The sequence below is a fragment of the Pacificibacter marinus genome (assembly GCF_018860505.1).
Lineage (GTDB): Bacteria > Pseudomonadota > Alphaproteobacteria > Rhodobacterales > Rhodobacteraceae > Celeribacter > Celeribacter marinus_B.
Genome location: NZ_JAHKPU010000029.1, coordinates 1 through 57,671 on the forward strand (window position 1 = coordinate 1; position 57,671 = coordinate 57,671).

Below are 57,671 nucleotides of genomic sequence, written 5' to 3' on the forward strand. Positions count from 1 at the left end.
CTGTGGGCCATTAAATGGCCCGTCACCAAGATTGGCCTCGGTCACAGGACAAAGACCCGCGACGGCTCCTGATTTGGCCATATTTACGGTCTCGGCCTCGGTCATATGCGTTGCGTGAATTAGACACCAATCTGCGTTGACGTCCGCGTTGGTCAACAGCCAGTCCACAGGGCGGGCGTTCAGCCAAGCTTGCACATCGGCGACCTCTTTGGGTTGTTCGGCGATGTGGATGTGCACTGGACCATCGGGTTTGGCGGACAAAACGGTTTTCAAATCCTCTGGCGATGTGGCGCGCAGCGAATGCGGGGCAATGCCCACGCGGCAATCCGCAGGCAGGTTTGACACGGCCACTTGCACCTGCCCCACCAAAGCGTTGAACCGATCCACGGAATTGCCAAAGCGGGCTTGCCCTGCTGCAAGCGGCACTTTGCCCGCGCCGCCGTAGGTATATAAAACGGGTAAATGCGTCAGGCCAATGCCTGTTTCACTGGCCGCAGCCGCGATGCGTGACGACAATTCGCCCAAGTTATCATAGGGCGTGCCGTTTGGTTGGTGGTGCAAATAATGAAACTCGCCAACGCTGGCATAGCCTGCTTCTTGCATTTCCAAAAACACAAATCCGGCGATGGCCTCAACGTGTTCTGGCGTCAGATGTGCCGTGAACCGATACATCAAATCGCGCCATGTCCAAAAGCTGTCTTTGCCTGCCATACGGAACTCGGTCATGCCTGACATCGCGCGTTGAAAACTGTGACTGTGTAGGTTTCCAAGCGCGGGCAGCAGTGTATCGACGATGGTGTCATCTTGCGCGGGCGACTGGTTTTCCGCCACTGAAGTGATCTTACCATCGACAAGGATCAAGCGCACATTTGTGGCCCATCCGGATGAAAGCTTAGCTTGTTTTGCAAAAATCATTTGGCTGTCCTCAATTTTTATGTATAGACATAAAGCACACTTACACATACTAGAAAAGTACAAATTCAACAGTGGTGGAGCCAAAATGACCCAAGATACTCAGGTTTTTGTGAATTTAAACCTTACAACGATGGGCGAGTCGGATGCGGCTTATGGCTGGATCGAAGATGGCGCCATCGTGGTGACAGGCGGTATGATCGACTGGCTTGGCCCTGTGGATGATCTGCCCAACACTTATAAAAACCTACCGAGCACCGATCTTGGGGGGCGCGTTGTGACCCCCGGCCTGATCGATTGTCACACTCATGTTGTTCACGGCGGTGACCGCGCGGTTGAGTTTGAGATGCGTCTGAATGGTGCGAGTTACGAAGAGGTTGCACGCGCAGGCGGCGGTATTATTTCGACCGTGAAAGCCACACGTGGTGCTTCAGAACAAGAGCTGCTCGCATCCGCGTTGCGCCGTGTAGATGTGTTCATTGCAGAAGGCGTGACCACCATCGAGGTGAAATCGGGCTATGGTTTGGATGTTGAGACAGAGCTGCGGATGCTGCGTGTCGCACGCGCCATCGCAGATCACCGCCCCATTCGCGTGAAAACCACATTCCTTGGTGCCCATGCAACCCCTGCCGAATTTGCAGGCCGCGATGATGCCTATATCGATGAGATTTGCATCCCCACTTTGCGCGCCGCCCATGCTGAAGGTTTGGTTGATGCGGTGGACGGGTTTTGCGAAGGCATCGCGTTTCAACCCGCCCAAATCGCCCGCGTTTTCAATGTTGCACAGCAACTCGGCCTACCGGTCAAGCTGCACGCAGAGCAGTTGTCCAATATCGGTGGCGCGAAACTCGCGGCAAAATTTGGCGCACTGTCCGCAGATCATATCGAATACTTGGATGAGGACGGCGTCAAAGCGATGGCGCAAGCAGGCACCGTCGCGGTGATCTTGCCCGGCGCGTTCTACACCCTGCGCGAAACCCAAGCGCCGCCCATTGATTTGTTGCGCAAACACGGTGTGCCGATGGCTTTGGCGACGGATCTTAACCCAGGGACAGCGCCGATCAATTCGCTGCTTTTGACCCTAAATATGGGCTGCACTCTTTTCCGTATGACACCTGAAGAAGCCCTGCGCGGCGCGACCCAAAATGCGGCGCGCGCTCTTGGCCTAACGGATGTCGGGACATTGGCCGTTGGCAAGCGCGCTGACATGGCCGTTTGGGACATCAAGCACCCAGCCGAACTGGCGTATCGCATCGGCTTTAACCCACTTTATTCTCGCATTTTTGGAGGCACATCGTGACCACATTAACCCTCACTCCTGGCGCTGTTACGTTAGACGATCTTGCGACCATCTATTGGGATGAGGCCTCAGTGCGTCTTGACCCTATTTGTCATCCTGACATCGAGCGTGCCCATGCGCGGATTTCAAAAGCGGTTGCTGGAACGGATGCCGTTTACGGTGTGAACACGGGCTTTGGTAAATTGGCCTCGGTCAAGATTGAATCCAAAGACACCACGACGCTGCAACGCAATTTGATTTTGTCGCATTGCTGCGGTGTTGGCCCTGCGATTTCGCGCCGTCATGCGCGTTTGTTGATGGCGCTTAAATTGCTCAGCTTGGGTCGTGGTGCATCTGGTGTGCGGCTTGAGGTTGTGACTTTGATCGAAGGCATGCTTGCCAAAGGCGTGACGCCTGTGATCCCCGCGCAGGGGTCTGTGGGGGCCTCAGGCGATTTGGCGCCCTTGGCCCATATGGCCGCCGCAATGATGGGGCATGGCGAGGCCGAATTTGACGGACAAGTGATGTCTGGTGACAAAGCCCTGAAAGCTGCAGGCCTGACGCCTGTTGTGCTTGGCCCCAAAGAAGGCCTCGCGTTGATCAACGGCACTCAGTTTTCGACCGCTTTTGCGCTTGCTGGATTGTTTGGTGCTTGGCGTGCGGCGCATTCCGCACTGGTCACATCGGCTTTGTCCACGGATGCCATCATGGGGTCCACAGCGCCGCTGCAACCTGAAATTCATACCCTACGTGGCCATCTTGGACAGATTCAAGCGGGCGAAACCATGCGTGCGCTTTTGGATGGATCAGATATTCGTGAAAGTCATGTGGTTGATGATGCGCGGGTCCAAGACCCTTACTGCATCCGCTGTCAACCGCAGGTCACAGGCGCGGCTATGGATGTGTTGCGCATGGCCGCGCGCACGCTTGAGACCGAGGCCAATGCCGCAACAGACAATCCACTGGTGTTGATTGAGGCCGATGTCATCGTATCGGGCGGCAACTTCCATGCCGAACCTGTTGGCTTTGCTGCTGATATGATCGCCTTGGCGATTGCCGAGATTGGCGCGATTGCGCAACGTCGTGTGGCTTTGATCGTTGATCCTGTGCTCAGCTTTAATTTGCCGCCCTTTTTGACCCATAATCCGGGCCTGAACAGTGGCTATATGATTGCCGAAGTCACCACTGCGGCGTTGATGAGTGAAAACAAACATCTGGCAAATCCTTGTGTGACAGACAGCACGCCGACATCAGCCAACCAAGAAGACCACGTATCTATGGCCGCTCACGGGGCGCGTCGCTTGGGGGCGATGAACGAAAACCTCGCGCGTATTTTGGGTGTTGAGTTGCTTTGCGCGGCTCAAGGCATCGATTTCCGCGCGCCTTTGGCGACCAGCGCCGCCTTGCAACAGGTCGTGATGCGCGTGCGCCAAGAGGTCGAAACCATGGGCGAAGATCGTTACCTCGCCCCTGATCTAGAACGCGCAGCTGTGATGATCACGTCTGGTGACATCGTGACTGCTGCAGGTATCGCCATGCCGGAGTTGAGCCTATGACCCCTGTAGAAATCACCCAAGGTGACAGCCCTATCGTTCTTGGATTGCCGCACACTGGGACCTTTGTTCCCGATGATGTTTTAGCTGACCTAAACGATCGCGGGCGTGGGCTGGATGATACCGACTGGCACATTCATCAGCTTTATGACGGTGTTTTAGATGGTGCGACAACCGTGCGCGCCACCTTCCACCGTTATGTCGTGGATGCCAATCGCGATCCTTCTGGCGTCTCGCTTTACCCTGGTCAAAACACCACGGGACTTGTGCCTTTGACCGATTTCGACGGTCATGACATTTGGACTATAGCCCCAACAGAGGTCGCGATTGAAGCGCGTCGTCAGACCTATCACGCGGCTTATCATGCCGCGTTGCAGGCTGAATTGAATCGGGTGCGCGATATTCATGGCATCGCGATTTTGTATGATTGCCACTCGATCCGTTCAAACATTCCGTTTTTGTTTGAGGGCACATTGCCAGATTTTAACATCGGTACAAACCTCGGCGCGACATGTGCGCCTGAAATCGAAGCCCTCACGCAAGATATTTGCAGGGCCGCCGCTGGCTATACCTCGATCACAAATGGTCGTTTCAAGGGCGGCTGGACCACACGCCATTATGGCCGTCCAGCAGAGGGGGTCCACGCCATCCAAATGGAGTTGGCACAAAGCACGTATTTGCGGGATGAAGCTGCCCCTTGGACCTATGACGCTGATAAATCGGAACGCCTGCGCGTTCATCTTTCGTCTATTTTGACACAATTGGCCGTATTGGCCCCGACTTTGAAAGGCACATCATGAGCGATCCGCGCAAGAACACCCGTGATATTTATCCCGCAACAGGCACAGAACTTTCTGCCAAGAGCTGGCTAACTGAAGCGCCTTTGCGGATGTTGATGAACAACTTGCACCCCGATGTGGCGGAAAACCCGCATGAATTGGTGGTTTATGGCGGTATCGGCCGCGCCGCGCGCACGTGGAAAGATTATGATTTGATCGTCGCAGCTTTGCGTGATCTGGAAGAAGATCAAACCTTGATGGTGCAATCAGGCAAGCCAGTTGGCGTGTTCCAGACCCACAAAGACGCACCACGCGTTTTGATAGCGAACTCCAACCTTGTGCCGCATTGGGCGACATGGGATCACTTCAACGAGCTCGATAAAAAAGGTCTGGCGATGTATGGCCAGATGACCGCTGGGTCTTGGATCTACATCGGCAGTCAAGGTATTGTGCAAGGCACTTATGAAACGTTTGTCGAGGCTGGCCGCCAGCATTACAACGGTGATTTGACGGGCAAATGGGTCTTGACTGGTGGTCTTGGCGGTATGGGCGGCGCGCAGCCTTTGGCGGCCGTGATGGCGGGGGCTTGCTGTTTGGCGGTTGAATGCAACACCGACAGCATCGATTTCCGTCTGCGCACAAAATACGTGGACGAAAAAGCGTCATCGCTTGACGAAGCCTTGTCGATGATTGATCGCTGGACGAAAGCGGGAGAGGCGAAATCTGTTGGTCTTTTGGGCAACGCTGCCGACGTTTTTGCTGAAATCGCGGCGCGCGGCATTCGTCCTGATATGGTGACAGACCAAACCTCTGCCCACGATCCGATCAACGGTTATCTGCCCCAAGGCTGGACCATGGCAGAGTGGAAAGAAAAGCGCGAAAGTGACCCTAAAGCAGTGGAAGCAGCGGCACGCGCTTCGATGAAAGTACATGTGCAAGCGATGCTCGATTTGCAGAAAATGGGCGTTCCGACCTTTGATTACGGCAATAACATCCGTCAGGTGGCCTTGGACGAAGGGTTGAAAGATGCCTTTGATTTCCCTGGTTTTGTGCCAGCTTACATCCGCCCACTATTTTGTCGCGGCATCGGTCCGTTCCGTTGGGCGGCTTTGTCTGGCGACCCTGAGGACATCTATAAAACAGATGCTAAGGTGAAAGAAATTTTGGCCGAAGATAAACATCTGCACAATTGGCTGGATATGGCGCGTGAGCGGATTGCTTTTCAAGGTCTGCCAGCGCGTATTTGTTGGGTCGGTCTGGGTGTGCGTCACAAGCTGGGTCTCGCGTTTAATGAGATGGTGCGTAACGGCGAATTGTCCGCGCCCATCGTAATCGGCCGTGACCATTTGGATTCAGGCTCTGTTGCCTCGCCAAACCGCGAAACGGAAAGCATGAAGGACGGCTCTGACGCAGTTTCTGATTGGCCGCTGTTGAACGCTTTACTGAACACGGCCTCAGGTGCCACATGGGTGTCATTGCATCACGGCGGCGGCGTTGGCATGGGGTTTTCCCAGCACTCTGGCATGGTGATCTGTTGTGATGGATCCGAAGACGCAGATCGCCGCATCGCACGTGTGTTATGGAACGATCCGGCCACAGGCGTGATGCGTCACGCAGACGCTGGCTATGACATTGCACTGGATTGCGCCCGTGAGAACGGTCTGAATCTGCCTGGTATTTTGTAAAAACAGACCGCCGCAACCTTTCGGCTGCGGCGGTTCAACGATCTACGGTGCGAGAGGTCAAAAGCGCGTGGTTAATCGATGACCTGGGCGGTATGAAAACCGCACATAGGTGACAGCATCGTTTTCCCACCATGTCGAACGTTCTATTGTGAACAAAGGATCACCCACAGAGCAGGACAAGTATTCCGACAGTTTTTCATCTGCCAATCCCGCGGACAAATTGATTTCGGCCTCTGAAAAGGGAATGGTCGCGATAAGCCATTCGCTTGGGCCGTTTTCGGAAAAATCTGCGGTTTCTGCCGCAGGTAGTGCGGTTAGGTTGATCCAGCGGTCTTCATGCTCGTATGGAGTGCCATCGGCATAGTGCATACAGACCAGATGCAAAACCATGCCGTCATCAGGCAATCTAAGCCGCGCGCGCAACCAATCGGGCGCGACCCGCACGCTGCGACGGGCCAAAGAGTATCGGTAGGACGCGCCTTTGTCTTCGATCTCGTTACGTATAACCGGAATATCAAAACGGGCTTGCCGGATCGGCGATATGCGCACACGGGTTCCAGCTTTGCGGCGGCGTTCGATGATGCCATCGTCTGACAGCTCTCGCATCGCGCGATTGACTGTTGCTCGGGCACATTTATACGTCTCGGCAAGGTCCACTTCGTTTGGCACCAAATCACCGGGCGCCCAGTCGCCTTTGATGATCTTTGCCAAAATGTCAGACTTGACCTCTTTGTACGTGATTTTCATAAATGACCAATTCTTATGCTTTGCGTCTAGTAAAACAGCACAGACCTATAAGTGCTAAAACAGTCTGAGCCAAGCATCCCCCTACCCACGTTGACCAAAAAGAAAATCTAAACGGTCATATAGCTAGACTGACTTGACGATACAGCCTGTTCGTCTCACCATCCTATTAATCTAGACATAATGCAATATATCCAGACAAAAGTAATGAATATGAACTCAATCCAGTCGATCATCCTCAAACGTTTATTCAGTGGCCTGCTAACGTTGTGGATTGTAACCGTCATCATTTTTGCTGCGATTGAGTTGCTGCCCGGTGATATTGCGACAGAAAAACTAGGACAAGCGGCAACCCCAGAAAGCTTAGCTGCCTTTCGTGAAAAATTTGATCTGAACCGTCCGGTGGTGGAACGATATATCTCTTGGCTTGGCGGGGCTGTGACGGGGGATTTTGGCATCTCTTTATCCAACCAGCGTCCGATTTCAGAACTGATAGGCCAACGCACCGCCAACACATTTTTCCTTGCGGGATATGCGGCGTCCATCGCTGTGCCGATTGCGGTCATATCTGGCATGATGGCGGCTCTTTACAACGGGTCTGTGTTTGATCGCGTGCTGTCCGGCACAACTCTGGCGGCGATTTCGTTTCCTGAATTTTTTATCGCCTATATTCTGATCCTTGTGTTTTCTGTAGGTCTTGGCTGGTTCCCGAGTCTTGCCAATGTGGATGTGGACACCAGTTTGGGCGAACGGCTTTACAAAACCTTTTTACCCGCAATGACACTGACCTTGATCGTGCTGGCCTATATGATGCGCATGACGCGGGCTGCGATTTTGAACCTCTTGGCGCTGCCCTATATCGAAATGGCGCATCTGAAAGGGATCAAACGCTGGCGTGTGATCGCAGTCCATGCCTTGCCAAATGCGCTTGCGCCGATCATCAATGTTATCGCGCTGAACCTTGCCTATCTGATCGTTGGAGTGGTTCTGGTCGAGGTGGTTTTTGTCTACCCTGGCCTTGGGCAAGTGCTTGTTGATGCCGTCTCGAACCGAGACGTCACCGTTGTGCAAGCGGCCTGTTTGATCTTTGCCGCGACATATATTTTGCTCAATCTGTTGGCAGACATCCTGTCGATCATCGCAAATCCACGCCTCCTACATCCGAGATAAGACATGAACAATTTGATTTTTCATCTGCGCGATGCGCCTGTTTCCGCGTGGGTTGGCATTGTCATCGTCGCTTTTTACGCCTTCCTTGCCATTTGCGCGCCTGTGCTGGCCCCTTACGCTGAAAGTGTTTCTGTTGGTGCGCAATATCAAACGTGGACTTCGGCACATTATCTGGGCACTGACGCTTTGGGCCGTGATGTGATGTCTCGGCTCATCTATGGCGCACGCAATACGGTTGGTATCGCCCTTGCCACCACGTTCCTCGCCTTCACCCTTGGCGCGTCTTGGGGACTTTTGGCTGCGACTCTTGGCGGTTGGTTTGACACAATCAGTTCGCGCCTTATTGACGTCTTGATGGCGATTCCGCCCTTGATTTTTGCTCTGCTCATTTTGACAATCACGGGCACCTCAGTGGTGGCTTTGATCCTTGTTATCGCCATTTTAGACAGCACCCGTGTGTTCCGTTTGTCACGCGCCGTTGCCCAAGGCATCTTAACGATGGATTATATCGAGGTCGCGCGGATGCGCGGCGAAGGTATGTTCTGGTTGATCCGCAAAGAGGTTCTGCCCAATGCGGCAGCGCCTTTGATCGCTGAATTCGGATTGCGGTTTTGTTTTGTCTTTTTGTTCATCTCGGCTTTGTCGTTCCTCGGCTTGGGCATTCAACCCCCGACCGCAGATTGGGGCGGAATGGTGCGTGAAAGCGCCAAACTGATCGCATTTGCCAATTTCAGCTCATGGGAAAGCGCCACCTTTGGTCTGGCACCTTTGTTGCCAGCTGGTGCTATCGCGATTCTCACCATTGGGGTGAATCTTGTGGTGGATTGGGTTCTACATTTATCCTCCGGCCTGAAGGAATAAGCCATGTCAGATACATTGCTTGATATGAAAAATGTCATGATCGAAGGCCGATCAGACAGACAGTGGAAACCAATCATCAAAGGCGTTGATCTGTCTCTAAAGCGTGGCGAAATCCTTGGGTTGATCGGGGAAAGCGGTGCGGGCAAATCAACTCTTGGGCTGGCTGCTATGGGCTATACCAAAGGCGGTTGTCGCATCAGCGGCGGCAGTATCAATTTTGATGGGATTGAACTGGCGGGGGCCTCAAACGAGGCGCTGCGCCAATTGCGTGGCAAACGGATCGCCTATGTTGCGCAATCGGCGGCTTCGGCCTTTAATCCTGCGTTTAAATTGATCAACCAATTTGGTGAAGCACCGGTGCAACATGGCGTTTTATCCAAAGCCCAAGCGCAATCCGACGCGATTGAATTGTATCGCAAAATTCGCTTGCCCAATCCTGAAACCATCGGCTTTCGTTATCCGCACCAAGTGTCAGGCGGGCAGTTGCAGCGGGCAATGACGGCGATGGCGATGGCGTGTCGCCCCGATCTGATCATCTTTGACGAACCAACCACGGCTTTGGATGTGACCACTCAGATCGAAGTTTTAGCTGCGATCCGTGACATCGTGCGCGAATACAACACGGCCGCGATCTATATTACCCATGATCTGGCTGTCGTGGCGCAGATGGCCGACCACATCAAAGTCTTGCTGCGCGGCGAAGAGGTCGAACAGGCCCCTGCCCGTGAGATGTTGTCCAATCCGCAAGAAGATTACACCAAATCTCTTTGGGCTGTGCGCGAGTTTCGCCGTGCGCCACGACCCCCTCGTGACGTGAATGAGACGCCTTTGCTGGTCGTTGAAAATGTCTCAGCCGCTTACGGCCCCGTGAAAGTGTTGAATGATGTATCCGTGACCATCAAGCGTGGCAGCACTGTTGCTATCGTTGGTGAAAGCGGATCTGGAAAATCCACGCTTGCGCGGGTGATAATGGGTCTGTTGCCCCCGTCCAAGGGTGGTATTGTCTATGATGGCACAGCGTTGGAAGGCGTCGGTTCAAAACGCAAACGCGGGTTGAAACGCCACATCCAAATGATCCACCAGATGGCCGACACGGCACTGAATCCTAAGCAACGGATTAAAGATATCATTGGTCGCCCTTTGGATTTCTTTATCGGGCTGAAAGGTGCCGCCAAGGACGCGCGTATCAGAGAGCTTTTGACCCTGATCGAGCTTGACCCAGACGAGTTCATGCACCGTTATCCATCCGAGCTGTCCGGCGGGCAAAAACAACGTATCTGTATTGCGCGCGCTCTCGCGGCCGAGCCCACTTTTATTATCTGCGACGAAGTGACATCAGCGCTGGATCAACTGGTGGCCGAAGGGATTTTGCGCCTGTTGGACCGGCTGCAACGCGAGTTGGATTTGACTTATATGTTCATCACTCATGACATCGCCACGGTGCGTTCAATCGCAGATGAAGTCGTCGTCATGCAACACGGTGTGATCGTTGAACAAGGCACAAATGATGACATTTTCACGCCCCCACACGCGCCCTATACTGAGTTGCTGCTGTCATCTGTTCCTGAGATGGACCCAGATTGGTTGAGCAATTTACTGGCAGAGCGCGCGGAGGAATCTGCACAGGCAAGTTTGACCTGATCCAACCTCGGCTTCGCAGCGTTTACGCCGAAGGGGATGGATATGTCACCATTTTTGGCGCGCCGGCACAGGCTTATATCGTTCATAAGAGACAAATTGCGCGAGGCCTGTTCGCTCTGACAAGAAGGCACGTCGTAGGATAACTGGCGAAAGCTGCATCCTTGTCAGGCGTTTAAGTTGTTAGATATCTAAAACCACTGTCCCTTTGGGGCGGGAACAACAGATCAAGACCTTGCCCTTTTCAGGCGCGATGAGAGGCTGTTCAAAATATTCGACCTCGCCTGAAACCAAGGTGCATTTGCAAGCGTTGCAAATACCGGAACGACAGCTGAATTCAGGCTCTAAACCACAGTTTTCGGCCAGTTCCAGAAGCGAATTGGCTGAGCCATCCCAATCGACAGAGGCATCTGATTTGCGAAAATTCACTTGGCCCTGTGATGCGGCTTGCACGGGCGCAGGCGTTTCATCTGCCACAGCCCAAGCATCAGGATCAGTCAAAAACGTCAACGCTTGAACCGTTGGGGCCGCTTTAGATGCAGCTTTGGTTGCTACCTTGACGGGAGCCGCTTTTGACACCAATTGATCAAGCGATGCGGCCTTGCCAAAAAACTCATAAGCAATGCGTGCTTTGGGCACACCCAGCTCTTGCAGCAGGCCATACATGGCCATCATGAATGGCACCGGACCACACAGATAAACGTCGTAATCGTCAATCGGCAGAGTGCTTTGCAGAAAAGCCTTGTCGATCATGCCCGATGCATCAAATTGATCGACATCCTCTGGCATACGGTAGACAAACCGCGCTTGAATACGGTCACTGGTTTGCGCCATGACCTCATCGCGCAGGGCGTGAACGCGGCCATTTTCGCATGCATGTAAGAAATATACATCACGGGCACTGTGCTTGAGACAATGTAGCATCGACACCATCGGTGTTAGACCAACCCCGCCAGATAACAATACGACGGGGCGCGTGCTGTCTTCGTCAAGGCAAAAGACCCCGCGCGGGGCTGCGATGTCAATGGTATCGCCGATCGCGACCTGATCGTGCAACCAGCAAGACCCGACCCCATCAGGTACGCCATTAAAGCCCGCTTCACGCTTCACGGTGATGCGGTAATGGCTGGGGTCAGACGGATCACTTGAGACCGAATAGGTCTTGAGAACAGGATCGTTTGCGACAGGCACACGCAACGTGATGTACTGCCCTGGCTTTACAGTCCACAGAGGGCCAGCGTCCGTTGGTTCAAGATAAAACGACGTGATGATATCGCTTTCAACACGTTTTTTGGTAACGCGAAAGGCACGAAATCCATTCTCTGACTGGTGTTGTGCCATGTTACAGGCTCATCTTTTCGTCAACCATCGCCTCTTCTGCGATCATGGCTTCCAGTTGACGACGGAACCGCAGCTGGCCTGCATCAATGCCAAGATCGATATGCGGCGACGTTTTCTCGTTCATGCCGATTTGAACGGCATCCAGAACAGCGCGATCTTCTTCAAAGGCGTGGCGCACATCTTCGCTCATCATTTTCGACAGATCTTCGTCGTCAGGGCGAATATTGCGCAGTTGGAACCAATAGTACCGCGTTTCTTTGTCGGTTGTTGGTGTCATGAAGTTATAGCTGTCCATGACAAAGGTATTTTCGTGCAGCGGGCCATCAACGCCGCCGGTGCCAGCGGGTGTAAACACAGCACGGATCAAGGCATGACTTGGGTAGCGCACTTCGTAGTGCTGCAAACGGTCGCAATTGCCTTCAAATTCCACAACTTTTTTGTAGAACGGCGCAGGTTCGTGATCCATCATCCAACGGTGCACGATCACACCGGTATCGGTTTTGGTGACACGTAGCGGTGTGTCTTTGGTTGCGGCAGCAGCAAATGAGGATTCGTGCACCCATGCCACATGCGTCGGGTCCAAAAGGTTGTCGCACATCAACAGGTAGTTGCAGTTCAATTCCATCGCCGCACCTCGATTTATGCCCCACTCAGGGCTATCGAAATTGGGAATATCGATGATATCGTCTACATCGGCGATGGCCGCGTTGCCCATCCAAATCCAAATCAACCCGTATTTTTCATGCACAGGGAAGGGCCGAACGCGTGCCGCCGATGGAATCCGCCCGCCGCCAGGGGACCAGACGCATTGGCCCGCACAATCGAAGGTCAGGCCGTGATAGCCGCATTCCACGTTGTCGTCTTTGATTTTGCCCTTCGACAAAGGCAGTTTGCGATGTGGACAGGCGTCCTCCATCGCGATGACCTCGCCTTCAGAATTACGGAACATGCAAATCTTTTCGCCGAGAACTTTGACCTGTTGCAATTCATTGACAATTTCATCGCTCCATGCAGCGACGTACCATGCGTTTTTGAGAAACATATAACTTCCTAGCTGAGGTTTTGTCTGGGATTAATCAGACGATACATCCGCATGGAGGGCAAAAAAACTCAGACTGCACAGCCCATTGTTTAGATTTTCTGAAAACTAAATTCTAGCTTCAGCTAAGATCCAGTTTAAAAAGTCACGTGGCTTTTCTTGATCCAACATCATCGAGCCCCAACAGATATAGTAAGGCTCAGGCATTTTAACGGACTCTTGTGAAATGCGGATCAGACGCCCCAATCCCAAATCCACGGAGGCAAAGGACAGCTGCGCCAAGCCAATACCCTGCCCGCTAGCGACAGCTTCAAGCGCGGAACTGGACAACGAATGAACGGATGCGGGCTTGCGCGAGGGTGGTGGCAATCCTTGAGCTTCTAACCACGTCCCCAATTTGGGCACAGTTGTATAATGTGGTCCCCAATCGATATCCACCCATGGTAAATCAGACAGGTTTTCAGGCTCTAATGCTTCGGGATGTTTTTTTAAAAACTCAGGCGCGCACACCGGAAAGCACACATCTTGAAATAAAGGACGTGCATGTGGGAAAACATCCGAAGCATCGCCGTAAGTCAGCCGAAACATATGATCCAAAAACGCTGGCTCTGGTTCGCCATGCGTGGCTTCTAACCGGATAGACACGCCTTCATTGTTCGCTTCAAAGCTATGCAAACGCGGTTGCAACCATTTTGACAACAACGTGGGCAGGCCTGACACGTTTATGTCCAACTCGGAATTTTGCTGCGCCAGCAAAGTTTGCGCCTGTCGCAGCTTGTCGAAGCCATCCGCGATGACGGCGTGATAAGATCGTGCCTTAGGCACTAGCGTGGCGCGGCGCCCGTCTTTCATGATGAGTGGCATTTGCAAATGATCTTCGAGCAACTTGAGCTGTTGACTGATGGCCCCCGGCGTAACGCCTAATTCTTGAGCAGCGGCGTTCACTGACGACAGCCTGCCGAAACTCTCAAAAGCTTGCAAAGCGCGTAAAGGCGGTAAATTTGATCGCATATTTGGTCCGAATTACCCTGTTTCTGCCGTCACTTTAACAATGCTCAACAGTACCCTTCTAAAACTGATTTGTCACTCATAATGTAGCCCCATACCGTATTAAGTGCAGACATATTAATAATCAATACCACAAGGCGTTTGCCCATTGGTCAACACACAGCAGGAGATCACACATGACTTTTACAACGGACCGTCGCAGCTTATTGCTGGGCGCGAGTGCCCTTGGCGCCACGACCCTTCTTGGGCTTTCCGGTCAACCACTGCGAGCGGCTACACCCTCGCAAGGCGGCACACTTCGTCTTGGGATTGGCAGCTTCGATTCCGGTGAGACTTTGGACCCGCAAGCGTCTGAAACTAAATTCATGCAGAACCTGCAATGGCAACTACGCAACAACTTGATCGAAGTTGGTGCCGGTGGTGTTTTGATGCCTGAGCTTGCAACAAGCTGGGACTCCAACGACGATTTAACCGTCTGGACATTCCAGCTGCGTGAAGGCGTGCAGTTCCACAACGGCAAAACCATGGACGCGGATGATGTTGTCTTTTCGATCAACCTGCACCGCGGCGAAGCGTCTTACTCACAGGTCAAATCCCTCGTGTCTGTCATCAGCGATGTCCAAGCCACTGGACCAAATGAGGTCACAATCACTTTGGCCTCTGGCAATGCCGGCTTTCCTGCAGTGTTGTCGTTAACATGTATGTACATCGTTCCTGCGGATGACACCAATTTTGACGCAGGTATTGGCACAGGTCCTTACATGCTCGAGACCTACGAGCCAGGTGTGAAATCTGTGGTGCGTAAAAACCCTAATTACTGGAAAACAGACAAAGGCCATTTCGATTCTGTCGAAATGTTCGCGATCCGCGATGTGAACGCGCGCACCACAGCGCTGCAAACTGGCGAAATTGATGCTATGAACGCGGTTGACCCAAGCACGGCCAACCTCTTGGGCCTCATGCCCGGCATTGATCTGATCCAAACGCAAGGCAAAGTACATTATGCCTTTAGCATGATGGTCACAGATCCGCTGTTTTCCGACAATCGTGTGCGTACAGCTATGAAACTGTCGGTCAACCGTCAGGATATGGTCGACAAAGTTCTTAATGGCTATGGGTCCATCGCGAATGATCAACCAATCTCGAATGCCTACGCCTATTATGACCCAGATCTTGTCCAGCACGAATACGACCCTGATCAGGCAAAATCCTTGCTCAAAGCAGCAGGTGCCGAAGGGTTGACCGCCACGCTTCACGCCTCAAACACGCCGTTCACAGGCGCTGTCGACGCGGCCCAATTGTTCAGTGAACACGCAACAGCATCTGGTATCAATATCAACGTCTCGCGCGAACCCGAAGACGGCTATTGGTCTAACATTTGGGGCAAAAAAGCGTTCTTCGCCTCCCGTTGGTCCGGCCGTGCGAATGAAGATCTGATGCTGTCTCTTGCCTATTCGAAAGAATCCATTGGCGACTACAACGAAACCAGCTGGGACAATCCCGCATTCAACGCCGTTTTGGTCGCTGCACGGTCTGAAAAAGATGATGCAAAACGCAGGGCGCTCTACAACGAATGTCAGATGATCATCGCACAAGAAGGTGGGATGATTGCGCCCGTTTGGGCCGATTTTCTTGACGCGAAATCCAGCAAGCTGTCCACGCCTGAAGCCATTTCTGGTGATTGGGATCTTGACGGCAATCGCTGTGCGGAACGCTGGTGGTTTAACGCGTAATCACCCAAATTCTATCGAAGCGGGCCGCGGATTTGCGGCCCGTTTTTTCTGAGGATCCAATAGAATTGACCGAATATGACTGACGCTCTGCCCCCCCTTTTTGATGTTCTAAAAGCTGAATTCGCGGATCGCTTTTTGACCTCTAATGCCGCGCGTGAACATCACGGCAGCGGCGAAAGCCATTTGTCTGCCGCTTGGCCTGACGCGGTTGTCATGGTCCAATCCACACAAGAGGTCGCAACGGTTTTGCGCGCCTGCACCGAACACCGCGTGCCTGTGATCCCCTTTGGTGCTGGCTCATCTTTGGAAGGGCAAATTCACGCCCCATTGGGCGGCATCAGCATCGACATGTCCGCAATGAATGAAATCTTATCTGTGCGCGAAGACGACATGGATTGCACCGTGCAATGCGGCGTCACCCGCCAAGATTTGAACGCATATTTGCGGGCAACCGGATTGTTTTTTCCCGTCGATCTGGGGGCTCATGCAACGCTTGGCGGTATGGCCTCAACACGCGCTTCTGGCACCACAACTGTGCGCTTTGGCTCGATGCGCGATCTGGTGCTAGGGCTGACAGTGGTGATGCCGGATGGCGAAATTATTCACACAGGCGGACGGGCCCGCAAATCATCTGCAGGCTATGATCTGACCCGTTTGATGGTCGGTTCTGAGGGCACACTGGGCATCATCACCGAATTATCGCTGCGTTTGGCGGGCATTCCTGAAGCTTCGCAAACCGCGATGTGCAGCTTTGAGACCATCGAAGATGCCACAGAAACCGTCGTGATGGCCTTGCAATGCGGCTTGTCGCTGAACCGGATTGAGCTGGCTGACAGGGTGCAAATGAACGCGATCAATCGTTATTCAAAAACCGACCTGCCCGAATATCCGACCTTGTGGATCGAACTGACAGGGAACGCGGTCACGGTTGAAAACGATATGGATATTCTTCAAGGTCTGGCTGAAAGCGCGCGGAAATTCGAACGTGCGGCAACCACTGATGACGCGGCACGGATTTGGCGGATCAGGCATGACGCGCTTTATGCGTCACGGGCTTTACGGCCTGGGATCAAGGGCATTTCTACGGATGTTTGCGTGCCGATCTCGCAGTTGCCTGCCTGTATCAGCCGAATCCAAGCCATCATTGCAACCACATCGATCACTGCGCCTTTGATTGGGCATGTTGGGGACGGCAATTTTCACCTTGTCTTACTTTATGATCCTGAAAACGCCACGGAGGTGCGCGAGGCCCAGCACATCAATAAAACGCTTGTGACTATGGCGATTGAGATGGGGGGCACCTGCACCGGCGAACATGGCGTTGGGCTGGGCAAGAAGGCCTATATGCAAGCCGAACACGGATCGGCCCTTGGTGTTATGCGGCGCATCAAACGTGCCCTTGATCCTGATAACATCATGAACCCCAGCAAAATTTTTGATCTATAACCCGAGGTATGCCCATGTCTTCTACCCTACCCAAAGACCTTATTCGTCCAGAGGTTGAAAGTCTTCCGACTTATAACGCCGGTCTTGCTTTGGACCGTTTCAAAGATATCTACGGCATCGACTGTTTGGCCAAACTGGACAGCAATGAGAGTCCATTGGGCCCGTCTCCCCGTGCGATTTTGGCCATGCAAAATGCTGCAAAAGGGGTCGGGCGCTATCCGGACGCTGCCAATATGGCCCTGCGCCAACAGGTGGCCAAAGCAACAAGCAGCACCGCAGACCACATTATTTTCGGCAATGGGTCTGAAGACCTGATCGGTGCTTTGTTTCGCACTGTGATCCGCCCGAATGACAAGGTCGTCACCATCTGTCCCAGCTTTGGTCTGCACGAATTTGGCGCGATGATGTTTGGTGCAACAGTGACCAAAGTGCCGTTCAACGACGATTGGTCGTTCCCCATCAAAGGCCTGTGCGCAGCGCTAAAAGACAAGCCCCGCGTTTTAATCTTTTCATCGCCCAGCAACCCAGCAGGTCCCGTTATCTCGCAAGACGAATTTCGTCAGGTCATTGCAGCGACAGACCCCTCGACTTTGATTTGCTTTGACGAAGCTTACGTGGAATTTATCGAACCCGATAAACAGTTCGACGCCATGGCGTTGTTGCAAAACAGTGGGCGCCCTTGGATTGTGTTGCGCACGTTTTCAAAGGCTTACGGTCTTGCAGGGGTGCGTATCGGATATGGCATTGCAAGCGATGCCAAAATGATCACCGCCTTGATGAAAACCCGCAATCCTTTCGGCGTCAATGCCCTTGCCGCCAGTGCCGCGTCCGAGGCTATGGCCGATCACGCGCATTTGGCCAAAGTTGTAAAGCAAGCCACCGTCGAGCGCGAGCGCATCGCCGCCGCTTTGACCGCCAAGGGGTTCACTTGCGCACCCAGCCAAGCCAATTTCGTGTTCTTTGATACAGGTGCTCCTGCGGATGTACTGGCCGAAAAGCTGCGCACAAAAGGCGTGCTGATCAAAGCATGGCTTGAGGCCCCCTATAAAACTTGGGCGCGGGTCACTATGGGATCACCTGCAGAGAATGATATCTTTTTGAATGCGCTCTAAGCCGTGCCAAAACCAGCATCCCGTTTCAATCAGGCCGCTCTGAAAGGCGCAGATTTATTATGTCTCCAGAACAAAAACTAGTCGCTCTTGGCCTTGTGCTGCCCGCGCCGACGAACACACCTGCAGGCCTGCATTTGCCCTTTGTGCCTGTCAATGTCAGGGGGGCGCAGGTGTTTATTTCGGGTCACCCCAAAACATCCCCACAGGGTGAAATCATCGGTCCCTATGGGCAGGTCGGGCGCGACCTGACAACCGAAGACGCGCAGCTGGCGGCCCGCGACATTGCTTTGACGGTGCTTGCCAATCTGAAAGCCGAAATCGGAGAGTTATCACGCGTCACGGGATGGGGGCGCGTTTATGGCATGGTGAATTCAGCACCAGCCTATTCCGAACAGCATTTGGTTTTGAACGGGTTCAGCGATCTGATTATCGAGGTCTTTGGTCACGAGATCGGTCGCCATGCGCGCTCTGCCGTTGGGATGCACGGGCTTCCTTTGAACTTTGCGCTGGAAATCGAAGCTGAATTACAGATCATGCTGTAGCCCGCCACGCCAACACACATCCGCGTTACGCTAACCTTTCAAGCGTGGTGCGGATATGCGGCAGGCGGTCCAAAGTTGCATCAAGGCGTGTACACCATTTGGGGCCTATGTCGCGGGCCTCTTGGTAGGCTTCCCACAGCTCGTCTGGGCGATCTTCGGCCAAGACATTGATCAAGAAACTGGCCTGCAAACGATCCTTTTCGGCCTTTAATCTATCATCCCCTTTGCGCCGCCGATCCGCCACGATCAGCTTGTGTATTGCAAAACGTTCAGGTCGCGGAATTTGCACCAAAACACCGCTGCGATAAACGACAACGGCTTTGATGGGATCGGCAATAAGATAATTCAAATGGTGCAAGGATTGCGCATCTACCCCCAGCGCAGCCAAGGGCCGAATGCCCTCATTCTCTTGAAAAGACGGGGTTAAAAATTCGACCATCAAATCATTCCGCGTCTGCCGCCAGCGCCAGATTTTGTTGCCTTGCAGGCTGGGGACCGGTGTAAATGAAAACTCTCCCAAAACCTGTTGCAATGGGGGCGCCACAACGTCGTCCAGCGCCAAAGACAGTTGTTCAAAGCTAGCGATATCGATGTCGCCGGTTTGGGCCATCTCGTCAAAGCGGTACTGAACTCCCAAGACCCCTTCATACAATCGAAACGCATGGGTTCCGACAACTGTCCCGCCCAAACGAAACACGCCCGCGTTCGCCAATGCGGACAATAAACTGCCCGTGGCCGCGTCGACACCTTGAAACCCTTCTGCACGTAAAATGCGGATCAGTCGTGTGCGCTGTTTTCGCTGGTCATCGTTGTCTTGACGCAAGGATTTCAGCCGATCCAGACGATCTAACAACTCTGGTGTTTCTTCCCCGATATAGGTTTTACGCACATCGGTGCCGATCCGATAACTGTCGTACCAATAGGTTTTATGATTTCGAACAACCCGTGTTGGTGTGCCGCGCATGCTGGAAATAGAAGCGTCCAACAGCGATCTTTGAAGATCGTGGTAAGCTGCGTGTGCTGTTGTCGAATGTCGATTTATCATCGCGATACCTATGTTCAACAAAAATATAGTTTGTTGAACATATATTCATGTTCAACAAAAAGCAAATGTGTTGAACACAGCGCTTTATCAGGCGTAAAGCATACGTGGGTTTTAAATGTCTTTTACAAAAATGGTACGCGGAAACGCGTCAACAAGTTCAGCGATGGACGAAATTCCGATAAACGGCGCACTGCGCAGGGATGGCACCAGCCCAATTGGGCCACGCAATCGCTCAAGCTGTGCGGGGTCTATTCCCATCGCTTTGAGAGTCTCCAAACGGATCGCATGAGTTTTGCGACTGCCCAAACTGCCGATAAACCTCGCATCGGTTTTGACAGCTGCGGCCAGCAACATGGGCTCCCAATCGTGATCATGAAACAGGGTCAAGAACCCGCAATAAGAATCCATCTTTAAGTCTGGTGCAGCACTTGGACTGGTCAGCAAAATCGCCTCAACGCTTGGCACATCGGCCAAGGCCTCTAGGTCCTCTGCCTCTGGTGAATACAGTGCCACCTCAAAGCCAGCTGTTGATGCAACCTGCGCTGTGGCCCGAAACACGGCCCCCCGCCCCGCCAAACACAGACGCGGTTTTGGGGTGTATTCAAAACAAATAGGCTCTGATCTATCTGGCACAGCAAAGCACAGGGTGCTGGCCATTCTGTTTTGCAAATCACGATAGGCCCGCTCAATCGCATCTATGTCGGGCGATGGATCTAACAACAGCTCCAACGCACCACCACAGGGCAATTTTAGATCAAACGACGATGAACCTTCACCGTATCGCATAACCCGTGCGTGATCACTGCCAACCATCTGCATCGCGCGCAATTGGATGTCGCGATCAATGCAGCCGTTGGACATATAACCAAACATTTCGCCGTTTGGATCAACCACAGCGATCGACCCAAGTTCGCGCGCGGCCCCCCCTTTAATATCAATGGAGGTGACCAGCACGAGACCTTTGCCAGCCGCATGCAGCCGAACCGCATGCGCCATGACATCAGCGGCGTGTTCCACATAGGTGATCCGCTCAGGCAGCATGTTCTTGCGATACAATCTCAGCGAAGGATTTAAAGAACTTGGCCGCGAGTTTTTTAGCAGTGCTTTGGATCAAACGGCTGCCAAGCTGCGCAAGTTTGCCGCCAATTTCGGCCTTGGCATTATAGACCAAAATCGTCTCATCGCCGTCCGCAGTCAGCGTCACATCCGCGCCGCCTTTGGCATGACCAGCCGTCCCGCCATTGCCTTGCCCTGTTAATGAAAACGCCTCAGGCGCACCGGCCGTATCCAACGTCACGTTGCCGCCGAATTTTGCTTTGACCGGACCGACCTTCAGCACCACTTTGGCTTCCAGTTCCGTGTCTGAATGCTTGATCAACTCTTCACATCCGGGGATGCACTGTTTTAACACGTCCGGGTCGTTCAATGCGGCGTAGACCACATGTATTGGGGCGGCGATTCTAATTTCGTCGGCAAGTTCCATTGTTTTTCCTTTTATTAACAACAGGGGAATTTCATGCGAGCCAAAGCGTCGGCTTGCGCAGGTGTGAGGGTCAATCGTGCCTTGATCCACTTAGTGAGAGATTTCATGGCGGTCTCCTTGATGATGGGCATAGATTTCGGGCGTATCGATATCGGTGTAGAATCCCGCAGCGCTCAGGCTTTGCCGTTGCACAAAATCGGAATGCATCTGGATAAACCGCTTGCAGCCCGGCTGCGCACGATCTTCCAAAAGTCTCGGGCGCAAGGCGTTGGGCAACACAACGGGATTGCCGCGCTTGTCGCCATCAACGGGAATGGAAATTTTATGCGGATCACTGCCAAAATGCAGGCTAAGCAGAGCGTGCAGATCGGCGGGTTCCAGCAAAGGCTGATCCCCCAACCCAATCAAGGTCGCATTCGCATCTGTTGATTGGCGCAGGCCCGCCGCAACAGTGGTGTTCTGCCCCTGCTCAAACGCAGGATTGTGACACCAATGCAGCGGTAGATCGTTCAAGGCCTCTTGCACAAGATCTGCTTCAAACCCCGTCACAATAGTGACTTGTGCGATGCCTGCATTCAAATAGGTCCGCACCACTTTACGGATGATCGGCACGCCGTCCCAATCCAAAAGCAACTTGTTTTGTGCGCCCATGCGACGCGACAACCCACCCGCTAGAATGATCGCATCGACGTTATTCATCCCGCGCACCGTTTTGATTTCTATCTTTATCTGCGCGGCGCAACTGCGTGAGTTCTGCCATAACCGACAGTGCGATTTCTTCTGGCGTCACAGCGCCAATATTCAGGCCTGCGGGTGAGGAAACCTTGGCAATTTGTGCCTCAGACAAGCCAGCGGTTTTAAGCTTTTCGGCTAGCACCGCGAATTTTTTGCCACTGCCGACAAAAGCCACGTGATCGGCGTCACTTTGCACCGCGGCGCTCAAAGCATCGAAATCGCCTTGCCCTTGGGTGGCCACAACAATGGCACGAAAGCGCGGCGTGACTGGCAGCGCCTCACCGGCGCGGACAACCGACCAATGCAATTGCGGGGCCAACCGCGCAAGCGCATCGGCAATCGGCAAAGCGCCATATAAAACCAGCTCTGGCATGGGCAAAATCGGCTCGATAAAAATATCAATCGTGCCACGCGACGGGCAGCCATTGCGTGCATAAGTCACACCAGCAGTGACCTCGCCAGAAGCAACGCCGAGGTCTTTCAACGCCTCATCAGGGGCCACTGAAATCAACTGCGGCCTGCCGCTGTCAATTGCTTTAAGCGCTGCCCGTTTCACAGCACCTCGGGTACATCCACCGCCTAAAAACCCTTGCACGATGGAACCATCAGAACCAATCAACGCTTTCGCGCCGGGCTTGGCCGCTGTTGTGCCGACCGTGCGCACGATGGTGGCAAAGGCAAAGGGTTCTTCCTTTGCCCGCAGATCATGCGCGGCGGAGGTCAGCTCAGTGGAAAGAATTTCTGTAAAACTCATAATCGAACAAGCTCCTTTTCCAAAGCGGCCAAATCAGACAAAGTATTGGCCGCGCTAAACAAATCGATATGCGGCAAGGCAGCGGCCATACCAGCGGCCACGGGTTCGTAGTCTTTCCAGCCTTTCAGCGGGTTGAGCCAAATGATCCGACAGCCGCGTTTGCTTAACTTGCTCAGTGCCGCGTCGATATGGTCCGGCCCTGAGGTGTCAAACCCATCAGAGAAAATGATCACCACCGAGTGCCCATCCACAAAACGGCGTGCATAGGTGTCCGAGAACCGCCCAAGACATTCGCCGATTTTCGAGCCGCCCCCAAAGCCATCCGCCATCAGCGACATACGCCCAACGGCACGCATTGGGTCTTTGTCACGCAAGGCTTCGGTGATGCGCACCAGTCGCGTGTGAAACACGTAAGCGTCAGAGCCCGCATCAGCGCGCATCAGCCCCGCAAGGAACGCCAAAAACACCTGCGCATAGACAGTCATCGAGCCAGAGACATCACAGATCGCAACGATTTTGAGACTACGATCAGGGCGTTTTTTGCGGTACAGATGCAAAGGTTCACCGCCTGTCGATAAGGACCGCCGAATGATTTTGCGAAAATGCAAACGGTCGCCTTTGCGCGCAGCAATTCGGCGGCGTGAGCGACGATCCCGCAGGGCAGCGCCAAGACACCGCGCAACCTCTTCGGCGTCTTTCACCTCTTCGGGGCGCACCAAATCGCGCAGATCGCGGCGCGACAGATTGCGCATCTCAACAGCGACCAATTTACCTTCGCCCTCGCGGGTCGCCTCGCCCTCACCGCCATCTGGGCTAGTGGCATCGCCTGCGCCCGAGCTGTCTTCGCCTTTGGCATCACGCGAGGAATGCATGTCGTCAGTCGGCTTGGCCGGATTGGGCGTCGAGATCACCTTTTGGCGCACGCGCCCCATGTCCATCCAATAAGAATTGAACAAATCGTCAAACCGCTCGGCGTCCTCTTTGCAGCTGGCGCACACTGCCTTGAGCGCAGCACGCGCTTGCGCGGGCGTGATGTCGTCCAAACATGTCAAAGCTGCGAGTGCCGTTTGGGTTTCCCTCACCCCAAGGCGCAGACCGTTGTCGCGCAAATGAGCGATAAAGCCACCCATCCGAGCGGCAGGATTTGGGTCGCGGCCTGCAAATTTGGTGATCCGGCTCATGCGGCTTTGCCTGCAATGCGTTGCGCCACCTCTTGCGTAATATCTGCGCGGTCGCTTTGGGTTTTCAGCAAGGTGGTCAGGGTCGCGTGCAAAGCTTTAGGGTCGTGCGACAGATCAGCGATGCCAAGCCCCATCAGGGCGGCTGCAAAGTCGAGCATCTCGGCGATACCCGGTGTTTTTTCCAACTCTTGTTTACGCAGTTTTTGCACGAAACCGACGATCTGATCGGCCAAGCGCGCATCAACATCACCACAGCGGGTCTGCAAAATTGCCAGTTCTGTGTCACGATCTGGGTATTCGACATAGGCATACAAACACCGGCGGCGCAGAGCGTCCGACAGATCGCGCGTGCCGTTTGAGGTCAAAATCACAATCGGTTTTGTCGTCGCCGTGATGGTGCCAAGTTCCGGCACGGTGATCTGATTTTCCGCCAGCATTTCTAACAAAAAGGCTTCGAATTCTTCGTCAGCGCGGTCAATTTCATCGATCAACAGCACAGGCGGCGTGTCTTGAGTGATGGCCTGCAACAGCGGACGTTCCAGCAGGTAGTCGCGCGAAAAAATGCGTTGTTCGATCTCTTGTCCGTTCTCAGTGCCTGAGGTGGTGCCAGCACGGATCGCCAAAAGTTGACGTTGATAATTCCACTCGTAAATCGCTTGCGCGGCGTCCAAGCCCTCATAACATTGCAGACGGATCAGTTTGGTATCACGCGCCGCTGCGATGACGCGGGCCACCTCGGTTTTGCCAACGCCAGCAGCGCCCTCAAGCAGCATCGGCCGCTCAAGCGACAAAGCCAAATGAAGCGCCACAGCCAAATCATCTGAGGCAATATAATTCTGATCTGCCAGAGCAGTTTGAAGCGAAGTCCAAGTCATGGGTCTGTCCTTGTTCGGGTGGGCCGAAGCCCACCCTACTTTTGGTTTAAGCGTGCAAGTGGTTTAGTCGTGCAAGCCAAGGGCGTTGGCCGTTTTCCAAATACGCCAGTGATCGTGTGGCATATCTGTGTGGGTCAACCCAAAGGACCGAAAGGCATCGTTCACCGCGTTAGAAAAACACGGCACACCACCCACGTGCGGGCTTTCGCCAACACCTTTTGCACCGATCGGATGATGCGGACTTGGGGTGACGGTAAAATCGGTTTCATAGTTTGGCACTTCCCATGCCGTTGGCAGGAAGAAGTCCATCAATGTACCGGTTTTTACGTTGCCTTGTTTGTCGTAGGCAATCTCTTGCCCCAAAGCCACGGCGAGCGCCTCGGTCAAGCCGCCGTGGATTTGACCATCGATGATCATCGGGTTGATGCGTGTGCCACAATCATCCAGCGCGTAAAAACGCCGAATATCTGTCACACCCGTATCCACATCGACATCCATCACGCAGACATAGGCGCCAAAAGGATAGGTCATGTTGGGCGGATCGTAATAGCTGACCGCTTCCAAGCCTGGTTCCAGACCTGGAATGGCTTGGTTATAGGCTGCATAGGCGATCTCTTTCATGGTTTTGAACTTTTCGGGCGCGCCTTTGACGGTGAAACGATCCACATCAAATTCGACATCACTGTCGTGCACTTCCAAAAGATAGGCCGCGATCATCTGCGCTTTGGCGCGAATTTTACGACCTGCAAGGGCCGTTGCCGCCCCCGCCACAGGAGTCGAACGTGACCCATATGTGCCAAGACCATAAGGGGCCGTGTCTGTGTCACCTTCTTCGATGGTGATGCTATCCGCAGGCAGGCCAATTTCAGTGGCAAGGATCTGCGCGAATGTTGTCGCGTGACCTTGGCCTTGCGAGATCGTACCAAGACGCGCAATCGCAGAACCGGTTGGGTGAATACGGATTTCACAACTGTCGAACATGCCCATCCCAAGGATGTCACAGTTTTTCACAGGACCAGCGCCCACGATTTCAGTAAAGAACGACAGTCCAACACCCATAAGCTTACGGGTTTTTCCAGCTTTGAAATCTTCCACACGTTGAGCTTGCTCGGCCCGCAAGCCATCATAATCGACGGCTTTCAACGCTTGATCCCAAGCTGTGTGATAGTCACCAGAGTCGTATTCCCAGCCCAAAGCGGCTTTATACGGGAACTGATCTTTGCGGATAAAGTTGATCCGGCGCAGTTCAGCTGAATCCATGTTCAACTTGATGGCCAGAACTTCAATCATCCGCTCGATAAAATAGACAGCTTCGGTCACACGGAACGAACAGCGATAGGACACACCGCCCGGCGCTTTGTTGGTGTAGACACCATCAACCCCAAGATAAGCCACAGGAATATCGTAGGACCCTGTACAGATGTTCATGAACCCAGCAGGGAATTTGGTCGGATCAGCACAGGCATCAAAGGCACCGTGGTCGGCTGTCACATGACAATGCAGACCGGTGATTTTGCCGTCTTTGGTGGCCGAGATTTTACCCTTCATCCAATAGTCTCGCGCAAAGGCCGTGGACATCAGGTTTTCCATGCGATCCTCGACCCATTTGACAGGTTTGCCCGTCACGATAGAGGCCACGATGGAACAGATATAGCCGGGATAGACACCAACCTTATTGCCGAAACCACCGCCAATATCAGGCGAGACAACGCGGATGTTATGCTCTTCGATACCAGACAGCATAGACGCAACTGTGCGCACCACATGCGGCGCTTGGAAGGTGCCCCACAGGGTCAGCTTGCCATTAACTTTGTCCATGGACGCAACAGAGCCACAGGTTTCAAGCGGGCACGGGTGCGTGCGGTGATAGTACATGGATTCTTCTGCCACGACTTCCGCGTCATCCATGACTTGGTTCGTCGCAGGCTCATCGCCCACTTCCCATGTGAAAATATGGTTGTGGTGTTTGCGTGGGCCATGCGCGCCGGGCACGTTCGTATCCAGATCCTCGCGCAGAACCACGTCAGATTGCAGCGCTTCATAAGGATCGGTGATGACAGGCAATTCTTCATATTGCACGTCGAGCACTTCAACAGCGTCGGCGGCAACATAGCGATCTTTGGCCACGATAAAGGCCACTTCTTGACCTTGGAACAGCACTTTGCCGTCCGCCAGAACCATCTGCTTGTCGCCCGCAAGCGTGGGCATCCAATGCAAGCCGAGTGGCGCCAAATCTTCGGCTGTTAGAACGGCAACAACCCCGTCGATGGCCAAAGCGGCCTCTTTGTTGATCGATGTGATCCGCGCATGTGCATAGGGAGAGCGCACAAAATCGCCAAACAGCATACCAGGCAATTTGATGTCATCGACATAGTTGCCCTTGCCTTGGGTGAAACGCGCATCTTCGACACGTTTGCGTTTACAGCCCATGCCGCCCAAAGCATCGACGCGATCTTCGCGGGTGATTTCGTCCTTCATTCTGCCGCCTCCTTAGCTGCGTTCAGCTCGTCTGCCGTGGCGAAGATCGCTTTCACGATGTTTTGGTACCCCGTGCAGCGACACAAGTTGCCTGCCATTCCAAAGCGCACGTCTTCCTCAGTTGGGTTAGGGTTTTCTTCCAAAAATTTGGCGGCACGGGTGATCATACCGGGGGTACAAAACCCACATTGCAACCCGTGATGTTCTTTGAACGACGTTTGTAATGCGTGCAGATTGTCTGGATCGCCGATGCCCTCAATCGTTGTGATATCCGCGCCGTTGGCCTGTGCGACAAAAACCGTGCAAGATTTCACAGATTTGCCATTCAACGTCACAGTACAGGCACCGCAATGCGTTGTTTCGCAACCGATATGTGGCCCCGTGATGTCCAACCGCTCGCGCAGGGTGTGGATCAGCAGCTCGCGTGGTTCGGCAAGAAATTCTTGTTCTTCGCCATTCACGGTCAGCTTGATGTGCATTTTATTTGACATAATGTTCTCCCTTTACGCCCGTGACCACGCCCGTGCGATCGCACGTCGTAAGATCAAGGATGCCACATGGCGTTTGAATTCGATCGGCCCACGGTTGTCTTCAGTCGGGTCAATATCGCCGAGCATCGCCGCAACGGCGGCGTCCATCGCCGCATCATCCACAACTGTGCCAACCAAGGCCGCGCCGGCCTCTTCAGAATAAATCGGCGTGTCACTGAGGTTTGTCATCGCGATAGAGGCAGAGGTGCATTTGCCCCCCTCTTTCACGATTTGCACCGCAGCCGCGGCCGTCGCGTAATCACCGATTTTGCGCTTTTGTTTCTCGTAAGCGTAGCCACCCACCGGCTGGTCAAATGACACGGCGGTTAAAACTTCGTCGTCTTCGCGGTCAGTCATGTAAGCCGCTTCATAGAAATCGCGCGCAGCAACATACCGAGGACCATCAGGTCCGATCAAATGAAAGGTCGCATCAAGACATTGCATCAACCCCGGCATGTCATTGCCCGGATCGCCATTGGCAACATTGCCCCCAATCGTGCCCATATAACGCACTTGCGGGTCAGCAATTTGCAAAGAGGCTTCGCGTAAAATAGGCGCGGCCTCGGTCAAAGCCACGCTGGCGATAATCTCTGATTGTGTGGTCATCGCGCCAAGGCGGATCGTGCCGCCCTCGACTGTTATGCCTGTAAGGCCGCTCACATCTTGCAGATCGATCAGATGCGGCACCTCAGCCATGCGCAGCTTCATCATTGGGATCAAGCTGTGCCCGCCCGCAAGAACACGAGCATCATCCCCATGCTCGGTCAGGATGGCTAAAACACCGTCCATATCTGTCGGGCGATAGTATTCAAACGCCGCTGGAATCATCGCTTTTCCTCCCTAAGCTTAATTTCTGGCTAGGGAGAGGCTGCACACCAATGCATGCAGACGCTTTTCAAAACGCTTAAATTCCGCGCATTTTGTACGAAATGCGCCGCTCAGCGCACGAGTTGCGCCGCCGCGTCGCTGAAGGCGGCCTCGGCATCTTTCAATTGCGATCGGCTGACAGGCACAGGTGGCATTTTGTCAGCGGCAAAAAAGCACTGACCTTTGTCTTTACTCCGCTCGAACCGCGTGACCTTGGACGGGTTCACCAAATAGCTGCGATGCACTTTGATAAATCCTGCAGGCACCAACCGTTTGGTCGCTTCGGTGATGGGCCAGACGCAAAAATACCGCGCGCTGGCGGTGTAGACTTGGCAGTAATGCCCATCGGCGCGCACGAAATTGATGTCATCGGGGGCGACAAAAACCTTACCGCCATCGCGCTCGCATGGAATGCGCCGCAAGGCGGCTTGGCGTTCACTCTCAGCCTGCGCGCTTGCGGCCCGCGCTGTGTCCACTGACGTGTTCTGCTTTGGGTCAAGTGCCGTTTCCGCCGGAATCAAAATCGTTGATCCGACCCACAAAAACGACCCCAAAATCACAAAGCTCGACAAGATCACGCCAATCGCCATGGTCTCATTGCTGATCAAAGGCCCGAACTCGCGGATCGACGGTAAAGCGATGAAATTGGTTTCGGACATTGCAATGAAGTGCACTGAAAACACCGCCAGCCCGAAACACAGCGTTCCGATCAAAATCGTCCGATTGGACCGCTGCCGATACGCCACGCTAAACGCGACGATGCACAGACCGATTGCCAAGACGGACGAACTTAGCACCCCGTAAACCGTATACACGGGCCGACACAACTGCATCCCCGCCATACCAACATAATGCATCGCCAAAATGCCCGCGCCAACAAGCGCCCCCGCGAACATGATGCTCAACTTGGTGCGCGGGGTGAAATGCAAGATCACCAAAGCCAAGGCCACGATTAAAATCGCCATCAAAGCCGAAACCAGAGTCAGCGCCGCGTCATAGTAAAACAAGATCGGCATACTCAAACCCAGCATCGCAATGAAGTGCATCGACCAGATGCCACCCCCAAAGGCAATCGACGCAAGCGCTACCGCAAGTTTGCGCTGCGCAACCGATTTGCGCGACAAGTCTTTGGTCAAAGACAGACCTGCTGCACCACCGAATAAAGCCACGACAAATGAAATCGCAACCAGCCAAATGTTATGTCCGTATTCTAAAAATTCCATTCGCCAAAGATGTATGAGCATGCAATCAAATGCAATTGGGCAATGCACCAATTGCGCTCAACATAATGTGCCTTTGACCATTTTCCTGCGGGTCTGCACCATAGATATTTACCCGTCCAAGGCAGAACTGTGGCTCAACGTTTTCTGCGCATCGCCGTGCGAAGCAAACCACGACACCTAACCTATCGTTGGCTTTTGGGGATGCTATCTATGGTGAAAAACAGCCCGCTTCGATCAACAAAGTTGCCACCACGGCATTTTCATCGCCTGAAAGGCAATATTCACGCCAATGTGAGTACATTCGATAACTTTTTTCGACAGAAATTTCATACTGTCGCGTAACTATGCTTAAAGGCCGAAAACTATCTAAGGTCATAATCGGTTAAAGGAACTTTCGTTTGAAGAAATTGTTGGTCGTTATTGCATCCGTCGCAGTCCTGTCTGGGGCATATGTTTATTCTTTTGGTCTGCCGCCTGCAATTGCAGCACTGGTCAGCTCAGATGCGCCCAGTGATGCGGGTGCTGCCACAGTGGCGCGCGGCGGTGGGGGCCGACGTAATAGTGCCACCACCGTGGTTTTGGCTCCGCTAGAACAGCGAAGCTACGAACTGGTCTTGCGCACGATTGGCACCGCGACAGCCCAGCACAGTGTTGATGTTCTTGCCAGTGAAGCCGGCACCGTGGCCGAAATGCTGATGGCCGCAAACTCAAACGTCGAAGCCGGTGATGTTCTGCTAAAACTGGATGACCGCTCACAGCAGTTGGCCTTGGAAATTGCCGAAGCAGAACGCGATCAGGCCCAAACCACCGTCAACCGCTATGAGGCACTGAAAGCCAGCGGCAATCTGACGGTAACAAATGTATCACTGACCGAAGCCGAAATTGCCCTTCGACTGGCTGAGGCCAACGTCGGATTGGCCAGAATTGCCCTTGAAGATCGTGTCATTCGTGCCCCCATCGCGGGGCAATTGGGTTTGAGCGACATTCAGGTGGGCGATTTCATTTCCATCAATACCCCCATCGTCAGCATCGATGATTCCAGCACAATTGTAGCGGAATTCGAAGTGCCCGAGCGCTCTGTGGATCTGTTGGAAATAGGCAAACCTGTTTTGATTGGCACACCAACCTACACTGGGCGCGTCTTTGAAGGGGCGGTCACTGGGTTTGATACGCAACTGGACGCCGTCACACGCAGCGCCACGGGACGGGCTGAAATTGACAACACGCAAGGTCTGCTGTTGTCGGGCATGACGTTCAACGTGCGTATGGTCGACGAGACAGCCCCCTTGCCTGTCGTCCCCTCCACAGCGATCACATGGGATCGCACAGGCGCTGGCATTTGGGTTTCAGACGAGCGCCGCGCCACACGACACGCAGTCACCATCCGCTTCCGCGAAGGCGACTGGGTTTGGATCGAAACCGACGTGCCTTTGGGCAGTGAGGTTGTCGTTGAAGGGGCCGCCAAACTGCGCGATGGCGCAACTGTGACCTCGGCCACTGATGCAAAGGGTCGGTCATGAGCTTAGAGAAAAAACTGCATAAATCTGGGTTTGCCGACACTTTTGTCGCCCGACCGATCTTTGGGATTGTTCTCAACCTTTTGGTGATTATCGCAGGCCTTGCCGCTTTAACCAGCGTCGATGTGCGCGAAATGCCAGATGTCGATCGCCCCGTTTTGTCGGTGCGTACAACTTATGAAGGCGCTGTGCCTGCCACTGTAGATTCAGAAATCACCCAAGTGTTAGAGGACGCATTGAGCGCACTCGAAGGGCTGTCTTATATGGAATCGTCCTCCAGCACAGGGTCAAGCCGGATCACGATTGACCTATCCGATAACACAGATGTTGATGTTGCGGCCAATGAAGCGCGTGAAATCGTATCCAGCACAATGCGGCAACTGCCCGATGACGTGGATGATCCCACCGTTAGCAAAAGTGACACCAACTCTGATGCGATTATCAGGCTGGCCTTGCTTGGGGATGCATCGTTTGACACGCTGACCCAGCTTGCCGAAGGGCCTATATATGAGCGGCTGTCTACGATTGATGGCATCGCCGAAGTCACCGTACGGGGCAATCAATCCAACGAATTTCGCGTCACGGTCAATCTGACCTCCCTGCTCAGCCGCGGTTTGACAATTTTCGACGTCAGCACCGCCTTGCAAAACCTGCGCGATGACACGCCTTTGGGATCGATTGAAGCCCAAAACCAGACCCTTTCGTTGAGTGTCGCCAACAAAAATGTCACGGTCGATACAATCGCATCGCTCCAAATCAACAGCACAACCACCGTCGCAGATGTCGCATTGGTGCAGCTTGTCCCCGAAGAAAGCTCAGTCTTTGCCCGCGTTAACGGTCAGACCGCGATTGGCATGGACATCACCCGTCAATCTATCGGCAACACGCTTGAGATTTCGCGCGCGGTGACCATTGCCGTAGACGAGCTGCAATCGCAATTGCCCGAAGGGGTCGAACTGATCATTGGCTCAGACGATGGAATCTTTATCGAAGGCTCGATCTCTGAGGTGGTGAAATCAATCATGCTGGCCACGGCCATTGTGGTTGCGGTGATCTTTGTGTTCCTGCGCTCGCCACGGGCCACTTTTATTCCGGCTGTGACCATTCCAGTGGCGCTGATCGGCACTTTGGCCGCGATTTGGATCACCGGATTTTCGGTCAACACCATCAGCTTGCTGGCGCTGGTTTTGGCGACGGGCATGGTTGTGGATGACGCGATTGTTGTGATCGAAAACATCGTACGCAAACGCAAAGAAGGTATGGGCGCTTTCGCGGCGGCCGCAGCAGGCACCAACGAGGTGTTCTTTGCCGTGATCTCGACCACGGCGACCTTGGCGGCTGTGTTTATTCCTATTTCATTCCTGCCCGGTCAGGCCGGTGGCGTCTTTGCCGAATTTGGGTTTGTGCTGGCCTTCGCTGTCACGCTTTCGTCTTTCACGGCGCTCACATTAACCCCTGTCTTGGCCGCCCTTTTGGACCCTGGAAAACGCGATGCCGAACGCCCGTCTGGAGCGACAAAACCAAGCGCGCTGGCCAGATACTTCGGCAAGGTCATGGATTTTGCGATCAGAACGCCGATCCTGATCCTCGCGATTGCGGGCGGCTTTGTGATGATCGCGATTGCTGCGGCGACCACTTTACCGTCAACAGTGACCCCCACCGAAGATCGGGGCTTCTTTTTGATCCAAGCACGCGGGGCTTCGGACACAACCGTGTCTTATCTCGACAGTCAGGTGGTGATGGTCGAAGACATTCTTCAGCCGTACTACGAGTCCGGTGAAATTCAGACCATACAAAGCATTATCGGCGTTGGTGGCGGAACAAGTGGCTTTATCATCGTGCGTCTGCCCGATTGGAATGAACGTGATTTTACCCAAGCGGAACTCATGTCCAAGATCAATGGCCAACTGTCTGCAATTCCAGGCGTACAAATCAGCGCAAGGTCGAGCAACAGCTTGAATATTCGTGGCGGTGGCAGCGGACTTGGGCTGGCAGTCACCGGCACAAATCTTGATGATATGACCGCTGCTGCGGAAACACTGATCGCGGCCATGGCCCAAGACGAGACCTTTGTGAACCCACAATTGTCGAGCGCCAGCGTGAATGCGCAATTGCAAGTGAACGTCAACGATGCCGCCGCCAGCGACATGGGGCTAACCAGTTCAGAAATGACAGCCCTGATCAGCGCGATGGTGCAAGGCGATGTCGCCGTCAGCGTGTTTGAAAATGACACAGAAGTTGACGTTAACGTCGTGCCAGGAGGGCCGCCCATTGATGATCCGTCAGACATCGCCTCTTTGTCAGTGCGTTTGGACAGCGGTGATTATGTGCCGGTTTCTGCCCTTGCCACGTTGGAAATGGCCGTATCTGAGGCGCAGATCGAACGCCAAGGCGGGGCTTTGACGATCGACTTGCAAGCCAACCTTGGCGAAGGTGTCAACCTGTCCACCGCTATGGCCCGTGCGCAAGATCTTGCGGCTGAAGCCTTGCCCGAAGGTATGGGACTTATTTTCACCGGTGAGGCGGCAACGCTGAGCGATGGTGCAAATGCACTTTACGCCGTCTTCGGCGTGGCGATGCTTGTGGTTTTATTGGTGCTTGCTGCGCAGTTCGAAAGCTTTGCCAGCGCTGTCGTGATCATGATGACGGTGCCCTTTGGTTTGGCCGCTGCCCTTTTGGCGATCTCGCTGACGGGCGGATCATTGAACTATTACAGTCAAATCGGTTTGGTGATTTTGATTGGCGTTATGGCCAAAAACGGGATTTTGATTGTCGAGTTTGCCAATCAGTTGCGTGAAAAAGGTCAAGACATCGACGCCGCAATCCGAAACGCTGTACAACTGCGTATTCGTCCAGTGATGATGACAATGATCTCGACCATCTTTGGCGGTTTGCCCTTGATCTTTACCTCAGGTGCAGGTGCCGAGGCGCGGATTGCTGTGGGCTGGGTCATTGTGGGCGGCTTGGGTTTTGCCACCGTGTTTACGTTGTTTTTGACGCCGATCTTCTATCGCTGGATTGCCGTTTGGGGCACAGCGCCCGGTGCGGCTGCGGCGCGCTTGAAATCTGAGATCACAACATCTACAGCAAAAGCCTAAATATAAAAATCTGCGGCCGGTGGTTTACATCACCGGTCGTTTTTGACCCAAACCTGCGTTTGTTGCCGTTTCGGCAAAGCTCCCCTACCTGATACGTTCTTCCCGTGACCAATCCCAAAATCTAATGATGGATCTGTACCCATCGAGAGGATTGATCATGACTGAGACCAAAGGCGTTATTGAACAAAAACTGGAAGCACTCGGGCTGGCCCTTCCCCCTGCCCCGCGCCCCATCGGAAACTACCTGCCAGCCGTTCAGGTTGGAAATATGCTTTACGTGTCAGGCACTTTGGGCACGATCCGTGATGAAAACGACCAAGACATCATGCCGATCAAAGGCAAACTCGGCGGCGAGTTGACGATTGCCCAAGGCTATGAATCTGCCAAACTGATGGCGCTGAACCACTTGGCTTTGATGAAGCTGGTTATCGGCGATTTGGACCGTATCGAACGCATCGTGAAAATGGTCGGTTACGTTAATTCCGCACCTGGTTTTACCGAAGCGCATCTGGTGATGAACGGCGCGTCTGACCTGTACCTTGAACTGCTCGGCCCAGAGCGCGGCAAACATGCTCGCGCCGCTTTGTTCCAAAACGAACTTGGTTTGGACGCGCCAGTTGAGGCCGAAATGACGGTTCTGTTGAAATCAGAATGAAGATGGCGCCCAGCATATCTGTTGGGCGTCTTTAAGTGCCGCTTCATCCAAAGCCTCCCAAAGCGGAAACCTGTCCTCGGCGAACTTTGCAAACAGCTCAGTTGCTGGGGACAAGGCCCGTTGACGCCGCCGCGCGATCGACAATCGTCGATGCGCAAAGGCCGCGCATTGCAGGTTCACCGGTGCCAAAGTCCCGTTGGTCACCTCACCATAAACCCCCTGCAACGGCACGAACATCACCGCTTGCGTGCGCAGTGCATAGTTGCGCAGAAAGTTCAAAAGGTTGCTGCGCGCACAGGGGGACACGTCGGCCTTTGCCTTTTTCGCCACCCGTTTGACCAGTTGCGAAATGCCAAAACTGTCATCTGGCAAGACATGGCGATACGTCAAAATATCGGCCAGTTCCACCGCACGCCCGTCACTGAGTGGGTGATCTGGCGGCACGAAAGCCATCAAGGGTTGGTGATAATGGGCTGTGGTTTCAATCGCGTGGTGGTTTGAGAAATCATAGACAAAGCCGATGTCTGCTTCATAGCGGTCCAACGCATTCACCGTTTCATCCAAGCTGGCTACCGTGATGTCAAAGGTCACATCGGGATAGCTTTCGTTGAATTCGGTCAGGATATCAGGCAAGAAATTTTCGGTGATCCCCTCAACTGTGGTGATGCGGATCACGCCGCGATGCAAGGCACGCAAATCATCGATATCGGAATGAACCAATTGTAGCTGCGCCTCAATTTTCAACCCGTGTTTCCAAAGCCGCTCGCCCGCTTCTGTCAGGCTCACCCCGTCAGATCGCCGGTCCAGCAGCACGCAATCCAATTCATGTTCCAGCGCAGAAATCTGGCGGCTGATGGCAGAGGCGGCAACATGTTGCCGCTCAGAAGCGCGTCGAATCGACTTACACTTTGCGACTTCCATAAAATACCTCAAACCGTTCAAATTCATAGCATTGCCCTATTTTTATGCACAAAAACCGATCAACTCCTGCGCGCACCTGTTGCCAATTTGGCAACGCCCACGTCGCAAGTTAATGCTACCTTCTTCAAAATTTGCAATGCCATAGTTGGTCAACGAACGGGGCGTTTGTGGACTTTGAGCCCTCTAACCCTTGTTTGTTTTGTATTTGTGAATCTTCTGAACCGGCCCAAATGGGTCGCAAAAAAAGAAGAACACCGCGCGTCATCATCCTGTCCAACAAAGGAAAACTCAATGAAACTGTTCTCCACCGCCTCCATCCTCGCGGCCTCAGTTCTGCTCACCACCGCCGCCAACGCCCAAGAGGTCACATTGCGCCTTGGTCACACAGGCGCCCCAACGCACCACTATCAAACCATCTCAGAACTGTTTGCCGAAACCGTCAAAGAGCGTTCAAACGGCGAGATCCAGATCGACGTCTACCCTGCCGATCAACTGGGCAAGCAATTGGAAGCCGTCGAAGGCACGATGCTAGGCACGCAAGATATCTTCCTTGTCTCAGACACTGTATTGTCGAATTGGGTACCAGATATGGGCATCTTGAATCTGCCGTTCATGTTCTCGTCGCTCGATGATGTGCACGAAGTTCTGGAAGGCCCAGTGGGAGATAAACTCGAAGCGAAAATGGCTGGCACCGGTGCAACTGTCATCGGCTGGTGGATGGGCGGTTTGCGCAACATCACCAACAACGAGCAACCCATCACCGATCCATCCCAGCTTGAGGGCGTGAAAATCCGTGTGCCCGAAGGCGAAGTTTTTGTTGAAACGTTCAAGGCTATGGGCGCGAATCCTGTGGTGATTTCATTTGGCGAGCTTTATTCCGCGTTGCAACTTGGCACGGCTGACGCCCAAGAAAACCCACCTGCGCATATCTTGACGCAGAAATTCTATGAGGTTCAGGCCTATACCTCTAAAACCTCGCATATCTACCTTGGCTCGCCTTTGATCATGAACGAAGCACTGCTTGAGTCTTTGTCTGATGAACACCGAGCCATCATCTTAGACGCGGCCACAGAAATGGCTGGCGTGCATTTGAAAATGGTGAATGATCTGGAAGACGCCCAATGGGCCGAATTGGCCGCTTTGGGCAATCAAATCAACGAAGTCGACCCCGCGCCGTTCCAAGCTGCGACAGCCCCTGTGATTGAAATGTTCAAGAAAACGCTGGACGCTGATATCATCGAAGAAATCCAAGCCACATTGGCCGATTAACCCAACTTGGCGCGCGAGGTATGATGCCCCCGCGCGCCAACAGGAAGGCTGCTTATGAAATTCTTTGATCATTTGGACACGGCTGTCAGGATCGTTGCGGGCCTGTGTCTGTTCGCCGTGTTTGTATTGGTCACCGCACAGGTCGCCAGTCGGTTTTTGTTTAATTTCTCGCTTGCGGCCGCCAGTGAACTGTCGATCTACGCAATGATCTGGTCGGTGTTTTTAGGCGCAGCCGTCGCCTTTCGCTCAAACAGCCATATCGCGATGGATATCTTGAAAAACAAACTGCCCAAATCCGTTCAGGGCGTGGCCGATGTGGTGATCTTCATCTTATTGGCAGGGTTTTTGTGCCTGATCGCCACCGAAGGCTATGACTTGGCCCTGCGCGCCATGCGCCAATCATCCCCTGCGGCCAAAATACCGGTTGGCTACATCACAATGGCGATCCCTGTTGGCTCGATCCTTGCGCTGATCTTTTTGACAGAACAAAAACTGCGCCCGTTTTTTAAGGACAAACGCCATGACTGAAATCCTGTTTCTGGCCCTCTTTGCGCTTTTGCTGATGGGTGTGCCTGTCGCCTTTTCCCTTGGCATCGCCTCGGTCGCGGCCTTGTATTTTGGCAGCTCCATCCCGATGCTCATCGTGCCACAAAAGCTGTTCAATGGTCTCAATTCCTTTCCCTTTCTAGCGATCCCGCTGTTTTTGCTCGCGGGCAATATCATGGCCGCCGCACAGATATCCGAACGGCTGGTGAAACTTTCGGGCCTTGCTTTGGGCCGTTATCCTGGCGGGCTGGCGCAAATGTCCACTGGGGCATCTGCCTTTTTCGGCGCGATCTCTGGCTCGGCACCTGCAACCACCTCGGCCATTGGCTCAATTTTAATCCCGTCCATGGTCAAACGCGGCTATGCGCCCGCCTTTGCTGGCGCGGTTGTTGCCTCATCCGGCGCGTTGGGTTTGATCATTCCCCCCAGCCTGACCATGGTGATTTACGGCACCATCGCAGATGTCTCTATCGGTGATCTGTTTATCGCGGGCATTTTACCGGGGATCGTGATCGCCTGCGCCTTGGGCGTGGTGAATTACATTATGGCGAAACGCCTTGGACTGTCAGGCGAACCGGTCAGCCCCGATATGCGCCCCCGCAAAGTGATCGCTGAAAGCAGTCTGGCCTTGGTCATGCCGTTGATCATTCTGGGCGGCATTTACGGCGGTATCTTTACCCCCACGGAATCTGCCGCTGTCGCCTGTCTCTACGGGTTGATTGTGGGCATGTTCGTTTACCGGTCTATTTCGTTCAAATCGCTGGGGCCTATTTTTATCGACACAGCCATCAGTTCGGCGATTGTCATGTATCTGATGGGCACGGCCAACGCCTTTTCCTATATCATAACCGCCGAACAAGTGCCGCAGGCCTTGGCTGCATCGATTTTAGAGTTCAGCTCGAACCCCACATTGATCATGGTGATGATCCTTGCATTGCTTTTGCTTGCTGGCACGTTTTTGGACAATGTCGCGGCGCTGGTGCTGTTGGTGCCAACTTTGGGCACCTTGATTTTGGCCGTGGGCATTGATCCGATTTATTTTGGTGTTTTCACCGTCATCGCCTTGGCTGTTGGCAATTTCACCCCGCCTGTAGGGTTGAATCTGTTCATCGCCGCCCGCTTGTCGAAATCGCGCATGGAAGACATTTCCAAAAGCGCGCTGCCCTATATAGGCGCTTATCTGGTGGTGCTTATCCTGCTGATCCTTTTTCCCAAAGTCATCACGCTGTTTGTGTGACCTTTCAAATTCTCGGAGCCTAAATTGAACACCGAACTCACATCTGTCAGCGCCACCACTTTGGCCGCACGCCTTGCGTCTGGCGAATTGACATCCCAAGCGCTGGTTGAAGCCTGCTTTGCCGCCATCAAAGCCCATAACGATGACGCGGTTTTCATCACGCTCACAAAAGAATCCGCCATCAAAGCCGCCAAAGACAGTGATGCCCGCCGCAAGGCTGGCAAGCCGCTCAGCGAATGGGACGGTATTCCAGTGGCATGGAAAGATTTGGTCGACATCCCCGACACACCAACAACCGCCGCCAGCGCGGTTTACGAAAATGCGCCCGCCCCCACACAAGGCGCTGTTATCTATGACAATTGCACCAAAGCAGGGTTGATCTGCATCGGCAAAACCAACCTGTCGGAATTTGCCTACTCTGGCCTTGGGTTGAACCCGCATTTCGGAACACCCGTAAACCCGCATTCCACCGACACGCCCTTGGCCCCTGGGGGGTCTTCCGCTGGGTCTGCCGTGGCGGTTGCTGCCTCTTTGGTTCCGCTGGCCATTGGCACAGATACCGCTGGTTCCGTGCGGGTGCCCGCCTCTTTTTGCGGCATCACAGGGTTCAAATCCAGCCAAGCCCATTACGACAAAACGGGTATTTTTCCATTGTCCGAAAGCCTGGATTCTGTTGGCAGTTTCGCGCATTGCGTGGACGATATCATCACCTTCGACGCCATTTTGCGCAGCGAGGCTCCGCAAGCCATGCCAGTCATCTCATCTGACAAACCAAACCTGATTGTGCCAACAGATGTTGTGCTAAACGGTTTGGACACAGAAGTTGCCGATTGCTTTGAAGCCGCGTTAGAGACGCTGTCACAAGCAGGCTATACCATCACACGGCAAGCCTTTCCGATTTTCACCGAAGTGGCAGAGCTGTTCGCCAAACACGGCACATTAACAGTGGCTGAGGCCGCAACGGTGCACAAAGATTTGCTGGCAAGTCCTGATGCGGCCAAGATGGATCAGCGCGTGTTTGAGCGCATGAAAACCGCCGCGCAATTCTCGGCCCAAGACTACATCCAACTGCAATGGGACCGCGCCCGTTTGGAAGCGGCTGTCACCCAGACCCTTGGTCACGATATATTGGTTTGTCCTAGTGTCGCGATCACCGCCCCTGCCATCGCAGAATTGGACGCCGACACAGATCACTTTGCACGTACAAATTTGCTGGCTTTGCGCAACACCATGTTGGGGAATTATCTGGGCATGCCCGGCGTCAACATCCCCGCTGGGCACGCCCAAAACGGCGCGCCAATCGGTGTGCTGTTTTCTATGGCCACCTCTTTGGATATAGAATTGCTGCAACACTGCCGTGCGATTGAGACCACGTTGCGCTAACAGTCAGACACTGCACGTTCAAAACTTTACCTCGACCCGAAACCGCTGCGTATCGCCACGCTGCGGTTTTGGCGTATAAGGACGCAGCTTGCAGTGATCACACGTTGCAAGACACCGCCAGTTCGTTCAACGATGCCCCAAACAGACGATCAACCTTTCAGGAGCCCCTGACGTGACAACGCGTAAGTCGAAAAAAACCCCCTCTTACTGGACCAATGATCTATCAGATGCGTTCAAAGATTACCTAGACGGGCGCGGGCTTGATGAGGTCGAACTCATCATATCTGATATCGCGGGCACATCACGCGGCAAGGCCATGCCCGCCTATAAGTTCGAGCCAAGCGAGTCGTTCTATTTGCCGATCTCTCTGTTTTATCAAACGATTTCTGGGGCCTATGTCGACATGGACATCGAAAACCAGTGGTTTGAACACGACGTGACCTTGGTCGCCGATATGTCCACAGCCTGCGCGATCCCTTGGGGCGACGACGCCTCCGTGCAAGTGATCTGCGATATGAAAACCCGCGAAGGCACACCGCTATCCGTGGCTCCGCGCAACGTGCTGCGCCGCGTTTTGGACCTATATGATGCCGCGGGATGGACCCCCGTTGTCGCCCCTGAGCTTGAATTTTATCTCACAAAACCAAATGTGGACCCCACCGAAGCCATCGAGCCGCCCATCGGACGCACGGGGCGTCAATGCGTGGGCAGTCAGGTCTATTCGATGGCCGCCGTTGACGAATTTGGCCCTGTGATCGACACGATTTATGACTTTGCCGAAGCTCAAGGCCTGCGCATCGACACCGTGATTCAAGAAGGCGGCGCGGGCCAAGTCGAGGTGAACTTGCTGCATGGCAATCCACTTGAACTGGCCGATCAAGTGTTTTTTTTCAAACGCACCATCCGCGAGGCCGCGCTGAAAAACGGCATGTTCGCCACCTTCATGGCCAAACCCATGCGCGATGAACCGGGCAGCGCGATGCATCTGCATCAATCGATCATCGACAGTAAAACCGGTCAAAACATTTTCTCAGATGACGACGGCAATCCAACAGAGGCTTTCGAGCATTTCATCGGTGGGTCGCAAATTTACACCATGCAAGCCGTGCCGCTTTTGGCCCCCTATGTGAATTCCTATCGTCGGATCACGATCGGCGGGCAATCCGCGCCCTCGAACCTTGAATGGGCGGCAGACAATCGCACCACGGGCCTGCGCGTGCCTCATTCCGGTCCTGCGGCGCGGCGGTTGGAAAACCGTGTGATCGGCATGGATTGCAACCCCTATCTGGCCATCGCGGCCTCGCTGGCTTGTGGGTATCTGGGGCTTGTAAACAAGATCAAACCCCGCCCCGCCGCCACCAAAGAGGTCTGGGAAACAGAGCACCCCTTGCCGTACACCCTTGGGATGGCCTTGGATCTGTTTGAAGAGGCAGATGAGCTATGGCAGGTTCTCGGCCAAGAGTTCTGCCAGCTGTTCCTTGATCTAAAACGCGCAGAGAACGAAGAATATCAGCGCGAAATTTCCCCTTGGGAACGCCAACACCTTTTGCTGAACGTGTAGCCCATGAACCTGCTAACGATCAACGACACGGCGGGGGCCTATCCCCCGTCTTATTATGCACGCGACATCGACCCAATCCCCAATGCTGGGCCTGCCCAAGGGGATATTCACTGCGATGTCTGTGTGATCGGCGGCGGCTTCACCGGCCTGTCGACAGCACTGCATTTGGCAAAACGTGGCTACTCTGTGCACCTGATGGAAGCGCAGCGCATCGGATTTGGCGCGACGGGGCGCAATGGGGGGCAGGTCGGCCAAGGTCAACGGCTTGACCAAGACACGTTAGAACAAATGTTCGGCGGGACGCGGGCAAAAGATCTTTGGACCATCGGCACCCATGCCTCGGATTTGGTGCGCAAACTGGCCCAATCCGATTTGGTACAGGCAGACTTTCACCCCGGTTTGTTGTACGTCAACCACCGCGAACGTTATGACGCCACATCCCGCGCTTATGTCGCTAAGATGAACGACACATATGGCTATAATCAAATGTCGTTTTTAGACCGCGATCAAGTGCAAGATTTGGTCAAATCCTCGGCCTATTTTGGCGGCACCTATGACACAGGCGGCGGTCACATTGACCCACTGCAATTCGCCTTTGGCTTGGCCCGTATGGCGCAAGCAGCCGGCGCAATCCTGCATGAAAACAGTCAGGTGACAGAAATCAAACACGGGTCCAACGTGACCCTGCGCACCAAAGAGGCGCGCATCCGTGCGAAATATGTTGTGATGTGTTGCAACGGCTATATCGGAGATTTGCACGATGACGTATCGCGCCGTGTCATGCCGATCAACAATTACATCGTCGCGACAGAACCTTTGTCAGACGCAGAGCGCGCAGCCGTTTTGCCCCAAAACATCGCCGTCGCCGACAGCAAGTTCGTCGTGAATTACTACCGTTTCAGCGATGACAACCGCATGTTGTTTGGCGGCACCGAAACCTATGGCTACCGCTTCCCCAAAGACATCGCCCGCCAAGTGCGCAAACCGATGCGCAAGATCTTTCCCCAACTCAAAGACGTCAAAATCGACTACGCTTGGGGCGGCACTTTGGGCATCACCATGAACCGGATGCCGCATTATGCCACCTACGGCACCGGCAATATCCTAAGCCTATCTGGGTTTTCAGGATCAGGCGTGGCCATGGGCACCCTATCCGGTCAAATTGCCGCCGAGATGATATCAGGTCAGGCCGAGCGTTTCGATATTATGGCCAATCTGCCCAGCCCGCAGTTTCCAGGCGGGCCAAAAATGCGTCAACCGCTGCTTGTTCTTGCGATGCTTTGGTATGGGCTGCGCGACAGGCTTTAGCGTGATTTACCGCTGGGCGCGTCGTTCAATCAAAGCGCGTCCGGCAGACACCAAGCCATTCTGGATGTCATTCTCAATCGCCAAGGTCAAAGCCTCAGACGCGCGATCCATCAATGCTTCAAGGATGGCCTTGTGGTCATCCATCACATAAAATTCACCCACATCCGAGATCAATTCACGCTGGAACGGCCCAAGTTGCAGCCAGATGCTTTCGATCAGCGGCAAAGACGTCAAATCAGGGTTCGCGCCATATAATGCACGATGAAATTTGTGGTTCAGGCAGATCATCCGATCATAATCCCGCCGAGAAATCGCCGCGTCCATTTCGTCGTCAATGACGCGCAACTCACCGATCACAATATCCGAAATATACGGCAAGGCCCGCAGCCCTGCATGACACTCCAAAACCAACCGTGTCGACACGAGATCTTCAAATCGACCTGCGCTCATTTCAGGAATCAGCATTCGACGATTGTCTTGGGCCTCGACTGCCTGTTCAGAATTTAATCGGCGCAAGGCCTCACGAATCGGGGTCGCGGAAAGGCCCATCACATCCGCCAAACCGCGCATTGTCAGCGATGCGCCCGTCGGAATAGCCCCCACCATAATCGCATTGCGCAAGCGCATATACACATATTCTTGGCTGGTCAGCCCCTCGCCGCCTTCAAATTCTGGAACTTCAAAGCTCATATATCGACCTGATCCTTTTGTGCCTGTCGCCAGACTAGAATTGAGTTTGACATAAGTCAACAAAGGTGTCACAAAATATTAAATGCTATCACATTTTAATAAAGGATGTGGCAATTGCCTCAACTCGATCCCGAAAACTGGCTGAAATCCAACCCAGATGCGACCTCAGCAACCATTGCGATCTGCGATATCAACGGGGTGTTTCGCGGCAAACGCGTGCCCGTTGAACAAATCGTCAAGATTTTCAAAGACGGTGTGCGTATGCCCACGTCCTCATGCACTGTTGATATTTGGGGCTGCGATCTTGAAGACAGCGAATTGGTGTTTGACTCAGGGGATGCCGATGCCATCTGCACCGTCACAGACCGCGGTTTGGTAGAACGTCATATCGCGGGACAGATATCGGCTTTCGTGCCAGTCACCATGTTTAACGAGGATGGAACCCCAGAGCCGACAGACCCAAGACAGGCTCTTGCCGCAATTGTTGATCGGTTCAAATCCCACGGCTATAGGCCTGTTGTTGCGACCGAACTTGAATTTTATCTGACCTCAGGCCCCGCAGAAGAGGTGGAACCCGCGACCCTTCCGGGTGAGGCCGGACCACTGGAACATCACAACGTTTTATCCGTGGCCGAGCTGGACCAATTGCAGCCGTTTCTGGACGATATTTATGCCGAAGCAACCCGCCAAGGCATCGTGCCAGATGCGATTATTTCTGAAAGCGGCACAGCCCAGTTTGAATTGAACCTAATGCACAGCGACGACGCCCTGCGCGCAGCCGATGACGCGGTTTTGTTCAAAAACCTCGTGCGCAGCGTTGCCCGCGCCCATGGGTTTCGTGCGACCTTTATGGCCAAACCCTTTGGCGACAAGGCGGGCAACGGGTTGCATGTGCATTTCTCGGTGCTGGACGCGGCGGGACAGAATATTTTCGATAACGGCACTGACGACGGCTCAGATCTGATGCTGCACGCAGTTGCTGGGCTGGCGGCCATGATGACCGACAGCGCATTGATTTTCGCGCCGCATCAAAACAGCTACCGACGCATCCGGCCCAATGCCCATGCCCCCACGGCTGTGGCTTGGGGCTATGAAAACCGCACCTGTGCCATTCGCATTCCAGGTGGTGCCAATGCTGCGCGACGCATCGAACACCGCGTTGCTGGCGGCGATGCCAACCCTTACTTGGTTTTGACGGCCATTTTGGGGGCAGCGATTTATGGCATAGAAAACAAACTCACGCCCCCTGCCCCGACTGAGGGCAACGCCTATGAAACAGACGCGCCCTTGCTGCCGCTGCATTGGCACGGGGCTATCGATGCCTTTGAGAAAAGCACTTTGCTGCCGCATATCATCGACCCCCAATTGATCCGGCTATTTGCACAGATCAAAACGCAGGAACTTGATAAACTTCTCAGCATCGTCCCCGCCAGCGAATACAGCGCCTATTTGGAGACCGTGTGATGACCCCGCCCCGTCCTTATGCTGGTAACGGCGATCACACCGACAGCTACTATGCCGCCTCTGCCAACACGCGAATTTTGCGCTCTGCACTAACCGGAGATCAAAGTTTTGACATTTGTGTTGTAGGCGCTGGATATTCTGGCCTGTCCACAGCGCTGCATCTGGCGGAAAAAGGCCATAACGTTGCCATCGTTGAGGGCGCGCGGATCGGCTGGGGCGCTTCTGGACGCAATGGCGGGCAAGTCGTCAACGGGCTGAACGCATCGTTGCAAACCATCGAACGCCGCTACGGCCCAGACACCGCGACATTCGTGTCTGGTCTGGTGATGGAAGGGGCCGAGATCATTCGCGAGCGGGTCAGAACCTATGACATCGATTGCGATTTGAAACCGACGAACCTGTTCACCGCCTACACTGATGCCCATATGCGCGAGCTTGAAGAACGACTTGCCTTGTGGCGCGGCTACGGTATTGAGACGCAAGAAATAGTGTCTAAAGCACAGATGCGAGACTATGTCGGTTCTGACGTTTACGCAGGCGGGATGATCGATCACGCAGGCGGCCATATGCATCCGCTCAATCTGGCTTTGGGCGAAGCGGCCGCCTTCGAGCAAAACGGCGGCACGATTTATGAGATGTCACGCGTGATTGACGTCCATTACGACCAGCCCAACCCTGTCGTGAAAACTGCGCAGGGCAGCATCACCTGCAAAAAAGTTGTGCTATGTGGCAACGCCTATCTAGGCCACGTGGTGCCAAAATTGACGGCGCGGGTCATGCCTGTGTCAACGCAAATGATGGCCACGGAACCCCTGTCCCAAGACCAAGCCGAACGTTTGCTGCCCACAGACACTTGCGTCGAAGACATTCGATTTATCCTCGATTATTTCCGCCTGTCAGCCGACAATCGCCTGCTGTTTGGCGGCGGGACTGTTTATGGCGGCGCAGACCCTAAAGACATCGAATCCAAGCTGCGCAAGAATATGCACAAGGTGTTTCCCGAACTGAAAGCCACAAAAATTGACTACGCTTGGAGCGGCAATTTCGCCCTGTCGTTCAGCCGTGTACCTCAATTGGGGCGTCTGAACGACAACACCTATTTCGCGCATGGCTATTCCGGCCACGGGGTCACAGGATCGCACACATTTGGTCGCATTCTCGCCGAAGCCATCGATGGCGACATGTCGCGCTTTGATGTCTTTGCAGGCTTGCCGTGGATTCCCTTTCCCGGTGGACGCCTGCTCCGCGTGCCCTATTCAATGATCGGCTCTTGGTATTACAGTTTCAAAGACAAGTTTGGAGTGTGAAGACAGTATGAAAATCGGTATCCTACAAACTGGGCGCGCCCCTGATGAAGCCTTGCCGGATTACGGCGATTACAACGATTTTTTCGTTCATTTCCTGAAAGACAGAGATTTTGAATTTCAAACCTACGCCGTCCTCGATGGCGACTTTCCCCAAAGCCCCGCAGAGGCCCAAGGCTGGTTGATCACAGGGTCAAAGTTCGGCGCCTATGAAAACCACATGTGGATTCCCCCACTTGAGGCATTCTTACGCGCAGCCTTTGCCGCCGAAGTGCCTATTTTCGGGGTCTGTTTTGGTCATCAAATCCTTGCGCAGGCCTTAGGCGGCAAGGTCGCGAAATACGCGCAAGGCTGGTCCGTTGGTCCGCAAACCTACCAAAGTGATCTGTTTGGCGATCAAAAGATGATCGCGTGGCACCAAGACCAAGTCGTCACTCGCCCGACTTCGGCCTCTGTCGCCGGATCCTCTGCTTTTTGCGAAAACGCGATTCTCACCTATGGCAATCGCGCGCTGACCATTCAGCCGCATCCTGAGTTTTCAGTATCGTTTTTCCACACGTTGCTAGAGCATCGCGGTGACGATTTGCCTGATGCTATTCGCAAGCAAGCAAGCGCTGCCAACAGCGATAATCTATCATCATTGGCCTTTGCCAGTATCGTCGAAGACTTTTTTAAACGTCGCGGAAAATTTGCAGATTAAGCACTCCAAAGCAGCTTAGCCCAGCATAAACGCCCCGATCAAAACAAAGCCTGCAAGGAAAATACTTTGCATCACCAACAGCCCGATCGCCGGCCCGCCGACCTGTAAAATACGCGGGATAGACGTCTTCATTCCGACCGCGGCGATGGCCGTCAAAAGCGCCCAACGAGACACCACAGAGGCCAAGTCGCGCACAAACTCTGGCAACACGTGAAACGAATTCAGGGCCGCGATGATCAAAAACGCCAAGACAAACCTAGGTAGTAGCGGTGGGCGCGCTTCGCCGGGTTCAGCGTATTTGCGCAAAAACATCGAGGCAATCAGCACCACAGGTGCCAACATGGTGACGCGGATCAATTTGACCACCGTGGCCAGATCGCCTGTTTCTTCGGAAATCGAATATCCCGCGCCGACAACTTGGGCGACATCGTGAATGGTTCCGCCCAAAAACACGCCGGATTGGCGCAAATTCAACCCTAAAATATCGGCTAAAATCGGATAAAAAATCATCGCGATGGTCGACAGAACAGTCACGCTGACAACCGTGAACACCAGATCACGTTCACGGGTTTCGCCTTTGGGCAAAATCGAGGCAATGGCCATCGCAGCAGAAGCCCCACAAATGGCGACAGAACCACCCGTGAGAAAAGCAAACATCATACCGCGCCCAAAAAACCGGCCAATCAACAGTGAAAACAGAATGGTCAAAATCACCGCGATGATGATCAACGCCACCAACGCAGGCCCCAAGGCTTGCAGCATCTCGATGCTGATCCGTGCACCCAACAACGCCACGCCAAAGCGCAAAAGCCCCTTGGCAGCAAAGGCAACACCGGGTTCTGTGCGTGTCTCTTCTGACAAAAACTGCAAAGAGATGCCCAGCAGAATGGCCATCAACATCGCTGGCGCGCCGTAATGTTCTGACAAAAATTGCGCTGTCACCGCCACAAGGCCCGCGATCACAAGTCCGGGAAAAATCCGCTCTGTGGTGTGTTTCAGGTTTAGCATTGATAAGTCCTAGTTTCGTTGTAAGTCACTGGGCCAGTATGACGGCGCATCAAAAGCGGCCATCGGCGGGGATCCTGATGCGGCGATTTCGTTGAAAGAGATTGTGAAGAAGATGACGCCAGAGCAGATCGATCAGGCGCATATTTTGGTGAATGATTACAAGGTTGGGATGTACCCGTTCAGTTGATCCGGTGACAGATGATCAGGTGGGGCGCGCGCTTACAACATACACACGCACGCCCCGGATTGTTTTTAGTTCAGGTCAGCATCACGGGCTGCGTTCACATCCGCTTCGGCAGCTGCAACAGCGACATTCAATGCGTCGAAAGCCGCTTCGCCGTTTGCAACATTGGCTTTGAACCAGTCGTACACAGGGGCTGCGGCGGCTTTGAAATCCGCTTTTTGCTCTGGTGATGGCACGTAAAGATCACCGCCACCTGCGACGAATTCTTCATAGGCAGCGATGGATTTGCGCTTGGGTGAGGCGAAAGTCGCCTGTTGCAAAGCGTAGAAGCCATCAACCACAACACGGCGCATATCTTCGGGCATGGACATGAATGTCTCGTTCGACATCCACCACAAAGCGCCCATGTAAGCATGGCCATCCAAGGTCACATATTGCAAACCTGCGTCTGGGAATTTCATCCCCATAATGTCGGTGATGCCGTTTTTAGAGCCTTCAACAACGCCCGTTTGGAACGATGTGAACAGCTCAGGCCAAGGGATCGGAGTCGGGGACGCGCCCATAGCTTTCACCAGCTCTTGCGGCAAGTCAGCCACAACAGTGCGGATTTTCAGGCCTTCCATGTCGGTAGGCTCGGCAATACGGCGTTTCGTATTGGCAAAGTTGCGCCAACCGCCTGTGTTGCCAACAGTCATCAACCGGACAGTATCGCCTGAATCGGCCAAAGCCATATCGCGCAATGTACGCACAAAATCGCCAGACAGCACATGTTCCGCGATTCGGTCGTCGGCCATCAGATATGGCAGGTCAAGCACTTGCACATAGGGGAAAATGCCCGCAGCACCACCTGAGGTCGAAATGTAAATATCGACGCTGCCGTCCGCCACGCCTTGCAAACATTCCGCGCCGTTTGAACACAGCTGCGTGCCGATGAACAATTCAACCTCGATCGCGCCGTTAGACGCCGCTTCGACGTAGTTTTTGAACACCACAAGACCGTCATAGTCTTCGTCGTTTTCATTCGAATTCGCTGTCGCGCGCAGCTTGAAATCCGCCGCAGTGGCCGACAAAGCCGTCCCAGCCAAAAGCGCGGATAGCGCGAGTGTTTTAAGCGTGTTTTTGAGCATAGTAGTTCCTCCCTGATACTCTATTTTAATTGGCAAATCCGGTGAGCCTTGGAATGGTCATCGAAATCGCCGGTACGTAAGTAATTAGAAAAATCACGATCACTTCCACGGCCAAGAATGGCAAAATCGCTTTGGAAATCGCTTCGACCTTTTCGCCTGACACGGCGGAGGCCACGAACAAGATCAACCCCATCGGCGGTGTCGCCAACCCAACGGTCAAGTTGACCGACATGATGATCGCAAAGTGGATCGGGTCCACACCAAGATTGATAAATATTGGCCCCAAAATAGGCCCCAAAATGATAATCGCAGGCCCCGCGTCCAAGAACATCCCAACCGCAAACAACAGCAGGTTGATCAAGAACAACAACACCAGTGGATTGTCGGACAGCGACAAAATAAAGCTCGCCATCTGTTCAGGCGCATGGCTCAGGCTCACCACCGTTTTAAACGCCATTGCCGCGCCAACCAGCAGCAAGACCACCGCTGATGTGGTGCCCGAGCGGATCAAAATGCCAGGCACTTCTGATATCGTCAGCGTGCGCAAGACAAAGAACCCTATGAACAACGCATAGGCCACCGCGACAGCCGCCGCTTCGGTGGGCGTAAATATCCCAACCAAGATACCGCCCAGAATGATCACAGGTGTCAGCAATGGCCAGAACGCTTTCAAAGACGCCTGCCCGCGCTCGCCCCATGTGTATTTGCGACTGGCAACCGGAAAGTCATATTTGTTGGCCATAAACTTGATCATCAACATCAAACCAATGCCAATCATCGCCCCTGGCACGATCCCCGCCAAGAACAGCGCAGCCACGCTTTCGCCCATCACGTAAGCGTAAATGATCATGATCCCTGAGGGCGGAATAATCGGCCCAATAACAGACGACGCCGCCGTGATCGCAGCGGCAAATTTACGGGTGTAACCTTGCTTTTCCATAGCAGGGATCAACATCGATCCAAGCGCGGATGTGTCCGCCACAGCAGAGCCAGACAGACCGGCAAACAGCATCGACGACAGCACATTCACATGTGCCAAGCCCCCGCGCAAATGTCCCATCAAGGCTTGAGCAAATTCAACAAGGCGCATCGTGATGCCGCCTTTGTTCATCAATTCCCCCGCCAACATGAAAAACGGAATCGCCATCAAAGGAAAGCTGTCCATACCGTTGTAAACATTGCGGTACAAAAGCGTGATGTCTTTTTCTTGACCATTGAGCCAAAGCAAAAGGCCAGGGGCAGCCAAAAGCCCAAAAAAGACCGGCAAACCGATCATCAAAAAGACAAGAAAAACAGGTAAAAACCAAACCAGCATTATTCTGCCCCCCCAGCATCAGCCACAACAATCGGCGTCAGGCGGTCTTCACCGCCCAAAATCGACACCAAAGCACGTAAAATCAATTCAATATTGACGCTGGTCAGCAAAATGACCCCGACCAAAAGCGAACTCATCATCCACGAGCGCGGCACCCGCAACAGCTCTGAAAAATCAAAAGACGTGGGCACATATAACGCAGCTGTGGCGAAGCGCCCGCCAAAGCCGGTGACTTCGCCCCAACCGATTTTCACAGCAACCACCAAGACCAAGAGTGACAAAAATAAAAGCAACAGGTTGATCACCCCGCCAACAACACGCGGCAGCATCACCACCAACATGTCGATGGCGACGAAACCGCCTTGGCGAAACGCTGTCGGAGCCATCAAACCCGCCATCCACAACATGCAAAAACGCGCGGCCTCATCGGGCCACGGCAACGCGTTGTTTAGAACGTAACGATAAAAGACCTGTATCAAGATGGCGATAACCATCAAGCCTACAGCCAATGCACCCACGCCGCGCGCCACACGTAAAACGTGATGGTTCACGGCCCCTAGCGGTGCAAGCACCAGTAACAGTCCTCCCACAGACTTTCTCCTCCCATGATGACCCTTGTCAGGCCTTTTCCTCTTATATCAGTCGTCCCGAAATCCGCTCCTTTGCCGTTTTATGCCGCTTGAAAGACACCGTATTTGCCAGCAAAAAAACCAAGCGCATTGCCTTGATTGATTTCGGCCCGTGTGACTTGCCCCACCACGATCACATGATCGCCTCCAGGATGGGTCGCAACATGACGGCATTCAAGACGCGCCAAGCAATTGTTGATCAGTGGCACGCCCTGCGCGCTGGTGGTCATGTCCAAATTATCAAAGGCGTGCATGTTGCGCGCAAAGCCTTCGCAGACCTCAGCTTGGTCGTCCGCTAGAATATGGATGGCATAATGGGGGGCTGCCTCGAAATATTTGAACCGGCGCGATCCTTTGGCGGGTGACCACAGTACAAGCGCAGGGTCCAAAGACAATGATGAAAAGCTATTGGCGGTGATGCCCACAGGGCCATCGTCTGAGGCAGCTGTGATAACAGTCACCCCAGTTGCAAAACGCCCAAAGGCATCGCGTAGCAAGCGTGTGTTGTCAGCGTTGGGTTTAAAACATTCTGGCATCAATACGTTCCCCTGTCCCATTATGCGACCTCACGACCCAAGGCTGCGGTGTAGAGTTTGTACCACGTTTGGCGGTCCATTTTGACTTTGAACGCGTCCGAAATCGCGGCAATACGCGTCAAATTGTTTGTGCCCATAACGGGCAAAATCTTAGCGGGATGCGCCAAGACCCAAGCCACAGCAACTGCCGAGCGATCCACGCCGTTCTCGTTTGCAATGACGTCTAGCATACGCCCGATGTCGTCATCTGCGGTCATCAAAGCCCCGCCACCCAAAGGCGACCACGCCATGATCGGTTGTGCATTCTTTTGGTGGAACGCGATATCGCCATTGACCAAACCCTCATGCGCGGACAGCGACACTTCAAGTTGGTTGGTGACAAGTGGGGCGTTCATACCCGCTTGCAGCAAGTCCCAATCCCAAGGTTTGAAATTTGACACGCCGATGTTGCCGACTTTGCCAGAGGCCACGAGCGCATCCAAAGCAGCACCCGTTTCATGGTGGTCCATCAAAGGATCAGGGCGATGCACCAACAAAAGATCGATGTGATCGATTGCCATGCTGGTCAAAGACGCCTCGACAGAAGCATTCAGATGCGCCGCAGAGGTGTCGTAATATTTGACTGGAACATCGCTGTATTTGCCACAAGGCGCCACGATATCGCATTTGGTCACGATCTGCATTTGGTCGCGCAAGGCGGACTGACCCCGCAGGGCTGTGCCCAAAACGGCCTCGGCGGTGTAATCGCCATAGATGTCGGCTTGGTCAAATGTTGTGATCCCCTGCGCAAGGCAAGCCTCGATTTTGGCAGTCACATGTTTGACCGACGTGTCAGCGTCATCAGCCACACGCCACATGCCGTAAACAATGCGGCTCATCTCTAGGGTATCAGAAAAACGAATACGTTCCATTAACGGCGGTCTCCTGCGGCCAAAGGTGTTTGGGGGGCGCTGCTCGGCACGCGGCCATAGGCTTGCGGCATTGAGCAGGTTTTAAGATGTGGCAACACAAGGCGACCAAAGTGTTCGGCCTCATCAATGTGCGGATAGCCCGAGAAAATAAACGCGCGTATGCCCATTTTTTGGTAGGCTTCGATCTTGGACAAAACCTGATCCGCAGAGCCAACAAGCGCCGCGCCACAGCCAGATCTTGCACGACCAACACCAGTCCAGAGGTTGGGCTCGATATAGCCATACTCGTCCGCAAGTTCACGGTTCGCCGCTTGGTGCGACACGCCCAAAGACCCCGCATCCAACGCCCGTTCACGGATCATCCGGCCATAGTCGTCATCCAGTTTCGACGTGATGTATTCTGCGTATTCCTGCGCTTCTTTTTCCGTATCGCGCACAATCATATGCACCCGCAGACCGTAATCCAGCGTGCGATCATATTTCTCTGCCACAGCGTTCACAGCACGCATCCGGCCAGCCAGCTCTTCTTGCTTTTCAGGCCACATCAAATATACGTCGCAATGCTGACCGCACAGCTCCAGCGCCATCGGAGAATAGCCGCCAAAGTACAACAACGGCCCGCCCGTTTGGTACGGCACGACAGGGTCCGTTGTCAGACCCTTAAAGTTGTAAATCTCGCCCTCGTAATTGATCTCGCGCTGCGTCCATGCCTGCTTCAAAATCTCCACGACCTCGCGCGATCGTTGATATCTATAGGCACTTTCTTCCTTCTGCCCGGGGAAATCAGAGCTGATGATATTAACCGTCAAGCGCCCTTCCAACATGTGATCCAGCGTTGCCAAAGTCCGCGCCAACATGATCGGCTGCATCTCTCCGCAGCGCACTGCTGCCAGCAAATTTATGTCCGTGGTGATCGGCGCGCAGCCCGCCACAAACGACAACGTGTCTTGGCCAACTTGATACGAGGATGGGCACAAAATATTGCCAAACCCTTGCTTTTCCGCCGTTTTCACAATGTTAGAACAATGCGCCCAACTGGAGCGCAAATCCCCGTCAGGCACGCCCAAAAACTGGTAATCGTCCGAACATAGGGCTGCGAACCATGATACTTCTGCGGCGTCTAAATCTGGCGATGTGATAGGTACGATGGTCATCGCTTCCCTCCCAAGAATGCGTCTCACTTTCCACTTGCCTAGCACTCAAAATGATGTAGATCAATGGTGTATCAATTTTTTATCTCTGTTGCCTCTAAGGATCAAATCCATGAAACCGAGCGGTGGAAATCCCAACGTTTTGCCAGCCTATGTTCAGATTTCTGAACTGCTGATCCGTGACATCAGCGCGGGCCGTTTAATGGATGGTGAACGCCTTCCGCCCGAACGTGAAATGGCTAAATCCCTGAAAACATCCGTGGGCACACTGCGTAAAGCGCTCGATATTCTCGTTGAAAAAAACCTGCTTGAGCGTATCCAAGGCTCTGGCAATTACATCCGCCATGGCGGTGACAGCAACAGCATCTATGCCATGTTTCGCTTGGAACTTCTCGGCGGTGGCGGCTTGCCAATCGCGCAAATCCTTAGCATTGACGCGATGGAAAAACCGCACAGCCTGCCCCCCTTTGGCACCAGCACACATGCCACCCGAATCCGTCGCCTGCGGTTTCTCAATGAAACAATTATTGCCGTAGAAGAAATCTGGCTCGATGCAGATGCAGGCCAAGTCCCTGAAGGGGCCATTTCTGATTCGCTTTACCACTTCTACAAAGAACAGCTTGGCTTTTGGATCACCCGTGCCGAAGACCGCGTGGGCATTGGCGCAGTCCCCGAATGGGCCCCTGAAAATTTCACCAAACCCAGCGGAACACTCACCGGATATATAGAACGCTTAAGTTGGGCAGACGCCCCTGAAGCTGTCGAATTTTCACGCACATGGTTTGACACCGATCAAGCCCTCTACGTGCAACGCCTCAAATAAGGCCTGAAATAAGACCCTAAAACGGCCAGAAAAAAGGAAAGACTATGACGACCACACATTACGGCATCATCGGCTGTGGCATGATGGGACAAGAACACCTGCGCAACATCGCATTACTGCCCGATACAAAAGTCACCGCGATCTATGAGCCAGACCCAAACATGGCCGAAATCGCTGCTAGCTTTGCCCCAGATGCGCAATTTTGCGACAGTATAGACGCGCTTTTGGCAATCGAGGCTTTGGATTGCCTTGTCATCGTCAGCCCTAATTTTTGCCATATGGACCAACTGGAAAAAATCGCAGCTACGCGCCCCCTGCCCGTTCTTGTCGAAAAACCTTTGTTCACCGATCCCGCAGATGTCACGCGCCTGAAAGCCTTCCAAGACAACTACCCCGCCCCTGTCTGGGTCGCGATGGAATATCGCTATATGCCCCCAGTGGCCGCTTTGCGGTCCGCCGTCGATGACGCCACAGGCGGCATCAAAATGTTGACCATCCGCGAACACCGCTTTCCATTCTTACCTAAAGTCGGCGACTGGAATCGCTTCAATGAAAAATCAGGCGGCACATTTGTTGAAAAATGCTGCCACTTCTTTGACCTCATGCGCTTGCTGACAAAATCCGAACCCCTGCGGATCATGGCCAGTGCGGGCCAAAACGTGAATCATCTTGATGAGGTTTACGAAGGCAAACCATCTGACATTCTGGACAACGGCTATGTCATCGTAGACTTCGCAAACGGCATGCGCGCCATGTTGGAACTGTGCATGTTCGCCGAAGGGGCGCGCTACCAAGAAGAAATCAGTGCCGTTGGACCAAAAGGCAAAATCGAAGCGCTGGTTCCAGGTCCGGGTCGTTTTTGGCCAGCACATCTTGGCGATGCGCCGATTCCCCAACTTATCGTCAGCCCTCGTGATCCCAAAGGGCCCGAAGTGCGCGACATTCCCGTTGATCCGACACTATTGGAAGCGGGCGATCATAACGGCTCAACTTTTTATCAACACGAAGGTTTTCTGGCCTTGGTGCGTGGTGAGCGCGCCCTGCCCGATGTCAGTTTAAACGATGGTTGGAAAGCTGTTGCGATGGGAATGGCTGCGCAAAAAAGTGCCCTGACAGGTCAGGTTGTCACATTGGATGAATTCGCAGCACCGTAAACGCGCATGAGCCCTGCTTCATCTGCGATGTAGATGACTAATTTTAAGACCCTAACCGCGTGGTTAGGGTCTTTTAGTCTTTACAACAAATGCAACTAAGGGGCGTCAATTTAAGGCGCGTCTAAAAGACGTTCCAGCTCCGCCATAGCGATCTCAACCAACTCCTGATCCACGCGGTCGCCGTTGATCCGGATCATCCACCCCTGCCCGTCTTGGCTGCTGGCCAGTCGAACGCCTGATTTCAACTGCCGCGCACTGTGCGGCGCTGCTGGGGCTTTCTTTGGCCGCCCCCCGCGTGCTGGGTCTTTTCGGACGACGGTCAATGCAGACAATGCGGTTTCAATCTGTTGAAGTTCTTGCTCAGGCGTCGTGGGCGTGGTGATGGCCAAAGCGTCCCGCAGCTTGGCCTCATGCCCTTCACGCAGGGCGGCGGCCAGTTTCAAACCATCGCGCTCTTTCAGCATGTCAGGGAAAACCAGCATATCGCCAAGTTCTTCAAAGATCAGTGCAAAGGATCGTATTTTAGATCTCTTGGCTTTTGACGCCATCGGGAACAGCCCATTCACAGCGGCTTCGGTATTTTCAAACGCGCCCTGCTGGGCGGCGATCACCGAAATACGTCCTCGTTCATAATGGCTTAACGCGGCGCGAATTTCGTTTTCTTCGATCATCGCCGCAAAGGTGCCACCCATGGCATCAGGGTCGCGTACGATGGCTTTGATGGTATTGTACTTCGCATCTTTGGTCAGGTCTTTTAACGCTTGCACCGCGTGCAAGCGGCGGTAACCAGACAGCAGGCCGTAACGGCGCTCACCCTCAGGTTCAGACAGCTCAAACACCTCAATCGGCAATCGAAGCCCGCCTTTGGCGATCGACATTTGCAGTTCATTCATCTGCTCGGCGTCCAGAACAACGCGGTCACGCACCAAAGCGTCAGCGTGGATGGATTCCAAAAGTAATTCTTTTAGTATCAGACCCTTAGAGACAGAGTCACGTAAAATTTCGGCATCTGCGCTGTCTTTCGCAGATTTTTCGCGATCTGCCTGCGTCCGTGGATCAAATGCCCCAGCTGATTCGGCCGCCACCTGCGCAATAGGAACACTTAACGGCGCGCGCGCTGTGGTTTCGCCGCGAAACTCCTGTTCGATCTGATCCAGATCTGACGCG

At 53.7% G+C, this 57,671-nt stretch carries 51 protein-coding genes (1 of these 51 running past the window's edge); 25 read left to right on the top strand and 26 right to left on the bottom strand.

The genetic code is table 11. From position 1 onward, the window contains the following. Positions 1 to 915: formimidoylglutamate deiminase (locus tag KO503_RS09880; RefSeq protein ID WP_215991394.1), on the bottom strand; the 915-nt coding region annotated here is incomplete at its 3' end. A gap of 85 nt (positions 916 to 1,000) precedes the next feature. Here KO503_RS09880 and hutI point away from each other — a divergent pair. The 4 genes from hutI to hutU are packed head-to-tail and all read left to right on the top strand — an operon-like array spanning position 1,001 to position 6,208. Further along, positions 1,001 to 2,212, top strand: a complete 1,212-nt coding sequence (hutI, locus tag KO503_RS09885; RefSeq protein ID WP_215991395.1) for an imidazolonepropionase — start codon at positions 1,001 to 1,003, stop codon at positions 2,210 to 2,212. Continuing rightward, entirely contained in the window at positions 2,209 to 3,747 is a 1,539-nt protein-coding gene (hutH, locus tag KO503_RS09890) for a histidine ammonia-lyase (RefSeq protein ID WP_215991396.1), read from the top strand. The genes hutI and hutH overlap by 4 nt, the downstream gene beginning before the upstream one ends. Beyond that, a complete protein-coding gene (gene hutG, locus KO503_RS09895) occupies positions 3,744 to 4,544 on the top strand; it encodes an N-formylglutamate deformylase (RefSeq protein ID WP_215991397.1) in 801 nt (266 codons plus the stop codon). The genes hutH and hutG overlap by 4 nt, the downstream gene beginning before the upstream one ends. Beyond that, positions 4,541 to 6,208 (top strand): urocanate hydratase, encoded by a 1,668-nt coding sequence (hutU, locus tag KO503_RS09900; RefSeq protein WP_215991398.1) that lies wholly within the window; start codon positions 4,541 to 4,543, stop codon positions 6,206 to 6,208. Before hutG ends, hutU begins: the two co-directional genes overlap by 4 nt. A 57-nt stretch (positions 6,209 to 6,265) precedes the next feature. On the opposite strand, the gene KO503_RS09905 is transcribed toward hutU, so the two are convergent. Continuing rightward, on the bottom strand, positions 6,266 to 6,955 hold the full coding sequence (locus tag KO503_RS09905) for a GntR family transcriptional regulator (RefSeq protein WP_215991399.1): 690 nt from the start codon (positions 6,953 to 6,955) through the stop codon (positions 6,266 to 6,268). A gap of 210 nt (positions 6,956 to 7,165) precedes the next feature. On the opposite strand from KO503_RS09905, the gene KO503_RS09910 reads away from it, so the two are divergent. The 3 genes from KO503_RS09910 to KO503_RS09920 are packed head-to-tail and all read left to right on the top strand — an operon-like array spanning position 7,166 to position 10,624. Then, positions 7,166 to 8,122, top strand: a complete 957-nt coding sequence (locus KO503_RS09910) for an ABC transporter permease (RefSeq protein ID WP_215991463.1) — start codon at positions 7,166 to 7,168, stop codon at positions 8,120 to 8,122. A 3-nt stretch (positions 8,123 to 8,125) separates the two neighbouring features. Further along, positions 8,126 to 8,983, top strand: a complete 858-nt coding sequence (locus tag KO503_RS09915; RefSeq protein WP_215991400.1) for an ABC transporter permease — start codon at positions 8,126 to 8,128, stop codon at positions 8,981 to 8,983. A 3-nt stretch (positions 8,984 to 8,986) separates the two neighbouring features. Next, complete coding sequence (locus tag KO503_RS09920) at positions 8,987 to 10,624, top strand: ABC transporter ATP-binding protein (RefSeq protein ID WP_215991401.1); 1,638 nt, start codon at positions 8,987 to 8,989, stop codon at positions 10,622 to 10,624. Positions 10,625 to 10,804: 180 nt separating this feature from the next. Here KO503_RS09920 and KO503_RS09925 read toward each other — a convergent pair whose 3' ends face one another. The 3 genes from KO503_RS09925 to KO503_RS09935 all read right to left on the bottom strand — a co-directional run bounded on the left by KO503_RS09925 (position 10,805) and on the right by KO503_RS09935 (position 14,012). Next, a complete protein-coding gene (locus KO503_RS09925) occupies positions 10,805 to 11,962 on the bottom strand; it encodes a 2Fe-2S iron-sulfur cluster-binding protein (protein ID WP_215991402.1) in 1,158 nt (385 codons plus the stop codon). A gap of 1 nt (position 11,963) precedes the next feature. Beyond that, positions 11,964 to 13,004 carry an aromatic ring-hydroxylating dioxygenase subunit alpha gene (locus tag KO503_RS09930; RefSeq protein WP_215991403.1) on the bottom strand — a complete coding sequence of 347 codons (1,041 nt, stop codon included), beginning with the start codon at positions 13,002 to 13,004 and terminating at the stop codon, positions 11,964 to 11,966. Between the two features lie 105 nt (positions 13,005 to 13,109). Beyond that, the gene (locus KO503_RS09935) at positions 13,110 to 14,012 is read right to left on the bottom strand and encodes a LysR substrate-binding domain-containing protein (protein ID WP_215991404.1); all 903 of its coding nucleotides are present in this window, start codon (positions 14,010 to 14,012) and stop codon (positions 13,110 to 13,112) included. 173 nt (positions 14,013 to 14,185) lie between these two features. Here KO503_RS09935 and KO503_RS09940 point away from each other — a divergent pair, with 173 nt between their 5' ends. From KO503_RS09940 to KO503_RS09955, 4 genes are all read left to right on the top strand, one after another. Continuing rightward, a complete protein-coding gene (locus KO503_RS09940; protein WP_215991405.1) occupies positions 14,186 to 15,742 on the top strand; it encodes an ABC transporter substrate-binding protein in 1,557 nt (518 codons plus the stop codon). A gap of 75 nt (positions 15,743 to 15,817) precedes the next feature. Then, complete coding sequence (locus KO503_RS09945) at positions 15,818 to 17,188, top strand: FAD-binding oxidoreductase (RefSeq protein ID WP_215991406.1); 1,371 nt, start codon at positions 15,818 to 15,820, stop codon at positions 17,186 to 17,188. 14 nt (positions 17,189 to 17,202) lie between these two features. Continuing rightward, the gene (hisC, locus tag KO503_RS09950; protein WP_215991407.1) at positions 17,203 to 18,300 is read left to right on the top strand and encodes a histidinol-phosphate transaminase; all 1,098 of its coding nucleotides are present in this window, start codon (positions 17,203 to 17,205) and stop codon (positions 18,298 to 18,300) included. 59 nt (positions 18,301 to 18,359) lie between these two features. Further along, complete coding sequence (locus tag KO503_RS09955; protein WP_252731031.1) at positions 18,360 to 18,842, top strand: RidA family protein; 483 nt, start codon at positions 18,360 to 18,362, stop codon at positions 18,840 to 18,842. Between the two features lie 25 nt (positions 18,843 to 18,867). Here KO503_RS09955 and KO503_RS09960 read toward each other — a convergent pair whose 3' ends face one another. The 11 genes from KO503_RS09960 to KO503_RS10010 all read right to left on the bottom strand — a co-directional run bounded on the left by KO503_RS09960 (position 18,868) and on the right by KO503_RS10010 (position 30,013). Further along, positions 18,868 to 19,887: a nucleotidyltransferase family protein gene (locus KO503_RS09960; RefSeq protein ID WP_215991408.1), complete on the bottom strand. Its 1,020-nt coding sequence runs from the start codon at positions 19,885 to 19,887 to the stop codon at positions 18,868 to 18,870. A gap of 111 nt (positions 19,888 to 19,998) precedes the next feature. Then, a complete protein-coding gene (locus KO503_RS09965; protein WP_215991409.1) occupies positions 19,999 to 20,928 on the bottom strand; it encodes an XdhC family protein in 930 nt (309 codons plus the stop codon). After that, positions 20,918 to 21,370 (bottom strand): CoxG family protein, encoded by a 453-nt coding sequence (locus KO503_RS09970; protein ID WP_215991410.1) that lies wholly within the window; start codon positions 21,368 to 21,370, stop codon positions 20,918 to 20,920. Before KO503_RS09970 ends, KO503_RS09965 begins: the two co-directional genes overlap by 11 nt. A gap of 90 nt (positions 21,371 to 21,460) precedes the next feature. After that, positions 21,461 to 22,069 carry a nucleotidyltransferase family protein gene (locus KO503_RS09975; RefSeq protein WP_215991411.1) on the bottom strand — a complete coding sequence of 203 codons (609 nt, stop codon included), beginning with the start codon at positions 22,067 to 22,069 and terminating at the stop codon, positions 21,461 to 21,463. Next, positions 22,062 to 22,859, bottom strand: coding sequence for an XdhC family protein (locus tag KO503_RS09980; protein WP_215991412.1), 798 nt, complete (start codon positions 22,857 to 22,859; stop codon positions 22,062 to 22,064). The genes KO503_RS09975 and KO503_RS09980 overlap by 8 nt, the downstream gene beginning before the upstream one ends. After that, on the bottom strand, positions 22,856 to 24,040 hold the full coding sequence (locus KO503_RS09985) for a vWA domain-containing protein (protein WP_215991413.1): 1,185 nt from the start codon (positions 24,038 to 24,040) through the stop codon (positions 22,856 to 22,858). The genes KO503_RS09980 and KO503_RS09985 overlap by 4 nt, the downstream gene beginning before the upstream one ends. Further along, positions 24,037 to 24,915 carry an AAA family ATPase gene (locus KO503_RS09990; protein WP_215991414.1) on the bottom strand — a complete coding sequence of 293 codons (879 nt, stop codon included), beginning with the start codon at positions 24,913 to 24,915 and terminating at the stop codon, positions 24,037 to 24,039. Before KO503_RS09990 ends, KO503_RS09985 begins: the two co-directional genes overlap by 4 nt. Before the next feature lie 63 nt (positions 24,916 to 24,978). Next, positions 24,979 to 27,393: an aerobic carbon-monoxide dehydrogenase large subunit gene (locus tag KO503_RS09995; protein WP_215991415.1), complete on the bottom strand. Its 2,415-nt coding sequence runs from the start codon at positions 27,391 to 27,393 to the stop codon at positions 24,979 to 24,981. Continuing rightward, positions 27,390 to 27,884, bottom strand: coding sequence for a (2Fe-2S)-binding protein (locus tag KO503_RS10000; protein ID WP_215991416.1), 495 nt, complete (start codon positions 27,882 to 27,884; stop codon positions 27,390 to 27,392). Before KO503_RS10000 ends, KO503_RS09995 begins: the two co-directional genes overlap by 4 nt. Positions 27,885 to 27,896: 12 nt before the next feature. Then, on the bottom strand, positions 27,897 to 28,751 hold the full coding sequence (locus KO503_RS10005; RefSeq protein ID WP_215991417.1) for an FAD binding domain-containing protein: 855 nt from the start codon (positions 28,749 to 28,751) through the stop codon (positions 27,897 to 27,899). 110 nt (positions 28,752 to 28,861) lie between these two features. After that, positions 28,862 to 30,013, bottom strand: a complete 1,152-nt coding sequence (locus KO503_RS10010) for an MHYT domain-containing protein (RefSeq protein WP_215991418.1) — start codon at positions 30,011 to 30,013, stop codon at positions 28,862 to 28,864. Between the two features lie 398 nt (positions 30,014 to 30,411). Between KO503_RS10010 and KO503_RS10015 the strand changes: the two genes are divergently transcribed. From KO503_RS10015 to KO503_RS10025, 3 genes are all read left to right on the top strand, one after another. After that, on the top strand, positions 30,412 to 31,533 hold the full coding sequence (locus KO503_RS10015) for an efflux RND transporter periplasmic adaptor subunit (RefSeq protein ID WP_215991419.1): 1,122 nt from the start codon (positions 30,412 to 30,414) through the stop codon (positions 31,531 to 31,533). Then, the gene (locus KO503_RS10020; protein ID WP_215991420.1) at positions 31,530 to 34,628 is read left to right on the top strand and encodes an efflux RND transporter permease subunit; all 3,099 of its coding nucleotides are present in this window, start codon (positions 31,530 to 31,532) and stop codon (positions 34,626 to 34,628) included. The genes KO503_RS10015 and KO503_RS10020 overlap by 4 nt, the downstream gene beginning before the upstream one ends. Before the next feature lie 157 nt (positions 34,629 to 34,785). Beyond that, positions 34,786 to 35,283: a RidA family protein gene (locus KO503_RS10025; RefSeq protein WP_215991421.1), complete on the top strand. Its 498-nt coding sequence runs from the start codon at positions 34,786 to 34,788 to the stop codon at positions 35,281 to 35,283. Here the strand turns inward: KO503_RS10025 and KO503_RS10030 are convergent. Continuing rightward, positions 35,275 to 36,231: a LysR family transcriptional regulator gene (locus KO503_RS10030; protein ID WP_215991422.1), complete on the bottom strand. Its 957-nt coding sequence runs from the start codon at positions 36,229 to 36,231 to the stop codon at positions 35,275 to 35,277. The genes KO503_RS10025 and KO503_RS10030 overlap by 9 nt on opposite strands. A gap of 264 nt (positions 36,232 to 36,495) precedes the next feature. Between KO503_RS10030 and KO503_RS10035 the strand changes: the two genes are divergently transcribed. From KO503_RS10035 to KO503_RS10060, 6 genes are all read left to right on the top strand, one after another. Next, on the top strand, positions 36,496 to 37,473 hold the full coding sequence (locus KO503_RS10035; RefSeq protein ID WP_215991423.1) for a TRAP transporter substrate-binding protein: 978 nt from the start codon (positions 36,496 to 36,498) through the stop codon (positions 37,471 to 37,473). A 54-nt stretch (positions 37,474 to 37,527) separates the two neighbouring features. After that, entirely contained in the window at positions 37,528 to 38,001 is a 474-nt protein-coding gene (locus tag KO503_RS10040; RefSeq protein WP_215991424.1) for a TRAP transporter small permease, read from the top strand. Further along, on the top strand, positions 37,994 to 39,256 hold the full coding sequence (locus tag KO503_RS10045; RefSeq protein ID WP_215991425.1) for a TRAP transporter large permease: 1,263 nt from the start codon (positions 37,994 to 37,996) through the stop codon (positions 39,254 to 39,256). Before KO503_RS10040 ends, KO503_RS10045 begins: the two co-directional genes overlap by 8 nt. Positions 39,257 to 39,280: 24 nt before the next feature. After that, the gene (locus KO503_RS10050) at positions 39,281 to 40,639 is read left to right on the top strand and encodes an amidase family protein (protein ID WP_215991426.1); all 1,359 of its coding nucleotides are present in this window, start codon (positions 39,281 to 39,283) and stop codon (positions 40,637 to 40,639) included. A 172-nt stretch (positions 40,640 to 40,811) separates the two neighbouring features. Beyond that, on the top strand, positions 40,812 to 42,200 hold the full coding sequence (locus tag KO503_RS10055) for a glutamine synthetase family protein (protein ID WP_215991427.1): 1,389 nt from the start codon (positions 40,812 to 40,814) through the stop codon (positions 42,198 to 42,200). A 3-nt stretch (positions 42,201 to 42,203) separates the two neighbouring features. Next, the gene (locus KO503_RS10060) at positions 42,204 to 43,508 is read left to right on the top strand and encodes an NAD(P)/FAD-dependent oxidoreductase (RefSeq protein WP_215991428.1); all 1,305 of its coding nucleotides are present in this window, start codon (positions 42,204 to 42,206) and stop codon (positions 43,506 to 43,508) included. Between the two features lie 6 nt (positions 43,509 to 43,514). On the opposite strand, the gene KO503_RS10065 is transcribed toward KO503_RS10060, so the two are convergent. After that, positions 43,515 to 44,198 (bottom strand): GntR family transcriptional regulator, encoded by a 684-nt coding sequence (locus KO503_RS10065; RefSeq protein ID WP_215991429.1) that lies wholly within the window; start codon positions 44,196 to 44,198, stop codon positions 43,515 to 43,517. A 105-nt stretch (positions 44,199 to 44,303) separates the two neighbouring features. Between KO503_RS10065 and KO503_RS10070 the strand changes: the two genes are divergently transcribed. The 3 genes from KO503_RS10070 to KO503_RS10080 are packed head-to-tail and all read left to right on the top strand — an operon-like array spanning position 44,304 to position 47,666. Next, positions 44,304 to 45,662, top strand: coding sequence for a glutamine synthetase family protein (locus tag KO503_RS10070; protein ID WP_215991430.1), 1,359 nt, complete (start codon positions 44,304 to 44,306; stop codon positions 45,660 to 45,662). Further along, on the top strand, positions 45,662 to 46,969 hold the full coding sequence (locus KO503_RS10075) for an NAD(P)/FAD-dependent oxidoreductase (RefSeq protein WP_215991431.1): 1,308 nt from the start codon (positions 45,662 to 45,664) through the stop codon (positions 46,967 to 46,969). The genes KO503_RS10070 and KO503_RS10075 overlap by 1 nt, the downstream gene beginning before the upstream one ends. A gap of 7 nt (positions 46,970 to 46,976) precedes the next feature. Then, complete coding sequence (locus KO503_RS10080) at positions 46,977 to 47,666, top strand: type 1 glutamine amidotransferase (protein WP_215991432.1); 690 nt, start codon at positions 46,977 to 46,979, stop codon at positions 47,664 to 47,666. A 15-nt stretch (positions 47,667 to 47,681) separates the two neighbouring features. Here the strand turns inward: KO503_RS10080 and KO503_RS10085 are convergent, their stop codons facing one another. From KO503_RS10085 to KO503_RS10115, 7 genes are all read right to left on the bottom strand, one after another. Next, positions 47,682 to 48,674 (bottom strand): YeiH family protein, encoded by a 993-nt coding sequence (locus KO503_RS10085; protein ID WP_215991433.1) that lies wholly within the window; start codon positions 48,672 to 48,674, stop codon positions 47,682 to 47,684. 252 nt (positions 48,675 to 48,926) lie between these two features. Continuing rightward, positions 48,927 to 49,985, bottom strand: a complete 1,059-nt coding sequence (locus tag KO503_RS10090; protein ID WP_215991434.1) for a TRAP transporter substrate-binding protein — start codon at positions 49,983 to 49,985, stop codon at positions 48,927 to 48,929. Positions 49,986 to 50,010: 25 nt separating this feature from the next. Further along, positions 50,011 to 51,300: a TRAP transporter large permease gene (locus KO503_RS10095; protein WP_215991435.1), complete on the bottom strand. Its 1,290-nt coding sequence runs from the start codon at positions 51,298 to 51,300 to the stop codon at positions 50,011 to 50,013. Then, a complete protein-coding gene (locus tag KO503_RS10100) occupies positions 51,300 to 51,890 on the bottom strand; it encodes a TRAP transporter small permease (RefSeq protein WP_215991436.1) in 591 nt (196 codons plus the stop codon). Before KO503_RS10100 ends, KO503_RS10095 begins: the two co-directional genes overlap by 1 nt. Positions 51,891 to 51,970: 80 nt before the next feature. After that, positions 51,971 to 52,465 (bottom strand): flavin reductase family protein, encoded by a 495-nt coding sequence (locus KO503_RS10105; RefSeq protein ID WP_252731033.1) that lies wholly within the window; start codon positions 52,463 to 52,465, stop codon positions 51,971 to 51,973. Positions 52,466 to 52,485: 20 nt separating this feature from the next. Continuing rightward, positions 52,486 to 53,376 (bottom strand): aldo/keto reductase, encoded by an 891-nt coding sequence (locus KO503_RS10110; protein ID WP_215991438.1) that lies wholly within the window; start codon positions 53,374 to 53,376, stop codon positions 52,486 to 52,488. Further along, positions 53,376 to 54,530, bottom strand: a complete 1,155-nt coding sequence (locus KO503_RS10115; RefSeq protein ID WP_215991439.1) for an LLM class flavin-dependent oxidoreductase — start codon at positions 54,528 to 54,530, stop codon at positions 53,376 to 53,378. Before KO503_RS10115 ends, KO503_RS10110 begins: the two co-directional genes overlap by 1 nt. Before the next feature lie 109 nt (positions 54,531 to 54,639). On the opposite strand from KO503_RS10115, the gene KO503_RS10120 reads away from it, so the two are divergent. Together KO503_RS10120 and KO503_RS10125 are read left to right on the top strand one after the other, a co-directional pair. Then, complete coding sequence (locus KO503_RS10120) at positions 54,640 to 55,350, top strand: GntR family transcriptional regulator (RefSeq protein ID WP_215991440.1); 711 nt, start codon at positions 54,640 to 54,642, stop codon at positions 55,348 to 55,350. A gap of 44 nt (positions 55,351 to 55,394) precedes the next feature. Then, positions 55,395 to 56,504, top strand: coding sequence for a Gfo/Idh/MocA family protein (locus KO503_RS10125; RefSeq protein WP_215991441.1), 1,110 nt, complete (start codon positions 55,395 to 55,397; stop codon positions 56,502 to 56,504). 110 nt (positions 56,505 to 56,614) lie between these two features. Here the strand turns inward: KO503_RS10125 and KO503_RS10130 are convergent, their stop codons facing one another. After that, a protein-coding gene (locus KO503_RS10130) for a ParB/RepB/Spo0J family partition protein (protein WP_215991442.1) crosses the window boundary here: on the bottom strand, positions 56,615 to 57,671 show its 3' portion. 32 nt of this gene lie beyond the right edge of the window; 1,057 of the gene's 1,089 nt are visible here — the last part of the coding sequence; the start codon falls outside the window, past its right edge — the gene reads right to left on this strand; its stop codon occupies positions 56,615 to 56,617.

What these genes read in the sequence shown, in the direction of transcription:
- KO503_RS10075 (WP_215991431.1), top strand. Translation starts at nt 45,662, where the DNA reads ATGACCCCGCCCCGTCCTTATGCTGGTAACGGCGATCACACCGACAGC.
- KO503_RS10120 (WP_215991440.1), top strand. Translation starts at nt 54,640, where the DNA reads ATGAAACCGAGCGGTGGAAATCCCAACGTTTTGCCAGCCTATGTTCAG.
- KO503_RS10020 (WP_215991420.1), top strand. Translation starts at nt 31,530, where the DNA reads ATGAGCTTAGAGAAAAAACTGCATAAATCTGGGTTTGCCGACACTTTT.
- hisC (WP_215991407.1), top strand. Translation starts at nt 17,203, where the DNA reads ATGTCTTCTACCCTACCCAAAGACCTTATTCGTCCAGAGGTTGAAAGT.
- KO503_RS10090 (WP_215991434.1), bottom strand. Translation starts at nt 49,985, where the DNA reads ATGCTCAAAAACACGCTTAAAACACTCGCGCTATCCGCGCTTTTGGCT.
- KO503_RS10125 (WP_215991441.1), top strand. Translation starts at nt 55,395, where the DNA reads ATGACGACCACACATTACGGCATCATCGGCTGTGGCATGATGGGACAA.
- KO503_RS09985 (WP_215991413.1), bottom strand. Translation starts at nt 24,040, where the DNA reads ATGAGCCGGATCACCAAATTTGCAGGCCGCGACCCAAATCCTGCCGCT.
- KO503_RS09915 (WP_215991400.1), top strand. Translation starts at nt 8,126, where the DNA reads ATGAACAATTTGATTTTTCATCTGCGCGATGCGCCTGTTTCCGCGTGG.
- KO503_RS09905 (WP_215991399.1), bottom strand. Translation starts at nt 6,955, where the DNA reads ATGAAAATCACGTACAAAGAGGTCAAGTCTGACATTTTGGCAAAGATC.
- KO503_RS09970 (WP_215991410.1), bottom strand. Translation starts at nt 21,370, where the DNA reads ATGGAACTTGCCGACGAAATTAGAATCGCCGCCCCAATACATGTGGTC.
- KO503_RS09975 (WP_215991411.1), bottom strand. Translation starts at nt 22,069, where the DNA reads ATGAATAACGTCGATGCGATCATTCTAGCGGGTGGGTTGTCGCGTCGC.
- KO503_RS09960 (WP_215991408.1), bottom strand. Translation starts at nt 19,887, where the DNA reads ATGATAAATCGACATTCGACAACAGCACACGCAGCTTACCACGATCTT.
- KO503_RS09990 (WP_215991414.1), bottom strand. Translation starts at nt 24,915, where the DNA reads ATGACTTGGACTTCGCTTCAAACTGCTCTGGCAGATCAGAATTATATT.
- KO503_RS09955 (WP_252731031.1), top strand. Translation starts at nt 18,360, where the DNA reads ATGTCTCCAGAACAAAAACTAGTCGCTCTTGGCCTTGTGCTGCCCGCG.
- KO503_RS09965 (WP_215991409.1), bottom strand. Translation starts at nt 20,928, where the DNA reads ATGCTGCCTGAGCGGATCACCTATGTGGAACACGCCGCTGATGTCATG.
- KO503_RS10070 (WP_215991430.1), top strand. Translation starts at nt 44,304, where the DNA reads ATGTGGCAATTGCCTCAACTCGATCCCGAAAACTGGCTGAAATCCAAC.
- KO503_RS10110 (WP_215991438.1), bottom strand. Translation starts at nt 53,376, where the DNA reads ATGGAACGTATTCGTTTTTCTGATACCCTAGAGATGAGCCGCATTGTT.
- KO503_RS09945 (WP_215991406.1), top strand. Translation starts at nt 15,818, where the DNA reads ATGACTGACGCTCTGCCCCCCCTTTTTGATGTTCTAAAAGCTGAATTC.
- hutU (WP_215991398.1), top strand. Translation starts at nt 4,541, where the DNA reads ATGAGCGATCCGCGCAAGAACACCCGTGATATTTATCCCGCAACAGGC.
- KO503_RS10060 (WP_215991428.1), top strand. Translation starts at nt 42,204, where the DNA reads ATGAACCTGCTAACGATCAACGACACGGCGGGGGCCTATCCCCCGTCT.
- KO503_RS09935 (WP_215991404.1), bottom strand. Translation starts at nt 14,012, where the DNA reads ATGCGATCAAATTTACCGCCTTTACGCGCTTTGCAAGCTTTTGAGAGT.
- hutG (WP_215991397.1), top strand. Translation starts at nt 3,744, where the DNA reads ATGACCCCTGTAGAAATCACCCAAGGTGACAGCCCTATCGTTCTTGGA.
- KO503_RS10030 (WP_215991422.1), bottom strand. Translation starts at nt 36,231, where the DNA reads ATGAATTTGAACGGTTTGAGGTATTTTATGGAAGTCGCAAAGTGTAAG.
- KO503_RS10085 (WP_215991433.1), bottom strand. Translation starts at nt 48,674, where the DNA reads ATGCTAAACCTGAAACACACCACAGAGCGGATTTTTCCCGGACTTGTG.
- KO503_RS09910 (WP_215991463.1), top strand. Translation starts at nt 7,166, where the DNA reads ATGAACTCAATCCAGTCGATCATCCTCAAACGTTTATTCAGTGGCCTG.
- KO503_RS10105 (WP_252731033.1), bottom strand. Translation starts at nt 52,465, where the DNA reads ATGCCAGAATGTTTTAAACCCAACGCTGACAACACACGCTTGCTACGC.
- KO503_RS09925 (WP_215991402.1), bottom strand. Translation starts at nt 11,962, where the DNA reads ATGGCACAACACCAGTCAGAGAATGGATTTCGTGCCTTTCGCGTTACC.
- KO503_RS09940 (WP_215991405.1), top strand. Translation starts at nt 14,186, where the DNA reads ATGACTTTTACAACGGACCGTCGCAGCTTATTGCTGGGCGCGAGTGCC.
- KO503_RS10005 (WP_215991417.1), bottom strand. Translation starts at nt 28,751, where the DNA reads ATGATTCCAGCGGCGTTTGAATACTATCGCCCGACAGATATGGACGGT.
- KO503_RS10000 (WP_215991416.1), bottom strand. Translation starts at nt 27,884, where the DNA reads ATGTCAAATAAAATGCACATCAAGCTGACCGTGAATGGCGAAGAACAA.
- hutI (WP_215991395.1), top strand. Translation starts at nt 1,001, where the DNA reads ATGACCCAAGATACTCAGGTTTTTGTGAATTTAAACCTTACAACGATG.
- KO503_RS09920 (WP_215991401.1), top strand. Translation starts at nt 8,987, where the DNA reads ATGTCAGATACATTGCTTGATATGAAAAATGTCATGATCGAAGGCCGA.
- KO503_RS10080 (WP_215991432.1), top strand. Translation starts at nt 46,977, where the DNA reads ATGAAAATCGGTATCCTACAAACTGGGCGCGCCCCTGATGAAGCCTTG.
- KO503_RS09980 (WP_215991412.1), bottom strand. Translation starts at nt 22,859, where the DNA reads ATGAGTTTTACAGAAATTCTTTCCACTGAGCTGACCTCCGCCGCGCAT.
- KO503_RS10045 (WP_215991425.1), top strand. Translation starts at nt 37,994, where the DNA reads ATGACTGAAATCCTGTTTCTGGCCCTCTTTGCGCTTTTGCTGATGGGT.
- KO503_RS09930 (WP_215991403.1), bottom strand. Translation starts at nt 13,004, where the DNA reads ATGTTTCTCAAAAACGCATGGTACGTCGCTGCATGGAGCGATGAAATT.
- KO503_RS10115 (WP_215991439.1), bottom strand. Translation starts at nt 54,530, where the DNA reads ATGACCATCGTACCTATCACATCGCCAGATTTAGACGCCGCAGAAGTA.
- KO503_RS09995 (WP_215991415.1), bottom strand. Translation starts at nt 27,393, where the DNA reads ATGAAGGACGAAATCACCCGCGAAGATCGCGTCGATGCTTTGGGCGGC.
- KO503_RS10035 (WP_215991423.1), top strand. Translation starts at nt 36,496, where the DNA reads ATGAAACTGTTCTCCACCGCCTCCATCCTCGCGGCCTCAGTTCTGCTC.
- KO503_RS10025 (WP_215991421.1), top strand. Translation starts at nt 34,786, where the DNA reads ATGACTGAGACCAAAGGCGTTATTGAACAAAAACTGGAAGCACTCGGG.
- KO503_RS10040 (WP_215991424.1), top strand. Translation starts at nt 37,528, where the DNA reads ATGAAATTCTTTGATCATTTGGACACGGCTGTCAGGATCGTTGCGGGC.
- KO503_RS10065 (WP_215991429.1), bottom strand. Translation starts at nt 44,198, where the DNA reads ATGAGCTTTGAAGTTCCAGAATTTGAAGGCGGCGAGGGGCTGACCAGC.
- KO503_RS10010 (WP_215991418.1), bottom strand. Translation starts at nt 30,013, where the DNA reads ATGGAATTTTTAGAATACGGACATAACATTTGGCTGGTTGCGATTTCA.
- KO503_RS10095 (WP_215991435.1), bottom strand. Translation starts at nt 51,300, where the DNA reads ATGCTGGTTTGGTTTTTACCTGTTTTTCTTGTCTTTTTGATGATCGGT.